Source organism: Streptomyces luteolus (assembly GCF_029968015.1).
Taxonomy (GTDB): Bacteria; Actinomycetota; Actinomycetes; order Streptomycetales; family Streptomycetaceae; genus Streptomyces; species Streptomyces luteolus.
Map to the genome: position 1 here is coordinate 283,659 of NZ_JASCIS010000001.1, position 56,775 is coordinate 340,433.

The following is a 56,775-nucleotide window of genomic DNA, read 5'->3' on the forward strand; positions in this document are numbered from 1 at the left end:
CCGGTGTAGATCCAGGCTCCGGGCCCGCCTGCGTCGACGTGGCTCTCGTCCAGCCAGCGGCGCCGGTAGTTCGGGAGCTCGGTGGCGTCGACGGCGGCGAGCTGTGCGTCGTCGAGCCAGCTGAGGACGAGGGTGAGGGTGCTGTCCGGGTCCGGGTAGGGGGCGGCGGCCACATATCCGGCCCGCCCCACATGGGCGGAGCACCCGATGCCGATGCCGCGCACCCTGACCGGCACCATCGGCACGTCCGTGCTGAGGGAGCGCCGCGCGAGCTTGTACGCGACCTGGGCGGGGCAGGCGTTGGAGCCGACGGCGAGGACGGGATGGCGGCGGTCCAGGTCGTCCAGGACCTGGTCGAGCCGCGGCCCGCCCTCGACGTACATCCCGCCGAGCGAACCCGCGCCGCTCGCGAGGCGCAGCAGCCGGTCCCCGCGCAGCAGGGCGGGCCAGGGCACCGGTTGTCCCGGATACGTCAGCGGATGCTCGAACGGCACGGTGGCGAGCCCGAGTTCGAGCAGGGTGCGCCCGTCCACGTGTACCTCCTCACCAGAACGGTTCGTCGCCGGGTGCGGCCGCGTCGGGGCCGGGCGCGCAGTTCCCCGCGCCCCTGAGGACGTGCCCCCAGAGCAAGCCCGTACCCCCTAAGCATCTCTCCGTTTGATCAGTACGAACCCGCCCAGAACGGCCACCGCCACCCACGCCACCATGATCGCCAGGCCGCCCCAGGGCCCGTACGGAGTGTCGTCGTCCAGCGGGCTGACCACCTGCATGATCTTCTGGCCCGCCTGGTCCGGCAGGAACTGGCCGATCTTCTTCGTCGCCGAGACATTGCCGAGGATGCTGGAGACCAGGAAGAAGAACGGCATCAGGATGCCGAGCGACAGCATCGGGCTGCGCAGCATCGCGGCGACGCCCATCGAGAAGACCGCGATCAGCGTCATGTAGAGCCCGCCGCCGATCACCGCCCGCAGCACCCCGGCGTCGCCGAGCGAGGCCCGGTGCTCGCCCATCGCGGCCTGGCCGACGAAGAACGTGATGAAGCTGGTGACCATGGCCACCACGAGCGCGAGCGCCGTGGCCACCACGATCTTGCTGAACAGGAACGCCGCGCGCTGCGGCACCGCCGCGAGCGAGGTGCGGATCATCCCGGTGCTGTACTCGTTCGACACCACGAGCACACCGAAGACGATCATCGCCAGCTGCCCGAGGCCCATCCCCGCGAAGCTGATCGCGGTCGGGTCGAAGGCGAGCCGGTCGCGGGCGTTCATGTTGGCGAAGTCGTTCTTGGCGAGGATCGAGATGAGCAGTCCGAGCCCGATCGTCACGACGACGGCGAGGCCGAGCGTCCAGACCGTCGACGCCACCGAACGGATCTTGGTCCACTCCGATGTGAGTACGCGTCCCGAGGACATCGGCTCAGCTCCCCGTCTTCTTCTGCCGCTGTTCCCGAGCCCACTGCTCGCCCCAGCCGCCACCGGCGCCGGGCGAGGCGGAACCCGGACCGCCCGCCCAGCCGTCGGTGTCCGGCGGGCCCGTCTCCGCGTGCGCGTGGTACTCCACCGACTCGGCGGTCAACTGCATGAAGGCCTCTTCCAAGGACGCCTGCTGCGGGCTGAGTTCATGGAGGACGAGCTGGTGCTTGGCGGCCAGCTCCCCGATCCGCTCGGACCGCGCCCCGTCCACCTCCAGGGTTCCGTTTCCGGCCTCGACGGCGGTGATCCCGGCCTGCCGCAACACGTCCCTGAGCCGTTCCTGCTGCGGTGAGCGCAGCCGTACGTACGACCGCGAGTTCTGCCGGATGAAGTCGGCCATCGAGGTGTCCGCGAGGAGACGCCCCTGGCCGATGACGACCAAGTGGTCCGCCGTGAGGGCCATTTCGCTCATCAGATGGGAGGAGACGAAGACGGTGCGGCCCTGCGCCGCGAGCGACTTCATCAGATTCCGGATCCAGTGGATGCCCTCGGGGTCGAGGCCGTTGACCGGCTCGTCGAACATCAGGATCTGCGGGTCGCCGAGGAGCGCGCCCGCGATGCCGAGCCGCTGGCCCATGCCGAGCGAGAAGCCCTTGGCCTTCTTCTTCGCGACGGCGGTCAGGCCGACGGTGTCGAGCACCTCCGCCACCCGGGACTTCGTGATGCCGTTGGACTGCGCCAGGCAGAGGAGGTGGTTGAACGCGCTGCGCCCGCCGTGCATCGCCTTGGCGTCGAGGAGGGCGCCGATGTACGTGAGCGGGTGCCGGATCTGGTCGTAGTGCCGGCCGTCGATCCGGACGTCGCCCGCGGTGGGATGGTCCAGGCCGAGGAGCATCCGCATCGTGGTGGACTTGCCGGCGCCGTTGGGCCCGAGGAAGCCGGTGACGACACCGGGTCTGACGGTGAAGGTGAGGTGGTTGACGGCGACCTTCTCCCCGTACCGCTTCGTCAGGCCCTCGAGCTCGATCATGCGGCCCACGCTAAAACGGGACAAAGCCCCCTGCCACTTGAGTGACAGAGGGCTTCGTCCCGCTCGGGGCAGATCCGTTCCCGAAGGAAACGGCCTACGGCAGCGGCCGTGCGGTCACCGGGTCTGCTGCGCCGGAACCCCGCGGGTGACCGGCTCCTCCTCGCCGCCGGGCGCGGCCTGCGCGGCCACGGCGGCACCGGTGAGGGTCGCCAGCATCTCGCGCACGTTGGTCAGCTGCGCGTTGATCGAGTCGCGGCGGTTGGTCAGGGCCGCCAGCTCGCGCTCGGATTCGCTGCGGATCCGGTCGGCCTTGGCGTTGGCGTCCGCCACGATGTCCTCGGCCTGGCGCTGCGCCGTCTCCACCGTCTGGCGCGCACGACGCTCCGCGTCCGTACGCAGCTTCTCCGCCTCCAGGCGCAGCTGCTCGGCGCGGTGCTCGATCTCGGCGAGACGCTTCTCGGCCTTGGCCTGACGCGAGGCCAGGTCGCGCTCGGACTGCTCGCGGCGCTTGGCGAGGTTGGTCTCGAAATCGGCGGCGGCCTGCGCGGCCTTGGCGCGGGTCTCCTCGAAGAGGGCGTCGGCCTCCTCGCGCTTGGACTGCGCGTCCTTCTGGGCCTCGGTGCGCAGCGCGGTCGCCTCGCCCTTGGCCTTCTCGACGATCCGGACGCCCTCGTCCTCGGCCTTGGCCTTGCGCTCGGCGGCGAACGCCTCCGCGTCGTTGCGCACCTGCTGCGCGGCGGACTCGGCCAGCTCGCGGTGCTGCTCGGCGGCCCGGCGGGCCTCCTCGCGCAGGTCCTTGGCCTCCTCCTCGGCGAGCCGGAGGATCTTCTCGACGCGGGCACCGAGCCCGGCGTACGACGGCTCGGCGTCGTTCACCTGGGCCTGGGCGTTCTGCGTCTCGAGGTGGAGCTCCTCGATGCGCTTTTCCAGAGCAGTGATGCGAGCGAGAGCGGAGTCACGGTCGGAGACGAGCTTAGAGATACGTTCGTCCACCTGAGCGCGGTCGTACCCACGCCGCACAAGCTCGAAGCCGTAGGGGGAAGTGTCGCTCATGGGGTTCCTGTCAACTGAGACCGGTGAGGTGTTAGGAGGAATCCTAGGGGTCATGGCGGCGTGTCATCGAGCAGTTGCCCGTTTGATCTGGAGAATGACCCCCCTTTCGGGTGGCTCATGGCCGGACCGCTTGCCGACGCGGCGCCCCAACACCCTTGCCGAGCACGGAAGATGGCGTTCCGATCAGTTTTCGGACGACTTCCCACCCGATCGAGGGGCACCGATCGTCGCCCCCGCCTTGACGCCGCCCCCGGAGCCGCCGCCCGCCTTGCCGTTGCCGCCGGCCGAGGGCACCTCGAAGGACTCAAGGGCCTCCAAGACGTCCTGAACCCGGGAGATTTCGGCGTTGATGTCCTCGCGGCGGCGCACCAGGACGTCCAGCTCGCGCTGCCCCTCCTCGACGAGCCGCGCGGCCTCGCGCTCCGCCTCCGAGGTGAGCCGCTCGGCCTCCCGCACGGCGTCGGCCTTCTTCTGCTCGGCCTCCTTGATGAGCCCCTCCGCCTTCTTCACGGCGGAGATGCGCACCTTGCTCGCCTCCGAATCGGCGTCCGCCCGCAGCTCCTTGGCCTTCTCCTGCGCCTCGGCCAGCTGCTCCTCGGCGGCCTTCACCAGGGCGTCACAACGCTCTCCCGCAGATTTCATCTGCTCGGCCGACTCGCGCCGCGCCCGCTCGTGCAGCTCCTCGATCTCGCCGGTGATGCGCTCGCGCAGTTCCTCGGCCCGCTCCCGGATCTGGGTCGCGTCCCGGCGGGCGCCGACGAGGAGTCCGTCCGCGTCCGTACGCGCCTTCTCCACCATCGCGTGGCCCTCGCCGCGCGCCTCGGAGACCAGCCGCTCGGCCTCGTTGCGGGCGGCGCCGACCATCGTGTCGGCCTGCGTCTCCGCGTCCGTGGTCGTCTTCAGCGCCTGCTCGCCCGCCTCGGACGTCAGCTTCTCCGCCTCCGCCGTCGACTCCGTGATGAGCTTGTCGACCTGCTCGGCGGCCTCCGTACGACGCTTGTTGGCGTCCGCGCGGGCCTCGTCCCGGGTCTTCTCGGCCTCGGCCTGCGCCTCGGCGCGCAGCCGCTCCGCCTCGGCGGCGGCCTCCGCCTTGACCCGCTCGGCCTCGCCGCGGATCCGCTCCGCGTGCTGCTGCGCCGAACCGACCGTCTCCGCCGCCTCCGCGCGCAGCCGCTCCGCCTCGCCGCTCGCCTCCGCGAGCGTCCGGTCGGCCTCCGCGCGGGTCTCGGCGCGCAGTTGGTCCGCCGCGGCCTGGCTCTCGGCGCGCAGCTGGTCGGCGGCGGTCTGCGTCTCGGTACGCAGCTGCTCCGCCGCGGCCTGGGTGTCCGTACGCAGCTGGTCGGCGGCCGTCCGCGTCTCCGACTGCAGCCGCTCGGCCTCCGAAGTCGCCTCGCCGATCAGCCGGTCGGCCTGCTCCGCCGCGTCCGTACGAATCCGGTTGGCGTCGTCGCGGGCCTCGGCGCGCGTACGGGACGCGTCCTGCTCGGCCGTCGACAGCCGCTCGGACGCCTCCGTACGCGCTCGCTGGGCGTGCTCCGTCGCCTCCGACTTGAGCCGTTCGGCCTCCGCGAGCGCCTCCGAAACGGTGCGCTCCGCAAGGGACTTGGCGGCCTCGGTCTCCTCCTGGGCCTCGCGCCGCAGCCGCGTCGCGTCCTCGGAGGCGCGCTCCCGCTCCGCGTACGCGTCCGTGCGGACCCGCTCGGCCTCCTCGGTGGCCTCGCCGCGGGTGCGCTCCGCCGCGTGCTCGGCCGCCGAGCGCAGCCCCGTGATCTCCTCCTGCGCCTGCTCGTGCAGACCGGCCACGGAGTCCCGCACCTGCTGCGCCGTCAGCTCGGCCGCGGCGACCAGATCGCCGGCCCGCTGGTCCGCCTCCTCGACCAGGCGCTGCGCCTCGGCCTGCGCCTCGTCGACCCGCTTGCGCGCCGCGGCGAGCAGCTCCTCGCTCTGCTCGCGGGCCCGCTCCCGCTCCTGGTCCGCCTCCGTCCGCGCCGAGGACAGCAGCTCCTCGGCCTCCCGGCGGCGCCGCGCGGCCTCCTCCTGGGCGGCCGACAGCGCCTCGGCCGCCTCCGCCGACACCCGCTCCGCGGCGGCCGTGGCCTCCGCGCGCACCCGGTCCGCGGTCTCCTGCGCCTCGGTCTTGAGCCGCTCGGCCTCCGTCGCGGCCTCACTGCGCAGGCGTACGGCGACGGCCTCGCCCTCGGCACGCGACTCGGAGGCCTCCGCGGCGGCCTCGGTGCGCAGCCGCTCGGCCTCCTTCTCGGCCTGCGCCTGCAGCGTGCGGATCCGCTCGGCGGCCTCGGTGCGCAGCCGCTCCGTCTCGTCCGCGGCCTCGCGCCGCAGCCGCTCGGCCTCGGTGCGGGCGTCCTCAAGGGACGTCTCGGCCGCGGTGAGGCGCTCCTCGGCCTCGGTGTGCAGGCGGGTCAACTCCTCGGCGGCCTCGGCCCGCCGGCGCTCGACCGCCTCGTCGGCCTCCTGGCGCAGCTGCCGCGCCGCCTCCTCGGCCTCCGCCTTCGTGGCCTCGGCCTGCTCCCGGGCCTCGTCGCGGTGCCGCTCGGCCTCGGTGCGGGTGCGCTCCAGGGTCTCCTCGGCCTGCTTGCGCAGCGTCGTGGCGCGCTCGATGGCCTCGGTGCGGACCTTCTCGGCGTCCGCGCTCGCGCCGGTCCGCAGCTCCTCGGCGTCGCCACGGGCCTTGGTGAGCAGCTCCTCGGCGGAGGCCGCGGCCTCCTCGATCTTCTGCACCGCCTCGCGCCGGGCCTCGGCGCGGATCCTCTCGCCCTCGGAGACCGCCTCGGCCCGCAGCTGCTCGGCCTCGCCGCGCAGCCGGCGCGCCTCCTCCTGCAGCTCGACCGTCTTGGCGCGGTACTCCTTGGTGTCGTCCTTCGCGGCGCCCTTGAGCTCCTCCGCGATGTCGTGCGCCTCGGCCCGCAGCCGGTCCGCCTCGGCCTCGGCCTCGCTGCGGATCCGCTCCGCCTCGTCGCTCGCGGCCTTCGTGGTCTTCTTGGCGTCCTCGGCGGCCTTGTTGAGCGACTCCTCGGCACTGCGCGCGGCCGCGGCCAGCTGGGAGGCGGTCTCCTCGGCCGTGATCGTACGAGCCTTCTCGGCGGCGTCGGCGATCAGCTTCTCGCCCTCGGCGCGGGCGTCGGCCAGGGCCTGGGCGGCCTCTTCCTTGGTGGCCTCGGACTCCTTGGTCGCCTCGCCGACCAGGCGGGCCACCTGCTCCTTCGCCGTACGCGTGCGCTGCTCGTTGGTGGCCTCCGCGGTGGCCAGCGCCTTCGCCGCGGACTCCTTGGCCTCGGCGACGGCCTTCTCCGCCTCGGCCCGCGCCTCGCGCAGCGCCGTCTCGGCCTCGGCCATGCGCTGCTCGGCCGTGCGGTTCAGCTCGGCGGACTGGCGGCGGGCCTGCTCGGACTCAGTTGCCGTCGAGGACCGCAGCTGCTCCGCGTGGTCGGTGGCCTCCTGGGCCTGCGTGGAGGCGGCGTTCAGGAGACGCTCGGCCTCGGCGCGGGCCCGGCGCAGGATCGCTTCGGCCTCGGCCCGCCCGGCCTCCGCCTCGCTGGTGAGCCGCTGCCGTGCCTCGGTGGTGAGCCGCTCGGCCTCCGCGCGGGCGGCGGCGAGGGACTGCTCGGCCTCCGTACGCGACTCGTCGATGAGCCGGCGGGCCTGCTGCTCGGTGCGGTTGCGGAGCTGCTCGGCCCACGCCACGTTCTCGTTGACGTGCGACTCGACGGTCTGGCGGCGCTCGTTGAGCTCCTGGTCGAGCTGCTGGCGCCGGGAGACGGCCTCGCCGTGCAGCTCGGCCTGCAGGCGGGCCTGCTGCTCGGCGTGCTCCTGGAGGATGCGCTGCGTCTGGGCGCGCGCCTCGCGCAGCTCGCGCTCCGCGTCGGCGCGCAGCTGGTCGGCCTGGATCTGGGCGTTCCGCAGCAACTGCTCGGCCTGGTAACCGAGATCGGCGGTGTCGTAGGCAGGACGGGACGCGAGGCTGCGGCGCGCCTCGTGCAGCTTGGCGCGCAGCACCTCGACCTGGTAGCCGAGATCCTCGGCGTGCTGAACGGCCTTCTCCCGCTCGGTCTTCAGCCGATCCATCTCGGCCTCGAACCGCGAGAGGCTGTCGGTCCGGCCGGTCTCAGCCCGCGAGTTGTCCTGGCGTTCGTAGCCCCGCACTGCGCGGTCCCATCCGTCCCCTGGTCGAAAGATTCTCCGTACGAGCGCCATTCGTCCGCTGAACAACGCCCCCGGGGAATGGTGACAGATCAACGGCGTCCGAGGGACTGCCGCCCAGACGCGGCCGCCGCTCGATGCCAGTGACCCGAAACCTGGTGTTCCCGACCCCGGACAACGGCCGCCCGATCCGCGCGACGGCCGCCCCCAACTCTACCGGCCCAGGGATGCTTCAGGTCAGTGGTCCGGAGCGGGCTCCGCCGCGGAAGTGACCAGTTCGGTGAGGACCCCGTGGCAGTCCTTGGGGTGCAGGAAGGTGATCCGGGACCCCATCGACCCGATCCGCGGCTCCTCGTAGAGGACCCGTACGCCCTTGTCCTTGATCGCGGCGGCGTCCGCGTCGACGTCCGCGGTGCCGAAGGCGATGTGGTGCACGCCCTCGCCGTTCTTGGCCAGCCACTTGGCGACCGTGGAGTCCTCGCGGACGGGTTCGAGGAGCTGGAGGTAGGAGGCGCCGCCGTCGGACGTCTCGTTGATCTTCAACATGGCTTCGCGGACGCCCTGTTCCTCGTTGACCTCGGTGTGGAAGACCTCGAAGCCGTACGTCGACGTGTAGAACTCGACGGTCTTCTCCAGGTCGTGGCAGGCGATCCCGATGTGGTCGATGCGTGTCAGCATGGCACCAGTGGAGCGTGCCGCCCCTGATCACGCAACGTGCGCGCGATCACACCGAAAGGCCGGTGACCCGAGGCCGTACCGCTCAGTACATTGACGTAAACCCTCGTTCACTCCTCATCCAAGGGGCCGTGCCTCATGTCTGGAACGAACAGCACGACCTCGGTGATCGTCGCAGGGGCCCGCACGCCCATGGGACGACTCCTTGGTTCCCTCAAGTCCTTCTCCGGAGCCGACCTCGGCGGCTTCGCGATCAAGGCCGCACTCGACCGCGCGGGCCTGGCCGGCGACCAGGTCGAGTACGTGATCATGGGCCAGGTCCTGCAGGCCGGGGCGGGGCAGATCCCGGCGCGGCAGGCCGCGGTCAAGGCGGGCATCCCGATGAACGTCCCGGCGCTCACCATCAACAAGGTGTGCCTCTCCGGGCTCGACGCGATCGCCCTCGCCGACCAGCTGATCCGCGCCGGCGAGTTCGACGTCGTCGTGGCCGGCGGCCAGGAGTCCATGACCAACGCCCCGCACCTGCTCCCCAAGTCCCGCGAGGGGTACAAGTACGGCGCGATCGAGATGCTCGACGCGATGGCGCACGACGGCCTGACCGACTCCTTCGACGGCGTCGCCATGGGCGAGTCCACGGAGAAGCACAACACCCGCCTCGGCATCGCCCGCCCCGAGCAGGACGAGATCGCCGCGCAGTCCCACCAGCGGGCGGCGGCCGCGCAGAAGAACGGTCTGTTCGAGGCCGAGATCGCCCCGGTGGAGATCCCGCAGCGCAAGGGTGAGCCGGTCGTCTTCTCGCAGGACGAGGGCATCCGCGCCGAGACCACCGCCGAGTCCCTCGGCAAGCTCCGCCCCGCCTTCGCCAAGGACGGCACGATCACCGCGGGCACCGCCTCGCAGATCTCCGACGGCGCCGCCGCGGTCGTCGTGATGAGCAAGGCCAAGGCCGAGGAGCTGGGCCTCGACTGGATCGCCGAGATCGGCGCGCACGGCAACGTCGCGGGCCCCGACAACTCCCTCCAGTCCCAGCCGTCCAACGCCATCAAGCACGCCCTGGAGAAGGACGGCCTGGGCGTCGGCGACCTCGACCTGATCGAGATCAACGAGGCCTTCGCCGCCGTCTCCGTGCAGTCAATGAAGGACCTCGGCGTTACCCCGGAAAAGGTGAACGTCAACGGCGGCGCGATCGCCCTCGGCCACCCCATCGGCATGTCCGGCGCCCGGATCGTGCTGCACCTCGCCCTGGAGCTGAAGCGCCGCGGCGGCGGGACCGGCGCTGCCGCGCTGTGCGGCGGCGGCGGTCAGGGCGACGCGCTCGTCGTCCGGGTCCCGAAGGCCTGACGCGCGCGGTCCGCCGTCCCTGGAGTTGCTACGCGTACGAACAGAACGGGAGCAGTGATGCAGGACGTCCCCGCCCTGGTGGCCCAGGCGCGTGAGGGCAGGCCGCGGGCCGTGGCCCGGCTGATCTCGCTGGTGGAGGGGGCGTCCCCGCAACTGCGCGAGGTGATGGCGGCGCTCGCCCCACTGGCGGGCGGGGCGTACGTGGTGGGCCTGACCGGCTCGCCCGGCGTCGGCAAGTCCACGTCCACGTCGGCGCTGGTCTCGGCGTACCGGCGGACCGGGAAGCGGGTCGGCGTGCTCGCCGTCGACCCGTCCTCGCCGTTCTCCGGCGGCGCGCTGCTCGGCGACCGGGTGCGGATGTCGGAGCACGCCTCCGACCCCGGGGTCTACATCCGCTCGATGGCCACGCGCGGGCACCTGGGCGGGCTCGCCTGGGCGGCGCCGCAGGCGATCCGGGTCCTGGACGCGGCGGGCTGCGACGTGGTCCTCGTCGAGACCGTCGGCGTCGGCCAGTCCGAGGTGGAGATCGCCTCGCAGGCCGACACCTCCGTCGTCCTCCTCGCGCCCGGCATGGGCGACGGCATCCAGGCGGCGAAGGCCGGAATCCTGGAGATCGGCGATGTGTACGTGGTGAACAAGGCCGACCGCGACGGTGCGGACGCGACGGCCCGCGAGCTCAACCACATGCTGGGCCTGGGCGAGTCCCGCGCCCCCGGTGACTGGCGCCCGCCGATCGTGAAGACGGTCGCGGCGCGCGGCGAGGGCGTCGACGAGGTCGTCGAGGCCCTGGAGAAGCACCGCGCGTGGATGGAGGAGCGCGGGGTGCTCGCCGAGCGCCGCCGGTCGCGGGCGGCCCGCGAGGTGGAGACGATCGCGGTCACGGCCCTGCGGGAACGCATCGCCGACCTGCATGGCGACCGCCGCCTCTCCGCCCTCGCGGAGCGCATCGTCGCGGGCGAGCTCGATCCTTACGCGGCGGCGGACGAGCTGGTGGCGGGGCTTACGGAGGGCTGATCCTTCAGCTGGTCCGCCCCGCGCTGTGGTCCGGGGCCAGCCATCCGTGGGGCTGCGCCCCCCGCCCCTCAGCTGGTCTGCCCCGCGCTGTGGTCCGGGGCTAGCCATCCGTGGGGCTGCGCCCCCCGCCCCTCAGCTGGTCTGCCCCGCGCTGTGGTCCGGGGCCAGCCATCCGTGGGGCTGCGCCCCCCGCCCCTCAGCTGGTCCGCCCCGCGCTGTGGTCCGGGGCTCGGCACCTCTGGGGCTGCGCCCCCGCCCTTTTATCGGCCTACGGCCTGAGTTTTCCCCTCCCCGCCCCTTCCCGAAAGCCTGCGGCGCCGTTGTGGCTGGGCGCGCAGTTCCCCGCGCCCCTTTCGGGGCCGGAGGGCTGCGCCCGGCCCTCCCCGCCCCTTCCCGAAAGCCTGCGGCGCCGTTGTGGCTGGGCGCGCAGTTCCCCGCGCCCCTGAAAGACAGCCCCTCCGGCGTTTGAGGAGCGGGGGTCTGGGGCGGAGCCCCCGGTTGCTCCTAGTCCTCGTCCGGCGTCTCCGCGTCCTTCTCCGTGCCGAGCACCTTGCCGGTGCCCGCGTCCACGTGGACCGTGTACGTGGTAGTGCCGTTGCCGCGGATGTCGACCTCCCAGGCGCGCGTGCCGCCGTCGTCGTCGTCCAGGTCCGCCGAGACACCAATCTGGCCGACCGCACCTGAAGCCACGCTGAAGCCGCCTGAAGCCCGCTTCAGGTTCGGTTCAGGAAGGGTTTGGGACCCTTGGCGCATGCGTTTGTTGATCGTGGAGGACGAGAAGCGGCTCGCCGTGTCCCTGGCCAAGGGCCTCACCGCGGAGGGCTACGCCGTGGACGTCGTCCATGACGGCCTGGAGGGCCTGCACCGGGCGGGCGAGGGCGTGTACGACCTGGTCGTACTGGACATCATGCTGCCCGGCATGAACGGCTACCGCGTCTGCGCCGCCCTGCGCGCCGCCGGACACGAGGTGCCGATCCTGATGCTGACCGCCAAGGACGGCGAGTACGACGAGGCCGAGGGCCTGGACACCGGCGCCGACGACTACCTGACGAAGCCGTTCTCGTACGTCGTCCTCGTCGCCAGGATCAAGGCGCTGCTGCGGCGGCGCGGGAACGCCGGGCCCTCGCCGGTCATCAAGCTCGGTGTGATCGAGGTCGACACGGCCGCCCGCAGGGTCCACCGCGACGGCGTCGAAGTGACGCTCACCGCAAAGGAGTTCGCGATCCTCGAGCAGCTCGCGACGCGCGCCGGGACCGTCGTGTCCAAGGCCGAGATCCTGGAGCACGTCTGGGACTTCGCGTACGACGGCGACCCGAACATCGTCGAGGTCTACATCAGCGCGCTGCGCCGCAAGCTGGGCGCCCCGCTGATCAAGACGGTGCGCGGCGCCGGCTACCGCCTGGAGTCGCGGTGAGGCGCATGTTCGGCTCGATCCGGGCCAAGGCCACCCTCGGCGCCACCCTCGTCGTCGCCGTGGCCCTCGTCGCCGCGGGAGTCGCCGTACTGCTCTCGCTGCGCGGCAACCTGAGCGACCAGGCCGACGCCGACGCGGACAACGCGGCCCGCCAGGTGGCTTCGCAGATCGCCGCCCGTACGCCGTACCGGGACCTCGACCTGCCGGACAGCGAGGACCATCCGGTGCAGGTCGTCGACAAGGACGACCGCGTCCTCGCGGTCTCCGAGGACCTGGAGGCGATCCAGGGCACCGGGGCGGAGGGGGTGAAGCCCGTGCGGAACCCGGGCGCCCACCGGGACGACGACGAGGGCGACGATCCGGAGGTCGGCGAGTTCGGCGACGTCACCCGGCACAGCACCGGCAGCGCCACGGTCGACGGCGACGAGGCCGCGTACCGCTTCGCCGAGGTCGAGGTGAGCGACTTCCGGGACGAGACGGTCCTGGTCTACGCGGGCGCACCCCTGGAGGCACAGGAGAGCGCGGTCGGCACGGCGGCCACGGCGATGCTGATCGGCCTGCCCGCCCTGCTCCTGGTGGTCGGCGGTACGACCTGGCTGGTCACCCGGCGCGCGCTGCGCCCCGTGGAGGGCATCCGCGCAGAGATGGCCGCGATCACGGCCTCCGAGGACCTGTCGCGGCGGGTGCCCGAGCCGGACTCGCACGACGAGGTGGCGCGGCTCGCGCGTACCACCAACGAGACCCTGACGGCCCTGGAGGCGAGCGTGGAGCGGCAGCGCCGGTTCGTCGCGGACGCCTCGCACGAGCTGCGCAGCCCGATCGCCTCGCTCCGCACCCAGCTCGAAGTGGGCGCCGCGCACCCGGAGTTGCTGGACGTGGGCGGCGCGGTCGAGGACACCGTACGGCTCCAGCAGCTCGCGGCCGACCTGCTCCTTCTCGCCCGCCTGGACGCGGGGGAGCGGCCGGGGGAGGCGAACCTCGACCTGGCGGCGTTCGTGCGCGAGGAGGTCTCGCAGCGCTCCGGCGACCGTCTCCCGGTGGAGGTGGCGGTCGTGGCGGGCGCCCAACTGGCCGGTTCCCGCTCGCAGTTGGGGCGGGTCCTCGGCAACCTCCTGGACAACGCGCAGCGGCACGCGCGCTCCCGCGTCACGGTGGAGGCGCGCGCCGAGGGCACCCGCGCGGTGCTCACCGTCGCGGACGACGGGGACGGGGTGCCGGCCCAGGAGCGGGAGCGGATCTTCCAGCGGTTCGTACGGCTCGACGACGCCCGCAGCCGCGACGACGGCGGCGCGGGCCTGGGCCTGGCCATCGCCCGTGACGTGGTCGAGCGCCACGGCGGCCGTCTCACGGTGGCCGAGTCGGCGGCCGGCGGGGCGCTGTTCCGGGTCGAACTCCCGCTGGCCTAGCGGGGGTTGGCGTCAAAAACCGAGTCGAACCGGGTCGAACCGGGTCGTACGGGGTCAGGGCCTGCCGCGTTCCGCGCGCAGTGCTTCGGCGATCGGGGTGAGGGTGGCGCGCAGCTGCTGCAGGGCATCCGGGTCCATCATGTCGATGAAGTGCCGGCGCACGGACTCCACGTGGTGCGGCGCGACCTTCCGCATGGTCTCCATGCCCTGGTCGGTCAGGACCGCGTAGAGCCCCCGCCGGTCCGACTCGCAGTTCGCGCGGCGGACGAAGCCGGCGTTCTCCATGCGGGTGATCTGGTGCGAGAGGCGGCTCTTGGACTGCAGCGTGGCCGTCGCGAGGTCGCTCATCCGCATCCGCTGGTCCTCGGACTCGGAGAGGTTGACCAGGATCTCGTAGTCGTTCATGGTCAGGCCGAAGGGCTGCAGGTCCCTCTCGAGCTGGTACGTGAGCAGCCTGTTGACCTCCAGATGCGTGCGCCAGGCGCGCTGCTCGGCTTCGGTCAGCCAGGGGGTGGCCGTTTCGGTCTCCATGTATCGATTCTACCTAAGAAGTTGAAAAGTAAACGAGTGTTCCCCGGTGTGACGGCGCGCACGTCGTGCCGAACTCCCCCGCTCGAACAGCTCTGTTCGAAGCCGTCACACTCCGCAGACTACCGCTCACAGCCCGAAGCGACGCTGGAGGTCTCCCAGCTGGCCGGGAAGCCTCGGTGCCCCCTGGCCGCCGTGCCCGCCGCCGCCCGGCACCCCGGGCTCCTGCGGCGGAGCCCCGGCCGCCTGCTCGGCCATCAGCGCCTCGGACGACTGCAGCAGCACCGTCCCGGCGCCCACGAACTCGAACTGGTGCTCCTCGCCGGAGACCCCGCCTAGCCCGGTCAGCGCCCGTACGCCGCCCATGACCCCGGTCATGTACCCGTGGTCGTAGTGGTGGCACGGCGAGGGGCAGTCCGCCCAGCCGACCAGGGCCTGCGGGTCCACCCGGATCGGCGGCTCCATGAACACCACCGGGCCGTTGCTCGCCGCCACGAACTTGCCCGTGCCGATGAGCGTCAGGAACCCCGGGACGATGCTCTGCTTCAGCGCGAGACTTGGCTGAAAAGCGAGGAGATTGCCGGAGCGAATGGTCAGGTTGCCGTCCTCCAGATCGAAGGAGTTGACGTCGAAGGCCCGGTCGGCGAGGAGCATCTTGCCGCTGCCCTCCGCCACGACCCAGTCGCTCGCGTGCAAAGGCGAATGGAACGACGTCCGCACGAGCCGGTCCAGGCGGCCGTGCCCGATGCCCTGGAAGTCGATCGACCCGTAGTAGGCGATCATCTTCCCCTTCTGCAGGAACCACTGGCTCCCCCGCAGCTCCACGCAGAAGGTGTACGGGTTGACGTTGTCGTCGCTCGGCAGCGTCGTCGGGTCGAGGACCACGGGACCGCTCACAGCTTCTCCTCCGATGCCTGCACGTACACCGAGCCGCTCCCGGACAGCTCCAGCTGGAACGCCTCGCCCGACCCGCGCCCCACCATGTCCCGCCAACCGAGCGCCGTGGACAGCTTGTTGCGTACGTCCCCGTGGTGGGCGACGTACGCCTGCGGGTCGACGTGGACCGGGGTCTGCGGGGTGATCGGGATTTCTACGACGCCGCCGTGCGCCATGACCGCCACCGCGCCGTGGCCCTTCAGGGTCGTCGTGAACAGGCCCTGACCGGTGACCTGGCCGCGCACCATGCCCATCACGCCGCCCTGCGAGCCCATGAACATCGTGCCCTGCTCAAGGGTCCCGTCGAAGGCGAGCAGCCGGTCCGCCTCGACGTACAGCGTGTCCCCGGCGAGGTTGATCACCTCGATGTGGTGGCCGCCGTGCCCGAACATCACCGTGCCGCTGCCCTCGACGGTCATGAGCGGCGTCGCCTCACCCGCGACCCGGCGCCCGACCATCGACATCACACCGCCCTGCCCGCCCTGCACATTGGGCGTGAAGGAGACCTCGCCCTGGTACGCGAGCATCGCCCCGCGCTGGCTGAACAGCCGCTGACCCGGTGCGACCGTGGCCTCGACCATCTTCGAGTTGACCTCACGGAACGGCATCAGACCTCCCCGCCGACGGTGTTCCGCTCGCTGGGCTGGACGTACACCAGGCCGTCGCCCTCGAAGCGGATCTGGAAGGACTCGCCGGAGCCCTCGCCCATGAACGTGCGGAAGTTCACGCCCGACTGGAAGCTCTGGCTCACGTTCCCCTGATGGGCGATGTACGCCCCCGGGTCGACGCTCAGCGGGAACTGCGGGGAGACCCGGAGCACCACCGCCGGTCCGTCCGACATGATCGCCGCCTGACCCGTGCCCTCGATCGTCGTGGTGAACAGGCCGTTGCCCTGCGAGGCGCCGCGCAGCCCGGTGAAGCTGGTGCCGGTGCGCAGGGCGCCGTCGGTGCACAGGACGTTGCTGGACTCCACGTACAACGTGTCGCTCTGGAGCTGGACCAGGTTGATCTCGCTCGCGCGGTCGGCGAAGAAGCAGGTGCCCTGCCCCTTCACCTCCATCACCGTCATCTGCTCGCCGGTGAGGCGCCGCGTGACCATGCCGCGTATGCCCTCACCGCCGCCGGACATCTTCTTGAAGGCCATCCGGCCGTCGTACGCGACCATCGAGCCGTTCTTCGCCTTCACGGCGTCGCCCGCCAGGGAGACGGCGAGCACCTTGCTGCCTTGCAGTCGGAACTGAGCCACGGCCCGACGGTAGTCGACCCTGAATCGGACCCTGATAAAGAGTGGGCAAAGTACGGCTGCCACAATGGGAGCCGAGCTTGTGCGCGCGTTCACAAGATCGAACACGCCTCCCTGACTGCATTCCCCCGACGAAGGTGACCCGTGGACCTCAAGACCGCCTCCGCCCTCCGCCGCCTGCGCCTGGTCTCCGCGCCGGAGGCCATCTCCTTCCTGCTGCTGCTCGTCTGCTCGGTGCTCAAGCGCACCACGGAGTTCAACGCGGTGCCGGTGATGGGCGCGATCCACGGCGTCCTGTTCATCCTGTACGTGCTGTTCTGGCTGGACGCCTGGAACCGCACCAAGTGGGACGTCAAGCGGGCCGCGCTCTACTTCGTCCTCTCCGTCCTGCCCACCGGCGGCTTCTTCGCCGAGAAGATGCTCAAGCGCGAGGCCGAGGCCGCCGTCATCGCCTCCCGCGCCCGCCGCGAAGGCGTGGTCGAGGCATGATCGTCGCCTTCTCCGTGACCCCGCTCGGCGTCGGCGAGGACGTGGGGGAGTACGTCGCCGACGCCGTCCGCGTCGTCCGCGAGTCCGGCCTGCCGAACCGTACGGACGCGATGTTCACCTCGATCGAGGGTGAGTGGGACGAGGTGATGGACGTCGTGAAGCGCGCCGTCGCCGCCGTCGAGGCGCGCGCCCCGCGGGTCTCGGTCGTCCTCAAGGCGGACATCCGCCCCGGCGTGACGGACGGCATGACGTCGAAGGTCGACACGGTGGAGCGCCACCTCGCCGACTAGGCCACCGCCCGCGCAGCCTGCCGAGAGCCCCCGCCGAGCGGGGGCTCTCTCGCGTACCGGCGCCGTTCGAAGAGCCCTCACCGGATGCGCCCCGCCCCCGCAGCAGGTCAGATGGGTCTCGGCAGATCCCGCGCACTTCACGGAGTTGCACCATGGCGACGGAGCCCACGGGGGAAACCCGCACCGGCCGCGGGCAACCCGAGTCCGCACCGCCCCCCGATCCGCGCCGCTGGAAGATCCTCGCGGTCATCGGCCTCACCCAGCTCATGGTCGTCCTCGACGCCACCATCGTGAACATCGCCCTGCCCTCCGCGCAGGCCGACCTCGGGTTCTCCGACAGCCGCCGCCAGTGGGTGGTGACCTCGTACGCCATGGCCTTCGGCACCCTCCTGCTGCTCGGCGGGCGGGTGGCGGACCTGTTCGGGCGCCGGCGTGCCTTCCTCATCGGCCAGATCGGGTTCGCCGCCGCCTCCGCGCTCGGCGGCGCCGCGGCCACCTTCGAGATCCTGGTGACGGCCCGCGCCCTGCAAGGCATGTGCGCGGCCCTCCTCGCACCCGCCGCGCTCGCCCTGCTCACCACGACCTTCGCCGGTCCCGAACGCGGCAGGGCGTTCGGCGTGTTCGGGGCCCTCGCCGCCTCGGGGGGCGCGGTGGGTCTGCTCCTGGGCGGTCTGCTCACCGAGCATCTGAGCTGGCGTTCGACGCTCTACGTCAATGTCCTCTTCGCCGCCGTGGCCGTCACCGGCGGCGCACTGCTGCTCAGGCGGCAACGGCCCACCGCCCCGCCCAGACTCGATCTGCCCGGCACCGCCCTGGCGTCGTCCGGGCTCTTCTGCGTGGTGTACGGCCTCGCGGAGGCCGGCGTGCACGGCTGGACGTCTCCGGACAGCTGGGGCTTCCTCGCGGCCGGTGCCGTGCTGATCGCGGCGTTCGTGTGGTGGCAGAGCAGGGCCAGGCACCCGCTGCTGCCGCTGCGCATCGTGCTCGACCGCGTCCGGGGGACGGCGCTGGTGGCGGTGTTCATCACCGGCCTGGGCATGTTCGGGGTCTTCTTGTTCCTCGCGTACTACCTGCAGCACACCCGCGGCTACGGCCCCGCCAGGACCGGCCTGGCCTTCATGCCCATGTCCGGCTGCATCGTGATCAGCGCGATCGGCAGCGGCACGGGCCTGTTCCGCGGACTCGGCGCCCGTGCGCGCGTCACCGGCGGCATGCTGCTCGCGGCGGTCGGCATGGCGTGGATGACGGGCCTCTCACCGGATCGCCCGTACGTCCTCGACATCGTGCCGGGCCAGGTCGCCACCGGCCTCGGCATGGGCCTGATCACGGCGGCCGCCATGAACCTCGGCACCGCGGGCATCGACCCCCGGGACGCCGGTGTCGGCTCGGCCACGGTCAACGCCATGCGGCAGGTCGGCGGTTCGGTCGGCACGGCGCTCATGAGCACCCTCGCCGCGGGCTCCGCCGCCGCCCATCCGGCAGGCAGACGGCCCGCGCCGGATGTCGTGGCGCGGGCCGTCCTGGAGGGCTATCACACCGTCTTCGCGGCGGCGGCGGGAATCTTCGTCGCCGGAGCCGTCCTGACGTTCCTCATGCTGCCCGGCGGCCTGTCCGTGGAGCGCGCCCATGGCGCCCACCGGGGCCGCCGTCCCTCAGGGGCAGCTCGCGATTGAGCTCCTGATCCGCTCGCCCTCCCCCGCGTGCCTCACCCGGCACCGGTCGGTTCCCAGTCCTCCGTCGACCACCGCCCATCCGGGTCCGATGGTCAGGACCTCTTCCCGCTGTCCCCGGATCATGTCGTTGCCCGGTCCGCCCTGGACGGTCCCGGAGGACTCGACGCCCAGGGACTTGGGCTCGATGATGTCGTTCTCGCTGCCGCCGACGATCCGGCCGCCGAGGTCGACCGCACTGGTGCGGATGGTGTCGCTGCCGTCGTTGCCGAACACCTGGCCGCCGCCGCGCTGGTACGTGCCGGGCTGGCCCTGCACGGCGCCCGTGGTGATCTCGTCGTCGCCGTGGTCGCCGTGGACGGTGGCGCCGTGCTCGGCCGTTCCCACGACCAGCGCGGTGATGATGGTGTCGTCGCCACCGCCGCCGCGGACCATCGAGTCGGCGTTGCGGGGGTAGAGGTTGTTGACCTGGATGGTGTCGTCGCCCTCGCCACCGAGGACCGACGCGTCGATGACCAGGCCCTTGACCCGGATCTTGTCCGCGCCGCCGCCTCCCCAGAGGATGACGTTCTGCACGTCCCCCTCGCACAGGATCGTGTCGCTGCCCGGCGTTCCCGTCACCCTCTTTCCGGGCGGGGCCTCTTCACCGTTGACGCTGCACCAGTGGGCCGGCAGCGGGGCCTTGGCGGAGGCCGGCGCCATGGCCACCGAGGCCACGACGAGAACCGAGATGGGCAGGACACGCATGGCGGTACGCAGCGTGCGCCGAGTGCGCAGCATGGAATCTCCCGAGCATGAGGGTGGAGTGCGGGGCGTGGGGTGTGGAGTGTGGAGTGCGGAGTGCGGAGTGTGGAGTTTGGAGTGGGGGTGTCCTGGTGGTCAGGTCAGGTCAGGTCAGGACAGGTCAGGACAGGTCGTGACGCAGCGGAGTGAGCTGCTCGATGTCGTAGCGGGCCCGCAGTTCCTGGATCGCCGCGGGGTCCGGTGACGCGCCGGAGTCGAGCAGGGCGAGGAGCTCCTCGAAGTACCGCTCGTGATCCGGTGGCGGTGAGGCCTGGAAGAACATTCTGGCCGGTTCGCCCGTGGGATTGGCGAAGGCGTGCGGGCAGCCGGGCGGAACAACGATGACGGTTCCCGGGGTCGCACGGACGACCCGGCGGCCGTCGAGTGCCTGCCAGCCCCGCCAGTCGTCCCCCGTGCGGACGCGCGGCTCGAACGCCATCACGTCGAGTTCGCCCTCGAGGACGTAGAAGAGTTCCTCGCTGCGCGTGTGCTTGTGGGCCCCGACGTCGAAGCCGGGCGGTACGACGACCTCGAAGCTGGAGCTCACCTGGGAGTGCTCCCCGGTGACCTTGAAGGTGACCTGCTGGGCGGATGTGGTCAGGGTCCGGCCCTGGCCGGGCGGCACGAGGAGGCCCGAACGGGCGAGGTGTGCGGTCATGACCAGGTCACCGGGAGCCCTTCGGGCCCCCGGATGAGCGCTCCGGGGCGCCAGCGCAGTTCGTTCGCGGGGACGGCGAACCGCAGCTCCGGGAAGCGGCCGAGCGATGCGTCCAGGAGCAGTTCGGACTCCAGTCGGGCCAGCACGGCTCCGGGGCAGTAGTGCGGGCCGTACCCGAAGGAGACGTGCGGGTTGGGGCTGCGGTCGAACCGTAGGTCGTCGGGTTCGGGGAAGACCTCCGCGTCGCGGTTGGCGGCGAGATAGGAGACGTAGACGGCTTCGCCCGCGCGGATGAGGTGGCCCGCGATGGTGACGTCTTCGAGGGCGATCCGGGAGAGGCCGACGGCGTTGCGGTGCGGGATGTAGCGCAGGAGTTCGTTGAGCGCCGACGGCCGCAACTCGGGTGTGCTCCGCAGCTGTTCGAGGAGGTCCGGCCGGGTGAGCAGGATGTAGACCATGTTGCCCACGTTGTTGGTGACCGCCTCGCCGCCGATCTGGATGAGCAGGGCGAGGCCGGTCGCTTCCTCCTCGGTGACCTCTCCGGCCTCGACGGCCTTGCCGAGAAGCCCGAGAACGGTGTCACCGCCCGTTCCGCGCCCTTCGCGCAGGCGTTCGCCGAGGTAGGCCAGCATGTCCGTCTTGGCCTGCTCGCTGCGCCGGGCGCCGTGGGCCGAGGAGAGGATCAGGGCGGTCCATTCGTGCACTTCGGAGCGGTCGGCCTCCGGAACGCCCATCAACTCGCACACGACGGCGAGGGGGAACGGCGCGAGCAGGCGCTCCGTCAGGTCCACCGGGGGTCCGTCGCGGAGGATGCCGTCGACGAGTCCGTCGAGGATCTCCTGTGCCCGCGTACGCAGGCGCTCGACACCCGCGGCGGTGAAGGCCCCGGCGACCGCGCGACGCAGCCGCGTGTGGTCGGGCGGGTCCTCGAAGCCGACCGCGCCGGGGGCGGGGATGAAGTGGGGGGCCAGACGGGTGACATCGTGCTCGACGACCAGCTTGCGGCTGAACCGGGGGTCGTTGGTCACCATCCGCACGTCGTCGTACCGGCAGACGAGCCAGGCCCACCCGCTTCCGTTGGGGAGCTTGATGCGGGTCACCGGTCCCGCCTGCATCAGCCCGGAGAGGACGGGGTCGAAGTCGACCCCGTCCAGGTTCAGGGCCGGCCAGTGGGTGATGGGTGGCTGCGCCGTGTCGGGGCCGTCCCTCAGCATTGTTCTCGAATCCTCCGTGACGCGGTCTCGCCCAGTGGTCGCGGCTAGCCGGCCTCTCGTCCCGTGCTCCAGTTGCCCAGTGCGACCTCGGCGGTGATGCCAGGGCCGAACCCGGCAAGGAGCCCTCGCGCGGTGTCGCGGGTGCCGTTCTCCTCGAAGAGCCGGCGCAACGCGTCCAGGACGACGGCGCTCGCGATGTTGCCGTACTCGGTCAGTGTGGCCCTGCTGAAACGGAATGCTTCGGATGCCACACCGAGGTACTTGCTGAGGTCGTCGAGGATCCGTGGGCCACCGGCATGGATGATGTAGAAATCCAACGCCGCGGCGTCCCAACCATGGGCCTTGGCCAGCTGTTTCAGCACTGGAGCGAGCGGTTCCATCGTGCCGGGAACGCGTCGGTCGAGTCTGAAGTGGAATCCGGTCGCCTTCACTTCGTACGCGATCCACTCCTCCGTCCGGGGGATGATGTACGAGCCGTTGCGCCGCAGCTCGATGCCGGTGCCGCCGCGGCCGCGGACCGCGGCGGCGGCCACGCCGTCCCCGAACAGGCCGTTCGAGAGCAGGTTTCCCACCTCCAGGTCGCTCGGCTGATAGCACAGGGAGCAGAACTCACAGGCGACGATCAGCGCGTTCGCCTCCGGGTACGCCGTGCAGAAGTCGTGCGCACGGTTCACCGCCGCCCCGCCGGCCGCGCACCCCAACTGGGCGATGGGCAACTGCCTGGTGTCGGTGCGGAAGCCCATCGTGTTGATCATCCAGGCGGTGAGGGACGGCATCATGAAGCCGGTGCAGGACACGTAGACGATCAGGTCGATGTCCGTCGGGCGCAGTTCCGCGTCGGCCAGCGCCTGACGTACCACCCGCGGTACGCGCGCCTTGGCCTCGGCCTCGTAGACGGCGTTGCGCTGTTCGAAGCCGGGGTGCGTGAGGGTCTCCTCGATGGGCCGCACCAGGTGCCGCTTCTCGACACCGGTGTTCTCGATCAACCGCAGGGCCAGGTCGAGCTGCGGATGCTCCGGATGCACGGACCGGGCCAGGTCGAGGGTCTGCTCCATGGTGATCACATGTTCGGGCACGGACACCGCTGGTCTGCACAGAGTCGCCACGGCGGCTCTCCTTCCTGTTCGGTCAAAGCCTCACGGACCCATGCGCATTGCGCGCGCGGGATCGATCCGCCGGGGTGATGGGGCCAATCCGGTGACGCTGGGCGGCGCGGCGGCGGATCGGGCGGCGTGAGGGAAGGCATGTCGCAGCCCGCGTCCCGCGGAATCGACCGCCGGGAGCGGCGATGCACCCGACCTCAAGGCAGGGAGATGCAGCATGACGTCAGAGCCGCGCGCGGCCTTCGGCCTCGAGACTGAACCGGCTTCGGACGAGACGGTCCACTGCTGGAGCCTCGACGACCTCCAGGGCCTCGACTTCGACCCCTTCCTCAGCGACCGGCTGCGGGACGGGCGGGCCACTCGGGTCCAGTTGCCGTTCGGCGAGGGCAGCGCCTGGCTGATGGCGCGCTACGCGCACGTCAAGGCGGCGACGACCGACCCGCGCTTCAGCAGGGCGGAGTTGGTCGGGCGTACGGTCACCAGTTCCTCGCCGCACGCGATCGCCTCCCAGCAGGCGTCCCTCAACTACGCCGACCCGCCACGCCTGAACGACATGCGCCGCGTCGTGGCGCGGGCGTTCACCGGCAAGAGCATGCAGAAGCTCAGGCCCGCAGCGCAGCGCACCGCCGACAGCCTCCTCGACGAGATGGAGCGGCACGGCTCACCGGCGGACCTCGTGGAGCACCTGCACGGCCCCTTCCCGCTCGCGGCCGTCGCCGACCTGCTCGGGATGGACCAGGACATGCGCGAGGGCATGACGTCCTGGGCGAACCTGATCATGACTCCCGGTCCGGCCCCGGAGCGGAGCAGCGACGCCAGGACGACCGTTCGCGAGTGCGTCGTCGATCTGCTCGCCCGGCGTCGCGAGGAGCCGGGCGACGACGACCTGGCCGGAGTCCTCGCCGCCGCCTCCGACGCCGGTGAGATCACCGAGCCGGAGGCCGTCTCCCTGGCCACCGCCATCCTCGTGAGCGGTGCGCACGCCGTACGCAACAACAGCGCCAACATGGTGTATGCCCTGCTCACCCATCCGCGGCAACTGGAACGGCTGCGCGCCGAGCCGGACCTGATTCCGCAGGCCGTCGACGAGCTGCTGCGCTACATCCCGCACCGCAGCGGAGTGGGCCTGCCGCGGATCGCCACGCAGGACGTCGAGATCGCCGGTGTCGTGGTCCGGGCCGGAGAGGCGGTCTACTCGTCGTACCTCGCGGCCAATCGCGACCCCGAGGCCTTCCCGGACCCCGACGCACTGGACTTCGACCGCGGGCCCATCGCCCACATGGCCTTCGGGAACGGACCCCACCATTGCGTGGGTTCGATGCTGGCCCGGATGGAGTCCGAGATCATCGTCGCCACCCTGCTCGACCGCTACCCCGCACTCGCGCTCGCCGTACCGCCCGAGCAGATCGAGTGGCAGACGGGAGGTCTGATCCGCGGTCCCAAGGCGCTGCCGGTGTCCTGGTGATACACCGTCACATGATCAAGGTGGTCAGAGGCAGGCCGAACCACTTGGAACTGGCTGCCTTCACGGCGGTCTTCATAGCGTTGGCGCGTGGCTCCCACGCGCTGCTCGACCCGCGCCCGCGTTCCCGTCGCGCCGGGTGGGACCACCAACCGCCGCATCTCCCGGCGCACTCCTGGCGTGCTCGCCCGGCGTCCCCTCGTCGCTGACTCCCCGACAGCAACGGCGCTCCGCTCCGCAACCCCGGTGAGAGGCCTCGCCCCAGAACCGCTCACACGGACGCGTCCGGTTCGACACCCCAGGAAATCTCCCTTTTTGTAGACGTATTGGCTGGTTCGTACCTGAACCTGCCATCGCCAGATCATCGAAGACCTGGAGGCGCTGTGCGGCCGGAGGGCTACCACTACGACACTCACAGCACACTCGCCGGGCCGCTCACCGAGCCGGTCAGTGGCGACGGCGGGGGCTACCGGGTGCAGTACACCAGGCTCCTCTCCAGCGAGCCGCACCGAATACGGGCCGTCCTCCTGATGACGCTCGCCCCCGTCCTCACCGGCCTCCTGCTCGTCTACCTCGTCTGGCCGACCCACTGGACGCGGCGCGAGGGCGGCGACCGCTGGCTCGTCGGCCTCGACGTCACGATGCTCGTGGCGATCGGCCTGATCGAGCTGTTCATGCTCGTCAACGTCGTCTCCATAGCCCACGCGACGCTGGTGGCCCGGGATCCGATACCCGTCACACCCGAGCCAGGCACCCGCGTCGCCTTCCTCACCACGTACGTCCCCGGCAAGGAACCCCTCAGCATGGTCCGCGCCACCCTGGAGGGCGCGACCCGAATACGCCACACGGGACCGCTCGACGTCTGGCTCCTGGACGAGGGCGACAACGGCGACGTGAAGGCGCTCTGCGCCGAACTCGGCGTCCGGCACTTCACCCGCAGGGGAGTGCCCGAGTGGAACCGCGAGAAGGGCGTCCACAAGGCCCGCACCAAGCACGGCAACTACAACGCCTGGATCGCGATGCACGGCGACGGCTACGACTTCTTCGCCTCGGTGGACACCGACCACGTGCCGCTCCCCAACTTCCTTGAACGGATGATGGGTTACTTCCGGGACCCGGACGTCGCGTTCGTCGTCGGACCCCAGGTGTACGGGAACTACGACGCCGCCGTCACCAAGGCCGCCGAGTCCCAGCAGTTCCTCTTCCACGCGCTCATCCAGCGGGCCGGCAACCGCTACCGCGCCCCCATGTTCGTCGGCACCAACAACGCCGTACGCATAGCCGCCGTCAAGCAGGTCGGCGGCCTCTACGACTCGATCACCGAGGACATGGCCACCGGCTTCGAGCTGCACCGCACCAAGAACCCGCGCACCGGCCGGCACTGGCGCTCCGTGTACACCCCGGACGTCCTGGCCGTCGGTGAGGGCCCGGCCTCCTGGACCGACTTCTTCACCCAGCAGCTCCGCTGGTCCCGCGGCACCTACGAGACCGTCATCAAGCAGTACTGGCGGGCGCCCTTCCGGATGCCTCCCGGACGGTTCTTCAACTACTCACTGATGCTCGTCTACTACCCGATGACCGCCGTGAACTGGACGCTCGGCATCCTCAGCTGCTTCCTGTTCCTGTGGTTCGGCGCGTCCGGCACCCAGGTCGCCGCGTCGATCTGGCTGATGCTCTACAGCGACGCCGCCGCCCTGCAGGTGGGCATGTACCTCTGGAACCGGCGGCACAATGTCTCCCCGCACGAGCCCGAGGGCTCCGGCGGCCTCGCCGGGATGGCGATGTCCGCGCTCTCCGCGCCGATCTACGCCAAGTCCCTGGGGGCCGCGATCCTGCGCAGGCCCTGCAAGTTCGTCGTCACCCCCAAGGGCGACGACACCAGCCCCGACCGGCTGCTCACGTTCCGCGTCCATCTGTTCTGGGCGGCGCTGCTCTTCGTCTCGCTCGCCGCCTCGCTGTTCCTCGGCCACAGCCACGCGGCGATGCGGACGTGGTCGGTCCTCGGCCTTGTGATCTCGCTCGCCCCGGTCAGCATCTGGGCCTTCGGCGAGTTCCGCGGGCGGCGGGCGGGCGCGGGCGCGCCGGTCCAGGTCGCGCCGGTCGAGGTCGCGCCGGTCGAGGTCGCGCCCGAACCCGTACGGGTCGAGGCCGCAGTACCCCTACCGGAGACCACCCCGACGACCACCCAGGCCGCACTCGCCCCCACGGCCACGACCCGGGTGTCGAGCACGCCTTCGGGCGGTAGCTGAGCCCCGGCTACCCCTTGGAGTTGCGCGCCAGGTTCAGCGCGTACTCCGGCCACCACTTGCCCGCCGGAGGGCCGCCCCGGCACTCGCCGTCGGACTCGCCGGGCCGCTTGATCCACAGGTAGGCGTCGACGAGCGGGTCGCCGGTCCTGGTGCCGGGCCGGTTGCCGAGGGCGCGGCCGGGCGGGTTGCACCAGGCCTCGGCGCCGTCGCCGGGCAGCGGGCCGTTGCCGTTGCGGCCGGTGTCCATCACGAAGTGCTTGCCGCCCAGGAGCTTCGACAGGTCCTTGCCGTACGCCTTCGTGGCCGCGTCGGTCTGGAAGTTGGAGACGTTCAGGGCGAAGCCGTCGGCGCGGTCGATGCCCGCCTTCCCCAGCGCCTGGGTGAGCTTGCCGTGGTCCTGGACCCAGGCGGAGTGCCCGGCGTCGAGGTAGACCTTGACGTTCGGCTGCTGCTTGAGGCGGTCGATCGCCTCGGACAGCAGCTGGTAGCGCTCCTCCTGGTACTCGGGCGGGGTGCAGCCGTCCACGACGTGCGGGACGGCGTCCGGCTCAAGGATCACCAGCGCCTTGCTGTCCTCGATGGTGTCGGCGAACGCGTCGATCCACTGCCGGTAGAACTCCGCGCTCTGCGCGCCGCCCCGCGAGTGCTGGCCGCAGTCGCGGTGCGGGATGTTGTACGCGACGAGGACGGCGGTGCGGTTCTCCTTCGCGGCGCCGCGCGTGGCCGCCCTGATCGTCGGACTCGGGTCGTCACCGGCCGGCCACGCGGCCATCGGCTGGGCGGCGATGCGGCGGAGCACCGCGGCGTCGGAGTCGCGGCCCTCCGCCCGCCAGCTCGCGACCTGCTGGGCGGCCGGGCTGTCGGGGTCCACCCAGAACTCGGACTTCCCGCCCGACGAACCGCGTACGAGCGCCGCGTCCTTGGTCTGCGGGTCGTCCGACTCCGGGCTGCAGCCGAGCGCGAGCCCGAGCACGGCGAGCACGGCCCCGCCGCGGGTGAGCCGGCGGCGGGCCCGGCGGCGGCCGTGGTGGTCGGTGCGGGTGGTGTGGGCGGGCATCCTGCCCCCTTGGACTGCGGCGCACGAAAGGACCGGGCAAGCGTGGCATAACGGACATGCTCCCGTTCTGCTGCGACACCGCGGCGGACCAGGTCAGTGGGCCGATGGTGGGCCAGGCGGGGGTGCGGCGGTCGGCCGTACGGGGCATGCCCCGCGCCCGAAGCCCCGGAAGGCGGGCCGCCGACCGTACTGCGAGACGGTGCTGACCACCATGTGACCGCCCGGTAAGGTCGGGTGCGTGCCGAAGCCGCTCAGTCTGTCGTTCGACCCCATCGCGCGAGCCGATGAACTCTGGAAGCAGCGTTGGGGTTCCGTGCCGTCCATGGCCGCGATCACCTCGATCATGCGCGCCCACCAGATCCTCCTCGCCGAGGTCGACGCGGTGGTCAAGCCGTACGGGCTGACCTTCGCGCGGTACGAGGCGCTGGTGCTGCTCACCTTCTCCAAGGCGGGTGAGCTGCCCATGTCGAAGATCGGGGAGCGCCTGATGGTGCACCCCACCTCGGTCACCAACACCGTGGACCGCCTCGTGAAGTCGGGCCTCGTCGCCAAGCGCCCCAACCCCAACGACGGCCGCGGCACCCTCGCCTCCATCACCGACAAGGGCCGCGAGGCGGTCGACGCCGCGACCCGCGACCTCATGGCCATGGACTTCGGCCTCGGGGCGTACGACGCCGAGGAGTGCGGGGAGATCTTCGCGATGCTGCGCCCGCTGCGGGTGGCCGCGCAGGACTTCGACGAGAGCTGAGCCCGAGCGCGTCCGGCCGTGCGCGGGGCCGCCTGAAGATCGCGCAAAACGGGCGGTTACGCTCGTACGCATGAAGCGATCCGTGCTGACGCGCTACCGCGCCCTGGCCTACATCACCGGTGTCCTCCTGGTCCTGCTGTGCCTCGGCATGATCGGCAAGTACGCCCTGAGCCTGGACGGCGCCGCGGACTTCACGAAGGTCGTCAGCATCGCGCACGGCTGGCTGTACGTCGTGTACCTGGTCTTCGCCTTCGACCTCGGCTCCAAGGCCAAGTGGCCGGTCGGCAAGCAGCTGTGGGTCCTGCTCGCGGGCACGATCCCGACCGCCGCGTTCTTCGTGGAGCGCAAGATCTCCGCCGAGCTCGCCGCCAAGGTGACCGACCCGGCCCCCGGAGCCGTCAAGGCCTGACCGCCCCTGCGCGGACTACATCCCATGCCGCCTCTCCACCACCCCCTGGCCGACGCCGCCCGTCGCCTCGCCGACGACGTCCTCGGGCCCGCCGCCGAGCGGCACGACCGGGAGGGCGTCACGTCCGAGGCGATCGCCGCGGTCAAGGCGTCCGGCGTGCTCGGCGCCAACGCGCCCGCCGCGTACGGGGGTTCGGCGGCGCCTGCGGCCGTCGGGCGGGAGGTCGCGGAGATCCTCGCGGGCGCCTGCTGCTCCACGTTCTTCGTCCAGGCCCAGCACCACACGCCCGTACGCACCCTCATGGCGGGTGAGGAGGCGGCCCGGGAGCGCTGGCTGCGCCCGCTCGCGGAGGGCCGCGCGCTCGCAGGGATCGCCTTCTCGCACCTGCGCGCCTTCCCGAAGCTGCCGGTCCGCGCCACCGAGCTGCCCGACGGCTCCTGGCGCTTCGACGGGCGGGTGCCCTGGTACACCGGCTGGGGCCTGAACGACGTGTTCCTGCTCGGCGGCGCCACCGAGGACGGCGAGGTCGGCGAGGTTGTCTTCGTACTTGCCGAGCCGCGCGAGCAGGCAGGCCTGAAGCCGACGGCCCCGCTGCAGATGGCCGCGCTCACCGGCGCCCGCACGGTCGGCCTGGTCCTGGACGGCCTGACGGTCCCGCCGGAGGCCTTGGTCGTCCGCCAGCGGTACGAGGAGTGGGCCACCGCCGACCGGCCGAAGAACACCAACACCAACCCGGCCGTCTTCGGTGTGGCCCGAGCCGCGCTCGACCTGCTCGACGCGGCCGAGGACGGCGAGGCCGAGGACACGGCGGGCGTCCTGCGCGAGCGTCTCGACGCCGCGCGCCGGGACGCGTACGCCCTCGTCGACGAGGTACCGGCGGGCGAGGAGCTGCAGGCGCGGCTCGCGGTCAAGACGCGGGCGTACGACCTGATGCGGGCGGCGACGACGGCGGCGATCGTGGTCGGCGGCGGCCGGGCCTTCAGCCTCTCCGCCCCGGCGCAGCGGCTCGCGCGCGAAGGTCTTTTCCTGGTGGTGCAGGGGCAGACGGCGGAGGTGCGCAGCGCCCATCTGGCGGCGCTGCGAGCCTGAGAGGGCGGGCGGGAGGGCCGGGGGAAAGAGCCTTTCGGCTGGTCAGAGGCGTTTCGACGGGTGCCGGGCGAGAACGGCACCCGGCTGCCATCGACAGATACTAGGACGTCCTAGTAAATTGGCTGCATGGACGCTGACCCCATCGAGGAAGGCCGCCGCCGCTGGCAGGCCCGCTATGACGCCGCACGCAAGCGCGACGCCGACTTCAGCACGCTCTCCGGTGATCCGGTGGAGCCGGTCTACGGGCCACGGTCCGGGGATGTGTACGAGGGGTTCGAGCGCATCGGCTGGCCCGGCGAGTACCCGTACACCCGAGGGCTGCACGCCACCGGGTACCGGGGCCGGACCTGGACGATCCGCCAGTTCGCCGGGTTCGGCAACGCCGAGCAGACCAACGAGCGGTACAAGATGATCCTCGCCAACGGCGGCGGGGGACTCAGCGTCGCCTTCGACATGCCGACGCTGATGGGCCGCGACTCCGACGACCCCCGCTCGCTCGGCGAGGTCGGCCACTGCGGCGTCGCCATCGACTCGGCCGCCGACATGGAGGTCCTGTTCAAGGACATCCCGCTCGGTGATGTCACGACGTCGATGACCATCTCCGGACCCGCCGTGCCGGTCTTCTGCATGTACCTCGTCGCCGCCGAACGCCAGGGCGTCGACCCGGGCGCGCTCAACGGCACGCTGCAGACCGACATCTTCAAGGAGTACATCGCGCAGAAGGAGTGGCTCTTCGAGCCCGAGCCCCATCTGCGCCTCATCGGCGACCTGATGGAGCACTGCGCGCGCGACATCCCCGCGTACAAGCCGCTCTCCGTCTCCGGCTACCACATCCGCGAGGCCGGGGCGACGGCCGCGCAGGAGCTGGCGTACACGCTCGCGGACGGCTTCGGGTACGTGGAGCTGGGGCTCTCCCGCGGGCTCGACGTCGACGTCTTCGCGCCCGGCCTCTCCTTCTTCTTCGACGCGCATGTCGATTTCTTCGAGGAGATCGCCAAGTTCCGCGCGGCCAGGCGCATCTGGGCCCGCTGGATGAAGGAGGTCTACGGCGCCAAGACCGACAAGGCCCAGTGGCTCCGCTTCCACACCCAGACCGCCGGCGTCTCGCTGACCGCGCAGCAGCCGTACAACAACGTCGTACGGACCGCCGTCGAGGCCCTCTCCGCGGTGCTCGGCGGCACCAACTCCCTGCACACCAACGCCCTCGACGAGACCCTCGCGCTGCCCAGCGAGCAGGCCGCCGAGATCGCGCTGCGCACGCAGCAGGTGCTGATGGAGGAGACCGGCGTCGCCAACGTCGCGGACCCGCTTGGCGGTTCGTGGTACGTGGAGCAGCTCACCGACCGGATCGAGGCCGACGCCGAGAAGATCTTCGACCAGATCAAGGAGCGGGGCCTCAGGGCGCACCCGGACGGGCAGCACCCCATCGGGCCCATCACCTCCGGCATCCTGCGCGGCATCGAGGACGGCTGGTTCACCGGCGAGATCGCCGAGTCCGCCTTCCAGTACCAACAGGCCCTGGAGAAGGGCGACAAGAGGGTCGTCGGCGTCAACGTCCACACCCCGTCCGTCACCGGCGACCTGGAGATCCTGCGGGTCAGCCACGAGGTGGAGCGCGAGCAGGTGCGCGCGCTCGGCGGCCGCAAGTCCGGCCGTGACGACGCCCGGGTGCGGACCTCGCTCGACGCGATGCTCGCCGCCGCCCGCGACGGCGGCAACATGATCGGCCCGATGCTGGACGCGGTCCGCGCGGAGGCCACCCTCGGCGAGATCTGCGACGCGCTGCGGGACGAGTGGGGGGTGTACACGGAGCCCGCCGGGTTCTGACCGGTTCCGGGAGCTCCCCGGCGCACCGGCTTCCCGGCTTCCCGGCTCACCGGCTTCCCGGCTCCCGGGATTCCCGGTCTCGCGAGAGGTTTTCGCGGTCGGGGGGTTCAAGGTCATCCGCCGGGGTAGGCGCGGTCGCGGTACCCGCACCTGCCCCGGAGGAATCCTTGAGCGCGCCCCGCCGCCACACGCACTTCGCCGTCACCGCCCTCGGCGCCTCGGCCCTCGCCGTACTCGGCGCGCTTCTCGTCGGGGGCTCGAAGCCCGTCGTCGCCGACACACCCCGACTGCCGAAGGTGCAGGACGAGTTCGACTCGCTCGGCCCCGAGGTGCGCGCGGCGAAGCTGCCCTCCGGGCGCACGGCGCACTTCACCGACGCGGGCCCGCGCGACGGCCGGCCGGTGCTCTTCATCGGCGGTACGGGCACCTCCGCCCGCGCCCAGCACATGACCGACTTCTTCGCCTCCACGCGCGACGCGATGGGCCTGCGCCTCATATCCGTGGAGCGCAACGGCTTCGGTGACACGGAGTTCGACGCGAGCCTGGACAAGGGCGACTTCGCGGAGGACGCCCTCGCCGTCCTCGACCGGCTCGGCGTCGAGAAGGTCTCCGTCATCGCCATCTCCGGCGGCGGCCCCTACGCCGCGGAACTCGCCGCGCACGCCCCCGACCGCGTCCGCGCCCTCCACCTGGCGGCCGCCCTGCCCCCGTACGGCGCGAAGCCCTCGTACTGCGCGCTGTCCGACGACGAGCTCGCCGCGGCCCTGAAGGACTCGGTCAAGGACCCGCGCAAGTGGTGGGCGATGCCGGACGACAGCCCCGTCAAGTCCATCCCCGGCTTCGCCGACACCGCGTACGAGGAGGGGGCGCGGACCTTCAACCAGCGCGGCCAGCAGGGCGATGTGGCTCCGCAGGTGCACGAGCAGCGCCTCTACTGCGACCGCCCCGGCCCCGACCTGTCCGGGCTTCGGGCGCCTGTCTACCTGTACGCGGGCGAGAAGGACACGACGGTGCCGCCGTCCACCCTCAAGACCTGGCAGAACGCTCTGCCGGGACGTGAGGTCGTACGGCGCTACGCGGACACCGGGCACGACGTCCAGTACCGCCACTGGGACCAGATCCTCACCGACCTCGCGGGGCATGGGGACCGTACGGTCGTCTGCCGCGGTTCGCACAGCGCGCTGCTGCCTTCTCGTGAGGCCGACCGACTGGTCGAGTCGGGGAAGGCTTCGCTGGGGAGTTGCGCCTGGAAGTGAGGGCGAGGGCGTTTTCTTTCCCCACCCCGCCCCTTCCCGAAAGTCCTGCCGGACGGGCCTCCTCAATCGCCGGAGGGGCTCAAAATTGAGCCCCTCCGGCGCGTGAGGAGCGGGGGCCGGGGCGGAGCCCCGAAGCGCCGCCGGCTTTCGGGGAGGGGCGGGTGGGGGGGCGCCTGCGGCGGGCTGGGTCCCCTCCCCGCCCCTTCCCGAAAGTCCTGCCGGACGGGCCTCCTCAATCGCCGGAGGGGCTCAAAATTGAGCCCCTCCGGCGATTGAGGAGCGGGGTCCGGGGCGGAGCCCCGAAGCGCCGCAGGCTTTCGGGAAGGGGCGGGGCGGGGAGAAGAAGCGCGGGCGCTAGTCCCGAAGGCGGGGCGCGGCGGCCGACGCCGCGGTCAGACCCCCGAGCAGCAACCCCGTGAACGCCCGAGCCCACTCCACGTCCACCGGCTCCGCGCTCACCAGCGACCGGTGCACCACCGCCCCCGCCACCACGTCGAAGATCAGATCCGCCGTGCGCGAGGCGGCCGCCTCGTCCGCCTCGTAGGGGAGTTCGCCGCGCTCCTGGGCGCGCCTGCGGCCCTCCAGGACCAGCCGCTTCTGGCGGTCCACGATCGCGTGCCGGATGCGCGTGCGCAGCGCCTCGTCGCGGGTGGACTCCGCGACCACCGCCATCAACGCCGTACGCGCCTCCGGCCGTTCCAGCAGGGCCGCGAACTGCAGGACCACGCCCTCCGCGTCCGCGGCGAGGCTGCCGCGGTCGGGCAGTTCCAGCTCGTCGAAGAGCACCGCCACCGCGTCCACGACCAGCTCGCTCTTGCCCGCCCAGCGCCGGTACAGGGTCGTCTTGGCGACGCCCGCGCGGGCGGCCACGTCCCCCATCGTCAGCTTCGACCAGCCGAGGTCGACCAGGGCCTGACGGGTCGCCGACAGGATCGCGGCGTCGGCCTCGGGGCTCCGGGGGCGTCCCTTCCGCCCGGCAGGTGGGGTTGTGCGGCACATGCGGCCGACCATACCCGCCGGTAAGTCAGGCGTACCCCACGCGGATTCCGTGAGGGAGATCACCGACGACGGCTGGGCGCGGGGAGCTGCGGAGATATACGCTACGAGTCGTAGCGAAAGCTCGTGGGACTTCGACGGGGAGCCTCCCGGGCGGCAACCACAGGCACGGGGTGGGGACCCCGCGCCACCGCAGTAACGGTCCTCCTCGGGACCCGGACCGTGACCTGTCCGTACGCCTCGCAATCCGGCGGGGGGCCTGCGGGCGGGCCGCGGTCCCACCGAGCCGTGAATCCGGCGCCGAGGGCTCGGATTCTGCCGGACGTCCGCGCGATTCGGCAGGGCTTTTCACCGTGCTTTTCACCGTGCTTTTCACAGCCGCGCGCGGAAGGGGGAGGATGTACTCATGCAGCCACGGAACATGTCCATGAGCGGAGTCGTCGACCTCGCCGCGGTGAAGGCGGCCCAGGAGGCCAAGGCGAAGGCGGAGCAGACCCGCGCGGAGTCCGCGCGGCAGGGCGGCGGCGGTGCCGTCCCGCCCGCGAGCCTGGTGATCGACGTCGACGAGGCCGGCTTCGAGAACGACGTCCTGCAGCGCTCCGCCGAGGTCCCGGTCGTCCTCGACTTCTGGGCCGAGTGGTGCGAGCCCTGCAAGCAGCTCGGCCCGCTGCTCGAACGCCTCGCCACCGAGTACAACGGCCGTTTCCTCCTCGCCAAGATCGACGTCGACGCCAACCAGATGCTGATGCAGCAGTTCGGGATCCAGGGCATCCCGGCTGTCTTCGCCGTCGTCGCCGGTCAGGCCCTGCCCCTCTTCCAGGGTGCCGCGCCCGAGGCCCAGATCCGCCAGACCATCGACCAGCTGGTCCAGGTCGCCGAGGAGCGGTTCGGCATCACCGGCATCGCGGTCGACCCGGACGCCACCGAGGACGCGGCTCCCGCCGAGGAGCCGGCCGGCCCGTACGACGCGCTGCTCGAGGCGGCCGTACAGGCCCTGGACGCCGGGGACTTGGGCGGTGCGGTGCAGGCGTACAAGAACGTGCTCGCCGACGACCCGGGCAACTCCGAGGCCGAGCTCGGCCTCGCCCAGGCCGAACTCCTGCAGCGCGTCCAGGGCCTGGACCCGCAGCAGGTGCGCAAGGACGCCGCCGAGAAGCCCGCCGACGTGGCGGCGCAGATCGCGGCGGCCGACCTCGATCTGGTCGGCGGTCATGTCGAGGACGCCTTCGGGCGGTTGGTCGACACGGTCAAGCGCACCTTCGGCGACGACCGCAACGCCGCCCGCGTACGCCTCCTCGAACTCTTCGAGGTGGTCGGCGCGGAGGACCCGCGGGTGGCCTCGGCGCGCTCGGCGCTTGCCCGCGCGCTGTTCTGACCCCTGCGTCCGCGCGGCGCTTCACCGCGCCGCCGGCCTTCCTCCGAGGGCCAGTTGATGACCTGGCGCTAAACGGCCGGGTCCGCAGCGGCCTTGTGAAAATTTGACGACAGAGCGATTCAGCGGCCGCGCTTTACCAAAACTTGGTAATCGCGGCCGCTGTTACTCGGAGTAAATCGGCGGGCGGGTTCTGTCCGGTTCCGTTCGCTAATTTCCTGATCTGTTCCAGGGGTTGGCTGCACCGAGTGTGCCCGTGCGATGCCACCCCGTCGTGGCCCGGTTATCCAGCCGTTACCAGCGGGTAACGAACCCCCTTGTGCGGGCGCTCGGAATGCACCACGATCGGCCACGCTCGGTCCATGCCCGCACTCCCGACAACCAGTTCGGGGCGTCGGGCCCCTGGGTCCCCACCGAGTGGCCGAAGGCGCCGCCGACGGTCGAGGACAGGGGGGTCTCTGCCGAACGGCGGGGCCTGTCCGAGAGGTTGCGCGCAGGCGCGACCAGTGGTTGTCGCTCGGGGGTGATCGCCGGTGATGCGGGCGCAGTCGCGTCCGCGACGCGGGCGCTCCTTCCCGAGGACGTAGCACTTCTCCCATCCCTGCCCGGCTGAGCCGTAAGGCGCAGTGAGGGCCGGAGATGTACGTCCGAGAAGGAGGAAAGTCATGGAATCCGTGGCTCGTGGCGGAACCAGGTGGAAGCGGTTCGCCGTGGTCATGGTGCCGAGCGTCGCGGCGACTGCCGCGATAGGCGTCGCCCTCGGGCAGGGCGCGCTCGCGGCATCGTTCAGTGTGTCGGGTCAGTCGTTCAAGGTGTCGGCCGACCAGCTCGACGGCAAGGGTCTGGTCCAGTACGGCGGCGTCGACGTCGGCGTCGACATGGAGGGCAAGAAGGCTCTCCACCCCGTCTCTGTCTCGGCGTTCAAGACCGCCAAGATCACCAACATGTGCCAGTCCGTGGTCTCCCACGTGCCGGTGCTCGGTGACATCACGCTCCAGCTGAGGGCGGGCGGCGAAGGCAGCAAGCCCGTCGAGGCCGAGAACCTCTACATCGACGTCGCGCAGCTCGACGCCGATGCCGAGTTCCGCGGCCTCAACATCGGTGTCGCCGCCGGTCAGTCCACCAAGGGCCCCGGCATGAAGGGCGGCAAGGAGCAGGCGAACCCGAACGGCTTCGCGCAGGAGGCCGACCGGGCCATCCTCAGCAACATCGAGCAGACGGCGTGGGCGACCAGCGCCGGCACCTTCAAGTTGAGCGGTCTCCACATGAAGCTGCACAAGGGCAAGAAGGAGTGCTTCTAGGCACTCGCCCAGTCCTGCGGCCCTCGGTATCGGTTCCGATCCCGGGTTGCCGTCGGCTTGCTGGCCCGGCGGGCGCGGAGTCCTACGTCTCCCCGCCCGCCACCACAGATCCGCACTGAATTTCACGTACCGCCGGTTCCAAGGAGCTGTTGTCCCATGAGCGCCGTGACAGAGGGGCCGAACGACCACTTCCTCACGATCCACCGGAGGAAGTTCAAGGCCTGGCGCGGTGGCCGGCCCTTCTGGGCGGGCCTCCTGACGATCCTCGGCGGCCTGCCGATCGCCTATCTGCCGTACGGCAACATCAAGCTCGGCAACCTGACGCTCGCCATGGCCACCACCGCCGGGGCGGGTTCGTTGATCATCGGCGTCCTGCTGATCGTGCTCGGCCTCACCATGTGGTTCCAGCAGCACTCGCGGGTCTTCGCGGGTGTCGCCGCGATTCTCCTCGCGCTGGTCTCCCTGGTGGTGTCCAACATCGGCGGATTCCTCGTCGGGTTCCTGCTCGCGCTGATCGGCGGTGCGCTCGGCATCTCCTGGGCTCCGGCCGGGGACGAGGGCGGCCGGGGTGCCCACCGGAGCCGCGACTCCGAAGGGCCCGCCACGGACGACGACCGGGCGGAGCCCGCCGTGAACGGTGCGCTCGACGACCTGACAGGAACGGGCTCGATGAACCAGACGAACGGGAGGCACCGTGCCGGGTGACGAGGTGCAGTACGAGGGCACCGAGGCTGGTTCCCGTAACCGAACCGGGCCGCGGCACGCCGCCCCGAAGAAGCCGCTCATCACGCGGCTGAACATGCCCGCAGGCAAGGCGATAGCCATTGCCGCCATGCCCACCAGCCTGCTCATGGGCATGGGGCTGACCCCGACGCTCGCGCACGCCAAGCCCGTGCCCGACAACCCGTTCAGGGACGGCCCCTGTGTCACGGCGCCGGACAAGGACGCGGACGAGGCGGAGAAGGACAAGAAGGCCGAGCAGGAGAAGAAGGCCGGGAAGGCCGAGAAGGACGAGGCGAAGGAGCCCACTCCGTCGCCGTCCGCGGACGGGAAGGACCAGGGCGACGAGCCCGAGCCGTCCCCGTCCGACTCCTCCGGTGACAAGGCCGGCGAGCCGGAGCCCGAGCCGTCCCCGTCCGAGAGCAAGAACCCGCTCGACCCGCTGGGTGTCGGCGACGCGCTCAAGGACATCTTCACGCCGGACGAGAAGGAGTCCGAGGAGCCTGCCCCGGAGCCCTCCGCCTCGCAGGACGCGAAGTCCGAGGGCGGGAAGAGCGACGTCACGGACCCGGTGAAGGACACCGTCGAAGGCGCCAAGGACACGGTCGGCAAGGTCACCGACGGGGCGAAGGACGCGGCGGACCAGGCCAAGGACACGGCCGACAAGCTGAAGCCCTCGGCCGAGGACACGGACCCGCTCGCGCCGGACGCGGACGGCAAGAAGCCGTTCCCGTGCGTCGAGGAGAAGAAGGTCGCGGGCGACGACGAGGTCCCGCCGGCGCCGATCCCGGACCAGCCCTGGTACCTGAACGCGAGCTCGCTCACGCTGAAGGGCGCCGACTACCAGGGCGTCGTCAACCTCACCACCGCGGGCGGCAAGAAGAAGCAGGCGCTGAAGTACGTCGTCAAGGACGGCACGGACATCGGGGACCTGCACCAGACGGTCAAGGGTCCGGGCGGCGAGACGTACCACATCAAGTCCGCCAAGGGCGCCACGTCCACCATCCGCGGCGGCGAGACGATCCTCTACACCGAGCGGATCTCCGGGAAGTTGTTCGGCCTGATCCCGATCACCTTCGATCCGGAGCACCCGCCGCCGCTGAACATCCCGCTGATCTACTTCAAGGACGTCGAGGTGGTCCAGGCCGCGCAGTTCGGCGGCACCCTCAAGGTGCCGGGGTTCCACCAGGAGATCACCAAGTGAGCTGATCCGGCCACGCGTCGCGTACGAAGAGGGCGCCCCCTTCCTTCCGGAAAGGGGCGCCCTCTTCGTACGTATGCGGGGAGCGTCAGGCGCTCTCGCCGCCCAGGTGGTGGACCCGGACCATGTTGGTGGTGCCGGGGACGCCGGGGGGCGAACCGGCGGTGATGATCATCGTGTCGCCGGCGTTGAAGCGCTTCAGCTTGAGCAGCTCGGCGTCGACCAGGTCGACCATCGCGTCGGTGTTGTCGACGTGCGGCACGAGCCGGGACTCCACGCCCCAGCTCAGCGAGAGCTGGTTGCAGGTCTCCTGCTCGGAGGTGAAGGCCAGGATCGGCTGCGCGGCGCGGTAGCGGGACAGGCGGCGCGCGGTGTCACCGGACTTGGTGAAGGCGACGAGCGACTTGGCGTCCAGGAAGTCCGCGATCTCGCAGGCGGCCCGGGCCACCGAACCACCCTGCGTACGCGGCTTCTTGCCCTGGACGAGCGGCTGGAGGCCCTTGGAGAGGAGCTCCTCCTCGGCGGCCTGGACGATCTTCGACATGGTCTTGACCGTCTCGATCGGGTACGCGCCCACGCTCGACTCGGCCGACAGCATCACCGCGTCCGCGCCGTCCAGGATCGCGTTGGCCACGTCGGAGGCCTCGGCGCGCGTGGGGCGGGAGTTGGTGATCATCGACTCCATCATCTGGGTCGCCACGATCACCGGCTTGGCGTTGCGGCGGCACATCTCCACGAGCCGCTTCTGCACCATCGGGACCTTTTCGAGCGGGTACTCGACGGCCAGGTCGCCGCGGGCCACCATGACCGCGTCGAAGGCCGCGACGACAGCCGCCATGTTGGCGACCGCCTGCGGCTTCTCCACCTTGGCGATGACGGGGACGCGGCGGCCCTCCTCGTCCATCACCTTGTGGACGTCCTTGACGTCGTCGGCGTCACGTACGAAGGACAGGGCGACCATGTCGCAGCCCATCCGCAGCGCGAACCGCAGGTCCTCGACGTCCTTCTCCGACAGGGCGGGGACGTTCACGGCCGCGCCGGGCAGGTTGATGCCCTTGTGGTCGGAGATGACACCGCCCTCGATGACGATCGTCCTGACCCTGGGGCCGTCGACGTCGGTCACCTTGAGCTCGACGTTGCCGTCGTTGATGAGGACCTGGTCGCCCTTGGCGACGTCACCCGGCAGGCCCTTGTAGGTCGTACCGCAGAGGGACTTGTCGCCCGGGACGTCCTCGGTGGTGATGGTGAACTCGTCACCGCGCACCAGCTCGACGGGGCCCTCGGCGAAGGTCTCCAGACGGATCTTGGGGCCCTGGAGGTCGGCGAGGACACCGACGGCTCGGCCCACGTCCTTGGCGGCCTCGCGCACCCGGTCGTAACGCTCCTGGTGCTCCGCGTGGGTGCCGTGGCTGAAGTTGAAGCGGGCCACGTTCATCCCGGCCTCGATGAGCGCTTTCAGCTGCTCGTACGAGTCGACGGCGGGGCCCAGAGTGCAGACGATTTTGGAACGGCGCATGAGGCGGATCCTATCGGTTTGTTTCGCTAAGGAATATTCCATCTGGCGGAAACTACAAATGGGCGGTGCTGTGCTCAGTCGTTGCGTTCGGCTGCCTGTTTTGCCACGAGTGCGTAGGTCTGCCGGGCGATCTCCAGCTCCTCGTCGGTGGGAACCACGGCGACGGCGACCCGCGCGTACTCGGGTGAGATGACCCGGGGCTCGTCCGAGCGCGCCGCGTTGAGCTCACCGTCGACCGCCAGGCCCAGCTCCTCCAGGCCCGCGACCGCAGCCTCGCGCACCGGCGCCGCGTTCTCGCCGACCCCGGCCGTGAACGCGATCGCGTCCACCCGGCCGAGCACCGCGTAGTAGGAGCCGATGTACTTCTTCAGCCGGTGGATGTAGATGTCGAAGGCGAGCCGCGCCTCCTGGTCGCCCTCGTCGATCCGACGGCGGATCTCCCGCATGTCGTTGTCGCCGCACAGGCCGGTCAGGCCCGACTTCTTGTTCAGCAGGACGTCGATCTCGTCCGCCGACATCTTCCCCACCCGCATCAGATGGAAGATGACCGCAGGGTCGACGTCCCCTGAACGCGTCCCCATCACCAGGCCCTCCAGCGGCGTCAGGCCCATCGACGTGTCCACGCACACCCCGCCGCGCACCGCCGACGCCGAGGCGCCGTTGCCCAGGTGAAGCACGATGACGTTGACGTCCTCCGGCGCCCTGCCGAGGAGTTCGGCCGTCTTGCGCGAGACGTACGCGTGCGAGGTGCCGTGGAAGCCGTAGCGGCGGATGCGGTGCTCGTCGGCGGTCTTCACGTCGATCGCGTAGCGCGCCGCCGACTCCGGCATCGTGGTGTGGAACGCCGTGTCGAAAACCGCCACCTGCGGCAGGTCGGGGCGCAGCGCCATCGCCGTACGGATGCCCGTCAGGTTGGCCGGGTTGTGCAGCGGCGCCACCGGGATGAGCCGCTCCACCTCCGCCAGGACCGCGTCGTCGATCACCGTCGGCTGCGTGAAGGTCTGGCCGCCGTGCACCACCCGGTGCCCGATCGCGGCCAGTTCGGGAGAGTCCAGGCCGAGCCCGTCGTGCGACAGCTCCGCGGCGACCGCCTTCAGCGCCTCGTCGTGGTCGGCGATCGGCCGGTTCTGCTCCCGGGGCTCCGCGCCTGTGCCGAGCGGGGTGTGCTTGAGCCGGGAGGTCTCCTCGCCGATGCGCTCCACCAGGCCCATGGCCAGGCGGGAGTTGTCGCGCATGTCGAGGAGCTGGTACTTCACCGACGAGGAGCCGGAGTTGAGGACGAGGATGCGGGTCGCGGTCACGGGTACTGCTTTCGGTGAGGGGTCAGTTGGCGGGCGTCTGGGCCTGGATCGCCGTGATGGCGACGGTGTTCACGATGTCCCCGACGAGCGCGCCGCGGGACAGGTCGTTCACCGGCTTGCGCAGGCCCTGGAGGACCGGGCCGACGGCGATCGCGCCGGCCGAACGCTGCACGGCCTTGTAGGTGTTGTTGCCGGTGTTGAGGTCCGGGAAGATCAGCACGGTCGCCTGGCCCGCGACCTCGGACTCCGGAAGCTTGGTGCGGGCCACCGAGGGCTCCACGGCCGCGTCGTACTGGATCGGGCCCTCGATCCTCAGGTCAGAGCGCTGCCCGCGGACCAGCTCGGTGGCCTCGCGCACCTTGTCGACGTCGGCGCCCGAACCGGACGTGCCCGTCGAGTACGAGAGCATCGCGACCTTCGGGTCCACGTCGAACTGCCGGGCCGTGGTCGCCGACTGGACGGCGATGTCGGCGAGCTGCTCGGCGTTCGGGTCCGGGTTGACCGCGCAGTCGCCGTACACGAGGACTTCGTCGGCGAGGCACATGAAGAAGACCGAGGAGACGATCTTCGCGTCCGGCTTCGTCTTGATGATCTCGAAGGCCGGGCGGATCGTCGCCGCCGTCGAGTGCACCGAGCCGGACACCATGCCGTCGGCCAGGCCGTCCTGCACCATCAGCGTGCCGAAGTAGTTCACGTCCGCGACCACGTCGTGCGCCAGCTCCACGGTGACGCCCTTGTGGGCGCGCAGCGCCGCGTACTGCTCGGCGAACTTCTCGCGCAGCTCCGAGGTCTGCGGGTCTATCAGCTGCGAGTCGGCGAGGTCGATGCCGAGGTCCGCGGCCTTCTTGCGGATCACCTCGGTGTCGCCGAGCAGCGTCAGGTCGCACACCCCGCGGCGAAGGAGGACGTCGGCGGCGCGCAGCACGCGCTCCTCGGTGCCCTCCGGCAGGACCACGCGGCGGCGGTCGGAGCGGGCCTGCTCGATCAGCTTGTGCTCGAACATCATCGGCGTGACCCGGCCGCTGCGGGACACCTCCAGGCGGTTCAGCAGGCCCGAGGTGTCGACGTGCCGCTCGAAGAGGCCGAGCGCGGTCTCCGCCTTGCGGGGCGTCGCGGCGTTCAACTTGCCTTCCAGGGCGAAGAGTTGGCCCGCCGTCGGGAAGGAGTTGCCGGTCACCGAGATCACCGGCGTACCCGGCGCGAGCCGCGAGGCCAGGCGCAGGATCTCCTCGCTGGGCCGCTCGTTCAGGGTGAGGAGGACCCCCGCGATGGGCGGCGTACCGGCGCTGTGCGCGGCGAGCGCCCCCACCACCAGGTCGGCCCGGTCCCCGGGCGTCACGACCAGGCAGCCCGGGGTCAGTGCGCCCAGGAAGTTCGGCAGCATCGCACCGCCGAAGACGAAGTCGAGCGCGTCCCGGGCGAGACCCGAGTCGTCGCCCAGCAGAACCGTTCCGCCGAGGGCGTGCGTGATCTGCGCGACGGTCGGCGCGGACAGGGCGGGCGCGTCCGGCAGGACGTAGCAGGGCACCGGGAGCTGGGACGCGAGCCCCTCGGCGATCGCGTCCCGGTCCTCGGGCGCGACCCGGTTGACCGCCATCGCGAGGACCTCGCAGCCCAGACCCTCGTACGCGCGGTACGCGTTGCGGGCCTCGGCGCGCACGGACTCCGCGGTCTGCTTCCGGCCGCCCACGACCGGCAGCACCCAGGCGCCGAACTCGTTGGCCAGGCGGGCGTTCAGGGACAGCTCGTCGGGCAGCTGGGTGTCGGCGAAGTCGGTGCCGAGGACGAGCACCACCTCGTAGTCCCTGGCCACCTCGTGGAAGCGGTCGACCAGCTGCGAGACCAGCTCGTCGGTGCCCCGCTCGGCCTGCAGCGCGGACGCCTCGTGGTAGTCCATGCCGTACACCGACGCCGGGTCCTGGCTCAGCCGGTAGCGGGCCCGCAGCAGGTCGAAGAGCCGGTCGGGACCGTCGTGCACGAGCGGACGGAACACCCCCACCCGGTCGACCTGACGGGTCAGGAGCTCCATGACTCCCAGCTCCACTACCTGGCGGCCGTCGCCGCGGTCGATCCCGGTCACGTACACGCTGCGCGTCACGCGTGCTCTCCGTTTCGTCGCTCGTTCGTCGCTCACTTGTGCGTCTCGGTCCCCGCGTACGAAGAACATGCCACGAGGACTCGTACGCGGAGACCGAGACAAGGCTCTACAAAAATACTCGATATGGTGGGGATGCCCTCTTGACAATACCCCTGCGGGTGGATAAAGCGCCCGCCGGACCAAGGGCCCGACCGAGCCGGGGCCAAGGGCCCGCGCGGGCAGCCGCGAGGGCAGCCGCGGGGCGCCGTTTCCCCTGGAGTACGGGAAGGGGCGTGCCCCGGATGCCCGTGGAACAATCGAGAACCGGCTCATGCGTACGACTACGGAGCAGGAGACACAGCACGATGCGTATCGGAGTTCTCACCGCAGGCGGCGACTGCCCCGGCCTGAACGCAGTGATCCGGTCGGTCGTGCACCGCGCCGTCACCAACTTCGGCGACGAGGTGATCGGCTTCGAGGACGGGTACTCGGGCCTCCTCGACGGCCGCTACCGCGCCCTCGACCTGAACGCGGTCAGCGGCATCCTGGCCCGCGGCGGCACCATCCTCGGCTCCTCCCGCCTGGAGCGCGACCGCTTCCGCGCGGCCTGCGACAACGCCAAGGAACTCATCGAGAAGAGCGGCTTCGACGCGCTCATCCCGATCGGCGGCGAGGGCACCCTGACCGCCGCCCGCATGCTGACGGACGCCGGAGTGCCGGTGGTCGGCGTGCCGAAGACCATCGACAACGACATCTCCGCCACCGACCGCACCTTCGGCTTCGACACCGCCGTCGGCGTCGCCACCGAGGCCATGGACCGCCTCAAGACCACCGCCGAGTCGCACCAGCGCGTGATGGTCGTCGAGGTGATGGGGCGGCACGCCGGCTGGATCGCCCTGGAGTCCGGCATGGCGGCGGGCGCGCACGGCATCTGCCTCCCGGAGCGCCCGTTCGACCCCGCCGACCTGGTGAAGATGGTCGAGGAACGCTTCGCGCGCGGCAAGAAGTTCGCCGTCGTCTGCGTCGCCGAGGGCGCCCACCCGGCCGACGGCACGATGGACTACGGCAAGGGCGCCATCGACCAGTTCGGCCACGAACGCTTCCAGGGCATCGGCACCGCCCTCGCCCACGAACTGGAGCGGCGCCTCGGCAAGGAGGCCAAGCCGGTCATCCTCGGCCACGTCCAGCGCGGCGGCGTCCCCACCGCGTACGACCGGGTCCTCGCCACGCGCTTCGGCTGGCATGCCGTCGAGGCCGCGCACCGCGGGGAGTTCGGGCACATGACGGCGCTGCGCGGCACGGACGTCCGGATGGTCCCGCTCGCCGAGGCCGTCACCGAACTGAAGACGGTGCCGGAGTGGCGGATGGCCGAGGCCGAGTCGGTGTTCTGACCCTGCTGCGTACGGACGCGCGCGAGCCCCTGGCCCCCACAGACCGGGGGCTCGCGCGCGCCGTGCTCGGGGGAGGTCAGCCCTCCCGGTCACGCACCGCCGACCAGAACTCCTGCACGATCCGGTCCAGGAAGTCCCGCCCGGAGTTCTCGTCCCCGGCCTCCATGCCGGACCAGCTCAGCGTGGCCACCATCCGCGCGTGGTACTCGCCGTGCAGCCCGTCGAGCACCGCCTCCACCGTGGCCTTCGGCAGCGGTACCAGCTTGGTCACCGGGCGGACATAGCCCTCCCAGCGGGCCGTGACCGCGCTGCGCAGCAGGTCGGCGAGTTTCTCCTCGCGGCCCGTGACCGTGATGAAGTCCCGCACCCCGAGCGCGAGCACCTCGGCGAGCGCCGCCGACTGCCGCTCGTTGCCCCGCCACCGGCCGCTCTCCTCCATCCGCAGATACGCGTCGTGTTCGAGGCCCACCTCGCGGGCCACGTCCTGCGTGGCGAGCCCGCAGGAGATCCGGTGCTCCCGCAAGGTCGTCGCGGCGCCCAGGAGCTCACCCGGCCCGCACCACAACGCCCCGGCGAGCGCGGTGAGTTCGGCCGATGTGGGCACACTCCGGCCGCGCTCCCAGTCGGCCACGGTGTCCGGTGTGACGTACGACAGTCCGTAACTGGCCCGCAGGCTGTACGCGACATGGCCGTGGGCCATCCCGAGCGCCTCACGCAGCCGCCGGGCAGCAAGATTGTTGAAGGGCGGCGTGGCGCCTGCAGCCTGGCTCTGATGCACGCGGTCACGTTAGAACGCTACTCAACGGTCGCCTACGGTGCGTTCACCCAGGATTACGGGGCGCGCACTCGTCGTAGGAAGGTCCTAGTAACGGCTTGCTACTCGGAGGTCCTCACCCCTTGACCGCACCGCCGAGCGCGAAGCCGCCGCCCAGGCGGCGGGCGATCAGGATGTAGAGGAGCAGGACCGGGGTGGAGTAGATGATCGAGAACGCCGCGAGCTGGCCGTAGACCACCGTGCCGCGGTTGCCGAAGAAGTCGTTGATGCTGACCGAGGCCGGCATCTGCTCGGGGGAGAGCAGCAGCATGAACGGGACGAAGAAGTTGCCCCACATCATCACGAACGAGTAGACCGTCACGACGGCGATGCCGGGCCCCATCAGGGGCAGCACGACCCGCAGCAGGGACTGGAACGGGGACGCCCCGTCCGTCCAGGCCGCCTCCTCCAGCTCCTTCGGCACGCCGTCCATGAAGTTCTTCATCAGCCATACAGCGAACGGCAGTTGGGACGCCGCGAAGAACAGGATCGTGCCGTGCATCGTGTCGATCAGTTCCACCTGGACGAACATCGCGTACACGGGGACCATGATCGCCGTGATCGGCAGACACGTCGCGAAAAGGACCGTCGCCAGGAAGGCCCGGCCCGTGCGGGAGCGGTAGCGGGACAGCGGGTACGCCGCGAGGGCCGCGCACGCGACCGTCAGGAGGGTGGCGCCGCCGCACAGGATCAGGCTGTTGAGCAGCGGCGTGAACGTCACGTCGGGGACGAGCACCGCGTCGAAGTTGGCGAAGGTGAACTCATCCGGCACCTTCACCCGCAGATCGGCGTCGGCGTCCACGGCGGAGAGCAGCACCCAGGCCAGCGGCAGGACGAACGCGGCCGCCACGGCGAGGAGCGCCACGTCGGCCGTGAGTCTCCGGGTCGTACGCCGGGCGGCCAGGGTCGGCTTCATCGCGTCGGACACTCAGGCCTCCGTGCGCAGCAGGCGCATGTAGACGAGGGAGAACAGCGAGCCGACCACGAGCAGCAGCAGCGCCACCGCCGTCGCGTAGCCGATCATGCTGTTCTGGAAGGCCTGCTCGTACATGTAGAGCGGCAGGGTCTGGCTGCGGTTGCCGGGGCCGCCGCGGGTCATCACCCAGATCAGGCCGAACACCGACAGGGTCTGCAGGGTGTTGAGCATCAGGTTGGTGCCGATGGAGCGGCGGATCATCGGCAGCGTGATGTGCCACATGCGCCGCCAGCCGCCCGCGCCGTCCACCTCGGCGGCCTCCGTGACCTCTTTCGGGATCTCGTTCAGGGCCGCCGAGTACACCAGCATCGAGAACGCCGTGCCCCGCCACACGTTCGCGAACGACACCGCCAGGATCGGCAGCGTGAACATCCAGTTCTGGGACGGGAGATGGAGCCAGTCGAGGACCGCGTTCAGGGTGCCCTCGCGGCGGAAGAACGCGTAGAGGAGAAAGCCCGCGACCACCTCGGGCAGCACCCACGCCACCACCACGATCCCGCCGGTCAGCGTGCGCACCGGCCTGGACGCGCGCCGCATCAGGGCCGCGAGCGTGAGGCCGAGCGTGTTCTGCCCGATCAGGGACGAGACCACGGTGAACACCAGCGTCAGCCAGACCGCGTTGAGGAAGTCCTCGTCACCGAAGGCCTTCGTGAAGTTCTCCAGGCCGACGAACGACGACTCCGCCTGACCCGTCAACTGCAGGTCCGTGAAGGCGAGATAGACGCAGTAGCCGATCGGGCCCGCCAGGAACAGCAGCAGCAGGACCACGCCGGGCGAGGCGGGCAGGGCCCGCGCCAGCATGCGGCGCGGGCCGGGGGAGGTGGGGCCGGTCGGCGCGGTCGGGCCGGGGGAGGGTGCCTTGGCGGCCGGTGGGGCAGCGGTCACTTCTTGACCACTTCACCGTTCGTCACGGAGTCCAGCTCCTCGTCGTACCCCTTCGCGGCCTCGGCCACCGAGGCGTCCCCGGTCGTCACGCCCTCCATCGCCTCCTGGATGGCCGTCGACACCTTCGGGTACGCGGGATACGCCGGGCGGTAGTGCGTGTACTCCACCAGGTCCGTGAAGAACTTGATGCCCGGCTGCGCCTTCACGTACGCCGGGTCTGCGGCGACGTCCTCGCGGACCGCGATGCCCGAGTTGGCGACGTACCACTTCTGCGCGTTCGCCTTGGTCTGCATCGTCTCGATGAACTCGAAGGCCAGGTCCGGGTTGGCCGCCTTCGACGGGACCGCCCACGTCCAGCCGCCGGACATGCTCACCTTGCCGGGCGCCTGGCCGTGCTGCGTCGGCATGTGCGCGAGGCCCAACTCCTTCGACCACTCCGGCCATTCGTGCCCCGCCCCGGCCAGCCAGTCCTGCGGCAGCCACGAGCCGTCCAGGTTGATGGCCAGCTTGCCCTCGGGCATCAGCTCGCCGCGGGCGCGGGTGCCGATGTTCGGGTCGAGCGCGTCGGAGACCTCGGGGCCGAGCTTCTCCTTGTAGACGGTCTCCACGAACTCCAGCGAGTCCTTGAAGCCCTTGCCGCCCGCGATCCACTTCTTCGCGTCCGGGTCGTAGAGCGGGTCCTCGCCCGTGCCGTAGAGCAGCATCTCGAAGCCCTGCATCGTGGCCATCTCACCGGCGGGCTTGCCCGTGTAGACGTTCAGCGGGATGACGCCCGGGACCTTCTTCTTGATCGTGCGGGCCGCGTCCAGGATCTCCGCCCAGTTCTTCGGCTGCCAGTCCTCGGGCAGGCCCGCCTTCTTGAAGATGTCCTTGCTGAACCAGAGAGCCCGCGTGTCCGTCCCGTCCGGCACGCCGTACGTCTTGCCGTCCTCGCCCTTGGCCGCCGACTTCGCGGTGTCGACGAACTGGTCCCAGTCCTTCCACTTCTTCAGATACGGGTCCAGGGGCTTCAAGTACCCGCTTGTGATGTCCGAGTTGATGAGGAACGTGTCCTCGTACACGAGGTCGGGAGCGGTCTTCGGGGAGCGCAGCATCTGCTGCAGCTTCGTGTAGTACTCCGAGTCCGGCGCCTTGATCGGGACCAGCTTCACCTTTTTGCCCGGATGCGCCTTCTCGAACTGCTTCTTCATCTCGCCCAGGTACTTGTCCATCACCCGGATCTGGTTGTCCGTGGACTGCTTGTACGAGACCTTCACGACATCCGGGTCGCTCTCCGCGCCCCCACCGCAGGCGGTGAGCGTGGCGGCGGCGAACACGGCGGCGGCGGTGAGGAGCACGGGAGCGCTGGGGCGGGGCACGGCACGACCTCCTACGAGCCATACGTGACCGGGCGGCCTTGGCGGGCGCCTTCGCTGGCTGCCCGGTGAACGTAAGGCGACGCTCCGAGGCTGGTCAATGCCCGTGCGTAGGGGGTCCGAGGTTCCGTGACAACGTTGTTATTGCGCGCGCTGTACGAGGCCTCCGGCCCGGGTGCCGCCCAGCCGCCCAGCCGCCCAGCCGCCCAGCCGCTCAAGCGTTCAGCCGTTCAGCCGCTCAGCCAGCGGTAGTGCAGCTCCGGGCGGCCGACCTGGCCGTACTGCGGGCTGCGCGCCGCCCGGCCGGACGTCACCAGGTGCTCCAGATAGCGGCGGGCCGTGATCCGCGACAGACCCGCCGCGGCCGCCGCGGCCGTAGCCGTCAGGCCCTCCGGCGAGGCCGCCCGCAACGTCTGCGTGACCCGATCGAGGGTCGGCGCGCTCAAGCCCTTGGGCAGCGCGACCGGCCCCGGCGAACGCAGCGTCGCGAGCGCCCGGTCCACCTCGGCCTGACTGTCCGCCTCCCCGGCCGCGCCCCGGAACTCCGCGTACCGCACGAGCCGGTCCCGCAGCGTGGCGAACGTGAACGGCTTCAGGACGTACTGCACGACCCCGAGCGAGACACCCTCGCGCACGATCGTCAGATCACGCGCCGACGTCACCGCGATCACATCGGCCTGATGCCCCGCCGCCCGCAGGGAACGCGCCAGCTGCAGACCGTGGCCGTCCGGCAGATACAGGTCGAGCAGCAGCAGGTCCACCTCGGTCCGGTCGAGCACCCGGCGCGCCTCGGCGCCCGAGTGGGCCTTGCCGACCGTACGGAATCCGGGCACCCGGTCCACGTACTGGACGTGCGCGTCCGCCGCCACCGGGTCGTCCTCGACGACGAGCACCCGGATCGCGGGCGCGGAGTCCTCGGCTCCGGTCATGCGGGCCCCTCTCCGGTCATGCGGGCCCCTCTCCGGTCATGCGGGCCCCTCTCCGGTCATGCGGGCCCCTCTCCGGTCATGCGGACACGTCCTGGATCCTGGATCCTGGATCACGCCTCGGCTCCCGGTGGCCGCCCCTCTCGCCTCTCGCCGCAGCGGCAGCCGTACGGCGAACTCCGCGCCGCCGTCCGCGGAGGCGGTCACCTCGACCGAGCCGCCGTGCCGGTGGACCGTCTGCCGGACCAGGGCCAGGCCGAGGCCGCGCCCCGGGCCTTTGCCGGACCAGCCGCGCCGGAACACATCCGCGTCCGCGGGTATGCCGGGCCCGTTGTCGCCGACCCGGAGGAGCAGCTCCGCTTCGGCGGCGCGCGCGGTTACCGTAACCCGCCCGCCCGGTGTGCCGGTCGCCGCGTCCACCGCGTTGTCGATCAGATTGCCCAGGACCGTCACCAGGTCACGGGTCGGCAGCGAGTCCGGAAGCAGCCCGTCGTCCATCCGGCTGTCCTCGGACACCACCAGCTCCACTCCGTGCTCGTTGGCCTGCGCCGCCTTGCCGAGCAGCAGCGCCGCGAGCACCGGCTCACCCACGGACGTCACCACCTGGTCGGTCAGCGCCTGCGCCAGCTCCAGCTCCGCCGTCGCGAACTCCACCGCCTCGTCGGCGCGGCCCAGCTCGATCAGCGAGACCACGGTGTGCAGCCGGTTCGCCGCCTCGTGCGCCTGCGAGCGCAGGGCCTGTGTGAACCCCCGCTCGTGGTTCAACTCCCCCGTCAGCGCCTGCAGTTCGGTGTGGTCCCGCAGCGTGACGACGGTGCCGCGCCGCTCGCCCCCGGACACCGGCGAGGTGTTGAGCACGACCACCCGGTCGCCGGTCAGATGCACCTCGTCGACCCGCGGCTCGGCGGCGAGCAGCGCCCCCGTCAACGGCGTCGGCAGCCCCAGATCCGCGACGCCCCGGCCGACCGCGTCCTCACCGAGCCCGAGCAGTTCCCGCGCGCCGTCGTTGATCAACGCGATCCGCCGCTGCCCGTCCAGCATCAGCAGCCCCTCGCGTACCGCGTGCAGCGCCGCCTGGTGGTACCCGTGCATCTGCGACAGCTCGGCCGCGTTCATCCCGTGCGTATGGCGGCGAAGGCGCGCGTTCACCACGTACGTGCCGAGCCCGCCGAGCGCGAGCGCGGCCGCCGCGACGCCGACGAGCGCGGTCAGCTGGTCCCGTACCTGCTGGGTGATTTCCTTGATCGTGATGCCCGCACTGACCAGGCCCACGATCCGCCCCCGGTCCTCGATCGGCGTCACCACCCGCACGGAAGGACCGAGCGTCCCGGTGTACGTCTCGTGGAACGTGCGGCCGTCCAGGGCGGGCCCGATGTGGCCGAGGAACCTGGCGCCGATGTTCTCCGGCGTCGGATGCGTCCAGCGGATCCCCCGCGGATTCATGATCGTCACGAAGTCCACATCGGTGGCCCTGCGCACCTTCTCCGCGTACGGCTGCAACACCCGGCTCGGATCCGCCTCCCGCGCCGCCTCCCGCACCGAGGGCGACTCGGCGACGGCCCGCGCGGTGGCCGCCGCCTGCCGCTCCGCCGCGTCCTCGGCCTGCCGGTGCGCGGTGAGGTACGCGAACACGGCGCACCCGGCCACGACGACCGCCACGAGCACGACCTGCATGGCGAACAGCTGCCCGGCGAGGCTGCGGGGGCGGGGGACGTGGGGGACGTGGGGGATGCGCGGGACGTGGGGGATGCGCGGGACCTGGGGGATTCGGGGCACAGGTCCATGGTGCCTGGTCGTATAAGCACGAACTAAATGAACGCAAGGGTGACCCGGCTCACGGCCGTGGTGGATATTCTCCGGGACCGCTGTCCGGACGTGAGCCGCGTTCTCCCGAGGTGGGCTGGAGCTCTCCCGGCGTCGGCAGGGTCGTCAACAGAGCCGTATGTGCGAGGAGGCACCGTGGCCGCCAAGCGGGACAGAACCCACTTTCTCTATATCGCCGTCATCGGCGCGGTGCTGCTCGGCATTGCCGTCGGTTTCGCCGCGCCGGGCGTCGCGGTGGAGCTGAAGCCGCTCGGTACCGGCTTCGTGAACCTGATCAAGATGATGATCTCGCCGATCATCTTCTGCACCATCGTCCTCGGCGTGGGCTCCGTACGGAAGGCCGCCAAGGTCGGCGCCGTCGGCGGGCTCGCGCTCGGGTACTTCATGGTGATGTCGACCGTCGCCCTCGCCATCGGCCTGGTCGTCGGCAACATCCTGGAGCCCGGCCACGGACTGCAGCTCACCGAGGCCGTACGCGGCGCCGGAGAGGCGCAGGCCGAGGGCGCCTCGGAGTCCACCGCGGACTTCCTGCTCGGCATCATCCCGACCACGATCGTCTCCGCGTTCACCGGCGAGTCGGTCCTGCAGACCCTGCTCGTCGCCCTGCTCTGCGGCTTCGCCCTGCAGGCCATGGGCTCCACGGGTGAGCCGATCATTCGCGGCATCGGGCACATCCAGCGCCTCGTCTTCCGCGTCCTCGGCATGATCATGTGGGCCGCGCCGGTCGGTGCGTTCGGCGCGATCGCCGCGGTCGTCGGCGAGACCGGCCTGGACGCCCTGAAGTCCCTCGCGGTCATCATGATCGGTTTCTACGTCACCTGCGCCCTGTTCGTCTTCGTGGTGCTCGGCACCATCCTGAAGATCTTCACGGGCATCAACATCTTCTCGCTCCTGAAGTACCTGGGCCGCGAGTTCCTGCTGATCGTCTCCACCTCGTCCTCGGAGTCCGCGCTGCCGCGGCTCATCGCGAAGATGGAGCACCTCGGCGTCAGCAAGCCGGTCACCGGCATCACCGTGCCGACCGGCTACTCCTTCAACCTCGACGGCACCGCGATCTACCTGACGATGGCCTCGCTGTTCGTGGCCGAGGCGATGGGCGACCCGCTGTCGCTCGGCGAGCAGATCTCGCTCCTGGTCTTCATGATCATCGCGTCGAAGGGCGCGGCGGGCGTCACCGGCGCCGGTCTGGCCACGCTCGCGGGCGGGCTGCAGTCGCACCGGCCCGAACTGGTCGACGGCGTCGGCCTGATCGTCGGCATCGACCGCTTCATGAGCGAGGCCCGCGCCCTCACCAACTTCGCGGGCAACGCCGTCGCCACGGTCCTCGTAGGCACCTGGACCAAGGAGCTCGACAAGGAGCGCGCCGCGCAGGTCCTCGCCGGACAGCTCCCGTTCGACGAGCGCACCCTGGTCGACGACCACGCGCCCGCCTCGGACGTGGAGCTGCCGGAGCAGGGGGAGAAGGAGCCGGTCAAGGTCTGACCCTCCGCCCCCCGGCCCCTGCGGCCGATGCGCGGCGGGCCGCCCCTGGCGTGGGGCGGCCCGCCGTCGTCGTACTCGGAGCCTCTGCGGATGTGGCGCCCGGCTCAGCTCCCCGTCGCCCCCGGGAACAGTGACGTGAACGGTTCGGTCAGGCCCGCCGCGTCACGGGCCGCCGGGTCGTCGAACTGCCAGACCAGGAACAGCAGGAACGAGATCAGTGCGGTGAACAGGCCGGCCAGGATCAATTCCCGCGTGGAGCGCCGCAGTTGCAGGGCGAAGAGCATGCCGACGCTGACGAGCCCGCCGATGATGAGCCCGAACCACACCGTCCCGCCGAGCGTGGAACCGGAGTCCAGGGCCCGGGTGTTGCGTGCCTCCGCGGCCGCGGTGATCTGGTCGGCGAGGGCGTAGGAGGCGCGGCTCTCGCTGTCGGTGCGGGGCTTGTGGTCGAGTACGGCTCTGCGTACGTCGGTCAGGAGCTGGTCGCCGCGGTCGGTGAGCTCGCCCGAGTCGGTGAAGGAGGGCCACTCCTTCTTGAGGGAGTGCTCGACATACGCGTCGATGCCCGAGCGGATGCGTTCGGCGGTCGGGGCCGGGTAGTCGACGGCGCGCTCGCGGATCTCGTGCAGCGCGAAGGCCTCTGAGCGCACGGTGTCCTCGGCGGCGGCCTTGCCCTCCCAGACGCCGGCGATGGCGAGGCCGAGGACGATCGCGTAGACCACGCCGATCATCATCGTCATGTACTCGATGACGTCCGGGGTGTCGTCCGGGTCCTCGTCGTCGGAGGCCCGGCGGTCGCGCAGGAAAGCGGTGACGATCACGGCGGCACAGGCGGCGGCCATGGCGAGGGCTAGCGCGAGCCAGTTGCTCAACTGAGTTCCCTTCAGGGTCAGTGGTCAGGGGCAGGGGCAGGGGCAGGGGTCAGAGTTCGGGGTGGGTCAGGTGGCCCCGGGCGTTCACGGCGTTCACGGCGTTCACGGCGTTCACGGCGTTCACGGCGTTCACGGCGTTCACGGCGTTCACGGTGTTCAGGAGGAACCGCCGCCGCCCGCACGGCCGATGGCGCCGCCGCCCGCGTTGGCGGCCCCGAACGCGGCGGCGATCACCGCGGGCGCGACCAGCAGCAGGGTCCGGGTGACGGGCGAGCCGCCCTGCGCGTCGGTGCGCTGCGGCCGGGCGCGCGGCGGGGGCGGGAAGAAGGAGGGCGAGGCCGAGGGGGTCGGGCGCGGCGTCTTCGAGGGCTTCGGCGACTCGGGCGGCGGCGGAGGGGGCGCCGGAGTGCTGGGTGCCGGGGGTTCGGGCACGACCCGAGGCGGCCCGGGCTGCGGCTTCGGCGGTGGCTTCGGCCGGGGCTTCGGGGGCGCGGGAGGCGGCGTCGTACGACGACAGGCCCTCCGTACGGCCTCACCGACGTCCTGCTTCCGCGCCACCTCGGCGAGCTCTTCGAGCGGCAGGTCGACACCCGCGTACGCGCAACTGTCCGTACGGGGTCGGTGATCGGCAGCGGACGCGCCCACGGGGGCGGCCAGCAGGAACACGGGCAACAGAGCGGCGGCGGCCACGCGCCGCACGGTCATGACGGTCACATGAGCAGACTGTGCAGCCGGTGGTCCTGCCATGTACCCGCGGAGATCGTTTAGCCCATAGGGGGGACGAGGGCGTGCACGGGGTGGACGGAATTGAGGCGGGCGGGGCGTGTGGGACGAGAACAGGCCCCGTTGCGTGCCCGATTCAGGGCCTGTTCGTATCAATCATTCATTTATCGACATCACTTACGGTGAGGGCTTCGCTCGCGTGGTGACCACGATCGGGGGACGGCATGGCACTGCGTATTCACTTCACGGCGGAGGATCTTGCGCGTACGACGGTGGCCGCGCGCCCGGACATCATGTGGGAGCTGACGCTCAGTCTCCATCAGCTCCAGGCGTCCAGACCGGCCGCACGCTGCCGACCCTGGGTCGGTCACGTACGGGACCGGCTGCGCGGGCGCGGGCGGCTGGACCTGCGGGGCATGCTGAGCCGGCTCACCGTGCTCGTACCGCCGCGCGGCAGCTTTCCGGACTTCCTCACTCCACCGGGCCAGCCACCCTTGGCGGACGGCTTGGAGTTGATCCGCGGCACTCGGCGCCGGGCGCTCGCCGCCGACCTCGCTGCGGTGTTCCGTACCCGTGAACGTCCGCTGTGGGTGCGTCAGTTGGCCGACGGCGACCGGGAGGGCAGGCGCGATCTGGCGCAGGCGCTCGCCGTGTACCACCGTGAGCTGGTCCACCCCTGCCTGGCCGAGCTGGACGAGACGTTGTTCGCGGAGCGTGCGGCGTGCGGGCGGCGCGTCCTGGACGGCGGGGTGGGGCGGTTGCTCGGCACGCTGTCGCCGACGATGCGGTGGGCCTGGCCCGTACTCAGTGCCGACTATCCGGTCGACCGGGACCTGCGTCTCGGCGGGCGGGGCATCACGCTCGTCCCGTCCTACTTCTGCGTGGCCCCGGTGACGCTGATCGACCCGGAGCTGTCGCCGGTGCTCGTCTATCCGGCCCGGGCGGGGGAGCCGGGAGCCCCCGCGGCGGGGGCGCGGGCCCGGACGCGCGCGGCGGTCGACGGCCTGGCCCCGGTGCTCGGGCGCACGCGGGCGCTGGCGATCCGGGCGCTGACTCACCCCTGCTCGACCAGTGAACTCGCCCTGCGCATCGGGGTATCCGCGGCAAGCGCCAGCAGGCACGCGACGGCGCTGCGGGGCGCGGGCCTGGTCACCAGCGCGCGGCTGGGCGGCGAGGTGCTGCATGTGGCCACCCCACTGGGGGCGGAGCTGGTCGGGGTCGGGGTCGGGGTCGGGGTCGGGGTCGGGGCGGGCGGTGCCGGAGGCGAAGGGTCCGTTTGCGTCAGGGTGTAATCCCCTGGCCGGGGCCGGTGCGCCCCCTCTCCCATAGTCATGGCCACACCAAGTGGCGTACCGCAACGGGGAGGGAAAGAAATGAAGAGACGTATAGCCATGGTGCTGGGAGGGGTCTTGGCGGCGGCCGCGCTGAGTGCGCCTACAGCGTCGGCGGACCCGCTGGAGGAGCGCCCGGACTTCAAAGCCCCGTACCAGTGCGACGAGAAGGGCTGGACCTATTTCTCCGAGCACGACTATGACGGAGCGATCGACATCAACTGGGGCAGCGGTGGCGCCGATCGGGGCAAGCCCGTCCTTGCCTCGGCCGATGGCACCGTACACCTCGGCGAGGGCGGCAACGCCGGGAAGTACGTGGAGCTCGACCACGGGGGAGGCTGGCAGACCCGCTACCTGCACCTGGACAGCCAGGATGTCGAGGAGGGCGCGGAGGTCAAACAGGGCCAGCAGATCGGCACCTTGGGCTCGACCGATGCCACAGTCGCGCACCTTCACTTCGACCAACGGCTCGACGGTGAGGGCGTGGACATCCACCTGGAGGGCAAGAACCTGGCGCCCTACCCGGATCAGGAGAACCGCAAGGAATTGATCAGCAGCAATTGTCGCGACGGCGGCGACCCCGGTGACCCCGAGCCCGAGGACACCACCCTCGCCTACAACGGCGACAAGAGCATCGCCAACGGCTCCGAAGCCACCCTCTCCGCCGAGCTGAGGACCGAGGAGTCGGACGAGCCGGTAAAGGGCCGGGAGGTCTCCTTCGAGCTCGGTTCCGAGGACGGTGGCGGCGCCGTGCAGACCTGTGCCGGAGAGACGGACGCCGACGGCACGGCGAGCTGCACGGTCGAGGTCGCGGACCAGAAGCTGACAGACGACGGCACCGTGCCGCTCACCGCCACCTTCGCGGGCGACGACGCGTACGTGAAGTCCACAGCCGACGCGGCCCTCAAGCTCCAGCACGTGGAGGGCCGTTCGTACGGTCTCGCCGCTGACGTTCCGCTCCCGCTGCTCCCGCTCAGCATCGACCCGACCCCGGACACCGGCACCCTCCGTACGGCCGAGGCGGAGAGCCTGGGCCCCGAGTGCGCCGAGAGCGTCAACGCGGTGGTCCTGAACGCCGACGCGCTCTGCGCCGAGGTCGCCGCGAAGGTCGGTCCGAGCGCGGTCACGTCGACCGCGACCGTCGCCGATGCGAGCATCGGCCTGCCCGGCCTCCCGGTCGTGGGCGTCTCCGGGCTCA

At 71.1% G+C, this 56,775-nt stretch carries 51 protein-coding genes (2 of these 51 running past the window's edge); 23 read left to right on the forward strand and 28 right to left on the reverse strand.

The window, feature by feature from the left end; translation table 11 throughout:
* The 6 genes from QIT00_RS01290 to mce form a co-directional block, all read right to left on the reverse strand.
* Positions 1 to 533: the 5' portion of a hypothetical protein gene (locus tag QIT00_RS01290; RefSeq protein WP_282533120.1), read on the reverse strand. Its footprint begins 286 nt before the window's first position; only the first 533 of its 819 coding nucleotides appear in the window; it begins with the start codon at positions 531 to 533; its stop codon lies beyond the left edge, outside the window.
* A 108-nt stretch (positions 534 to 641) separates the two neighbouring features.
* Positions 642 to 1,412 (reverse strand): ABC transporter permease, encoded by a 771-nt coding sequence (locus QIT00_RS01295; protein WP_282533121.1) that lies wholly within the window; start codon positions 1,410 to 1,412, stop codon positions 642 to 644.
* A 4-nt stretch (positions 1,413 to 1,416) separates the two neighbouring features.
* Positions 1,417 to 2,442: an ABC transporter ATP-binding protein gene (locus QIT00_RS01300; protein ID WP_282533122.1), complete on the reverse strand. Its 1,026-nt coding sequence runs from the start codon at positions 2,440 to 2,442 to the stop codon at positions 1,417 to 1,419.
* 114 nt (positions 2,443 to 2,556) lie between these two features.
* Positions 2,557 to 3,495, reverse strand: coding sequence for a coiled-coil domain-containing protein (locus tag QIT00_RS01305; protein WP_282533123.1), 939 nt, complete (start codon positions 3,493 to 3,495; stop codon positions 2,557 to 2,559).
* 183 nt (positions 3,496 to 3,678) lie between these two features.
* A complete protein-coding gene (gene scy / locus QIT00_RS01310; RefSeq protein ID WP_282533124.1) occupies positions 3,679 to 7,656 on the reverse strand; it encodes a polarized growth protein Scy in 3,978 nt (1,325 codons plus the stop codon).
* A gap of 234 nt (positions 7,657 to 7,890) precedes the next feature.
* Positions 7,891 to 8,331 carry a methylmalonyl-CoA epimerase gene (gene mce, locus QIT00_RS01315; protein WP_282533125.1) on the reverse strand — a complete coding sequence of 147 codons (441 nt, stop codon included), beginning with the start codon at positions 8,329 to 8,331 and terminating at the stop codon, positions 7,891 to 7,893.
* Positions 8,332 to 8,466: 135 nt separating this feature from the next.
* Here mce and QIT00_RS01320 point away from each other — a divergent pair, with 135 nt between their 5' ends.
* Together QIT00_RS01320 and meaB are read left to right on the forward strand one after the other, a co-directional pair.
* The gene (locus tag QIT00_RS01320) at positions 8,467 to 9,669 is read left to right on the forward strand and encodes an acetyl-CoA C-acetyltransferase (RefSeq protein ID WP_282533126.1); all 1,203 of its coding nucleotides are present in this window, start codon (positions 8,467 to 8,469) and stop codon (positions 9,667 to 9,669) included.
* A 57-nt stretch (positions 9,670 to 9,726) separates the two neighbouring features.
* Entirely contained in the window at positions 9,727 to 10,683 is a 957-nt protein-coding gene (gene meaB, locus QIT00_RS01325; protein WP_282533127.1) for a methylmalonyl Co-A mutase-associated GTPase MeaB, read from the forward strand.
* Between the two features lie 504 nt (positions 10,684 to 11,187).
* On the opposite strand, the gene QIT00_RS01330 is transcribed toward meaB, so the two are convergent.
* Positions 11,188 to 11,373, reverse strand: coding sequence for a PepSY domain-containing protein (locus QIT00_RS01330; RefSeq protein WP_282533128.1), 186 nt, complete (start codon positions 11,371 to 11,373; stop codon positions 11,188 to 11,190).
* 61 nt (positions 11,374 to 11,434) lie between these two features.
* Between QIT00_RS01330 and QIT00_RS01335 the strand changes: the two genes are divergently transcribed.
* A complete protein-coding gene (locus QIT00_RS01335; RefSeq protein ID WP_282533129.1) occupies positions 11,435 to 12,097 on the forward strand; it encodes a response regulator transcription factor in 663 nt (220 codons plus the stop codon).
* Positions 12,094 to 13,503, forward strand: coding sequence for a sensor histidine kinase (locus tag QIT00_RS01340; protein ID WP_282533130.1), 1,410 nt, complete (start codon positions 12,094 to 12,096; stop codon positions 13,501 to 13,503). The genes QIT00_RS01335 and QIT00_RS01340 overlap by 4 nt, the downstream gene beginning before the upstream one ends.
* 54 nt (positions 13,504 to 13,557) lie before the next feature.
* Here the strand turns inward: QIT00_RS01340 and QIT00_RS01345 are convergent, their stop codons facing one another.
* The 4 genes from QIT00_RS01345 to QIT00_RS01360 form a co-directional block, all read right to left on the reverse strand.
* The gene (locus QIT00_RS01345) at positions 13,558 to 14,034 is read right to left on the reverse strand and encodes a MarR family winged helix-turn-helix transcriptional regulator (protein ID WP_282533131.1); all 477 of its coding nucleotides are present in this window, start codon (positions 14,032 to 14,034) and stop codon (positions 13,558 to 13,560) included.
* A gap of 126 nt (positions 14,035 to 14,160) precedes the next feature.
* Positions 14,161 to 14,928: an AIM24 family protein gene (locus QIT00_RS01350; RefSeq protein WP_282533132.1), complete on the reverse strand. Its 768-nt coding sequence runs from the start codon at positions 14,926 to 14,928 to the stop codon at positions 14,161 to 14,163.
* A complete protein-coding gene (locus tag QIT00_RS01355) occupies positions 14,925 to 15,575 on the reverse strand; it encodes an AIM24 family protein (protein ID WP_282533133.1) in 651 nt (216 codons plus the stop codon). The genes QIT00_RS01350 and QIT00_RS01355 overlap by 4 nt, the downstream gene beginning before the upstream one ends.
* A complete protein-coding gene (locus QIT00_RS01360; protein WP_282533134.1) occupies positions 15,575 to 16,213 on the reverse strand; it encodes an AIM24 family protein in 639 nt (212 codons plus the stop codon). Before QIT00_RS01360 ends, QIT00_RS01355 begins: the two co-directional genes overlap by 1 nt.
* 141 nt (positions 16,214 to 16,354) lie before the next feature.
* Between QIT00_RS01360 and QIT00_RS01365 the strand changes: the two genes are divergently transcribed.
* The 3 genes from QIT00_RS01365 to QIT00_RS01375 all read left to right on the forward strand — a co-directional run bounded on the left by QIT00_RS01365 (position 16,355) and on the right by QIT00_RS01375 (position 18,662).
* On the forward strand, positions 16,355 to 16,699 hold the full coding sequence (locus QIT00_RS01365; protein ID WP_282533135.1) for a DUF3817 domain-containing protein: 345 nt from the start codon (positions 16,355 to 16,357) through the stop codon (positions 16,697 to 16,699).
* Positions 16,696 to 16,989 carry an MTH1187 family thiamine-binding protein gene (locus tag QIT00_RS01370; protein WP_282533136.1) on the forward strand — a complete coding sequence of 98 codons (294 nt, stop codon included), beginning with the start codon at positions 16,696 to 16,698 and terminating at the stop codon, positions 16,987 to 16,989. Before QIT00_RS01365 ends, QIT00_RS01370 begins: the two co-directional genes overlap by 4 nt.
* Positions 16,990 to 17,141: 152 nt before the next feature.
* Positions 17,142 to 18,662 (forward strand): DHA2 family efflux MFS transporter permease subunit, encoded by a 1,521-nt coding sequence (locus tag QIT00_RS01375; protein WP_282533137.1) that lies wholly within the window; start codon positions 17,142 to 17,144, stop codon positions 18,660 to 18,662.
* Here QIT00_RS01375 and QIT00_RS01380 read toward each other — a convergent pair.
* From QIT00_RS01380 to QIT00_RS01395, 4 genes are all read right to left on the reverse strand, one after another.
* Positions 18,642 to 19,439, reverse strand: coding sequence for a hypothetical protein (locus QIT00_RS01380; protein WP_282533138.1), 798 nt, complete (start codon positions 19,437 to 19,439; stop codon positions 18,642 to 18,644). The genes QIT00_RS01375 and QIT00_RS01380 overlap by 21 nt on opposite strands.
* Before the next feature lie 124 nt (positions 19,440 to 19,563).
* Positions 19,564 to 20,100, reverse strand: coding sequence for a cupin domain-containing protein (locus QIT00_RS01385; protein ID WP_282533139.1), 537 nt, complete (start codon positions 20,098 to 20,100; stop codon positions 19,564 to 19,566).
* Entirely contained in the window at positions 20,097 to 21,314 is a 1,218-nt protein-coding gene (locus QIT00_RS01390; RefSeq protein ID WP_282533140.1) for a cytochrome P450, read from the reverse strand. Before QIT00_RS01390 ends, QIT00_RS01385 begins: the two co-directional genes overlap by 4 nt.
* 44 nt (positions 21,315 to 21,358) lie before the next feature.
* On the reverse strand, positions 21,359 to 22,420 hold the full coding sequence (locus tag QIT00_RS01395; RefSeq protein ID WP_282533141.1) for a type III polyketide synthase: 1,062 nt from the start codon (positions 22,418 to 22,420) through the stop codon (positions 21,359 to 21,361).
* Between the two features lie 214 nt (positions 22,421 to 22,634).
* Here QIT00_RS01395 and QIT00_RS01400 point away from each other — a divergent pair, with 214 nt between their 5' ends.
* The 3 genes from QIT00_RS01400 to QIT00_RS01405 all read left to right on the forward strand — a co-directional run bounded on the left by QIT00_RS01400 (position 22,635) and on the right by QIT00_RS01405 (position 26,128).
* Entirely contained in the window at positions 22,635 to 23,882 is a 1,248-nt protein-coding gene (locus QIT00_RS01400; protein ID WP_282533142.1) for a cytochrome P450, read from the forward strand.
* An 11-nt stretch (positions 23,883 to 23,893) separates the two neighbouring features.
* The gene (locus tag QIT00_RS38870; protein WP_408909689.1) at positions 23,894 to 24,088 is read left to right on the forward strand and encodes an acyl-CoA carboxylase subunit epsilon; all 195 of its coding nucleotides are present in this window, start codon (positions 23,894 to 23,896) and stop codon (positions 24,086 to 24,088) included.
* Between the two features lie 174 nt (positions 24,089 to 24,262).
* On the forward strand, positions 24,263 to 26,128 hold the full coding sequence (locus QIT00_RS01405) for a glycosyltransferase family 2 protein (RefSeq protein WP_282533143.1): 1,866 nt from the start codon (positions 24,263 to 24,265) through the stop codon (positions 26,126 to 26,128).
* A 7-nt stretch (positions 26,129 to 26,135) separates the two neighbouring features.
* Here the strand turns inward: QIT00_RS01405 and QIT00_RS01410 are convergent, their stop codons facing one another.
* Complete coding sequence (locus QIT00_RS01410) at positions 26,136 to 27,185, reverse strand: glycoside hydrolase family 6 protein (protein WP_282533144.1); 1,050 nt, start codon at positions 27,183 to 27,185, stop codon at positions 26,136 to 26,138.
* A 238-nt stretch (positions 27,186 to 27,423) separates the two neighbouring features.
* Between QIT00_RS01410 and QIT00_RS01415 the strand changes: the two genes are divergently transcribed.
* The 5 genes from QIT00_RS01415 (at position 27,424) to QIT00_RS01435 (ending at position 32,514) form a co-directional block, all read left to right on the forward strand.
* Positions 27,424 to 27,933, forward strand: coding sequence for a MarR family winged helix-turn-helix transcriptional regulator (locus QIT00_RS01415; RefSeq protein ID WP_282533145.1), 510 nt, complete (start codon positions 27,424 to 27,426; stop codon positions 27,931 to 27,933).
* A gap of 70 nt (positions 27,934 to 28,003) precedes the next feature.
* A complete protein-coding gene (locus QIT00_RS01420; RefSeq protein WP_282533146.1) occupies positions 28,004 to 28,342 on the forward strand; it encodes a DUF3817 domain-containing protein in 339 nt (112 codons plus the stop codon).
* Between the two features lie 24 nt (positions 28,343 to 28,366).
* The gene (locus QIT00_RS01425) at positions 28,367 to 29,431 is read left to right on the forward strand and encodes an acyl-CoA dehydrogenase family protein (RefSeq protein WP_282533147.1); all 1,065 of its coding nucleotides are present in this window, start codon (positions 28,367 to 28,369) and stop codon (positions 29,429 to 29,431) included.
* Positions 29,432 to 29,557: 126 nt separating this feature from the next.
* Positions 29,558 to 31,258, forward strand: coding sequence for an acyl-CoA mutase large subunit family protein (locus QIT00_RS01430; protein WP_282533148.1), 1,701 nt, complete (start codon positions 29,558 to 29,560; stop codon positions 31,256 to 31,258).
* A 167-nt stretch (positions 31,259 to 31,425) separates the two neighbouring features.
* Positions 31,426 to 32,514, forward strand: coding sequence for an alpha/beta fold hydrolase (locus tag QIT00_RS01435; protein ID WP_282533149.1), 1,089 nt, complete (start codon positions 31,426 to 31,428; stop codon positions 32,512 to 32,514).
* Positions 32,515 to 32,868: 354 nt separating this feature from the next.
* Here the strand turns inward: QIT00_RS01435 and QIT00_RS01440 are convergent, their stop codons facing one another.
* A complete protein-coding gene (locus tag QIT00_RS01440) occupies positions 32,869 to 33,513 on the reverse strand; it encodes a TetR/AcrR family transcriptional regulator (RefSeq protein ID WP_282533150.1) in 645 nt (214 codons plus the stop codon).
* A gap of 403 nt (positions 33,514 to 33,916) precedes the next feature.
* Between QIT00_RS01440 and QIT00_RS01445 the strand changes: the two genes are divergently transcribed.
* From QIT00_RS01445 to QIT00_RS01460, 4 genes are all read left to right on the forward strand, one after another.
* Positions 33,917 to 34,885, forward strand: a complete 969-nt coding sequence (locus QIT00_RS01445; protein WP_282533151.1) for a tetratricopeptide repeat protein — start codon at positions 33,917 to 33,919, stop codon at positions 34,883 to 34,885.
* 662 nt (positions 34,886 to 35,547) lie between these two features.
* Entirely contained in the window at positions 35,548 to 36,183 is a 636-nt protein-coding gene (locus tag QIT00_RS01450; RefSeq protein ID WP_282533152.1) for a DUF6230 family protein, read from the forward strand.
* A gap of 156 nt (positions 36,184 to 36,339) precedes the next feature.
* Complete coding sequence (locus QIT00_RS01455) at positions 36,340 to 36,888, forward strand: DUF6114 domain-containing protein (protein ID WP_282533153.1); 549 nt, start codon at positions 36,340 to 36,342, stop codon at positions 36,886 to 36,888.
* The gene (locus QIT00_RS01460) at positions 36,878 to 38,107 is read left to right on the forward strand and encodes a hypothetical protein (protein ID WP_282533154.1); all 1,230 of its coding nucleotides are present in this window, start codon (positions 36,878 to 36,880) and stop codon (positions 38,105 to 38,107) included. The genes QIT00_RS01455 and QIT00_RS01460 overlap by 11 nt, the downstream gene beginning before the upstream one ends.
* Before the next feature lie 85 nt (positions 38,108 to 38,192).
* Here the strand turns inward: QIT00_RS01460 and pyk are convergent, their stop codons facing one another.
* The 3 genes from pyk to pta all read right to left on the reverse strand — a co-directional run bounded on the left by pyk (position 38,193) and on the right by pta (position 43,019).
* Positions 38,193 to 39,620, reverse strand: coding sequence for a pyruvate kinase (pyk, locus tag QIT00_RS01465; RefSeq protein ID WP_282533155.1), 1,428 nt, complete (start codon positions 39,618 to 39,620; stop codon positions 38,193 to 38,195).
* A gap of 74 nt (positions 39,621 to 39,694) precedes the next feature.
* Complete coding sequence (locus tag QIT00_RS01470; RefSeq protein WP_282533156.1) at positions 39,695 to 40,921, reverse strand: acetate kinase; 1,227 nt, start codon at positions 40,919 to 40,921, stop codon at positions 39,695 to 39,697.
* Positions 40,922 to 40,943: 22 nt separating this feature from the next.
* A complete protein-coding gene (pta, locus tag QIT00_RS01475; RefSeq protein ID WP_282533157.1) occupies positions 40,944 to 43,019 on the reverse strand; it encodes a phosphate acetyltransferase in 2,076 nt (691 codons plus the stop codon).
* 344 nt (positions 43,020 to 43,363) lie between these two features.
* Between pta and QIT00_RS01480 the strand changes: the two genes are divergently transcribed.
* Positions 43,364 to 44,389 carry a 6-phosphofructokinase gene (locus tag QIT00_RS01480; protein WP_282533158.1) on the forward strand — a complete coding sequence of 342 codons (1,026 nt, stop codon included), beginning with the start codon at positions 43,364 to 43,366 and terminating at the stop codon, positions 44,387 to 44,389.
* Between the two features lie 76 nt (positions 44,390 to 44,465).
* On the opposite strand, the gene QIT00_RS01485 is transcribed toward QIT00_RS01480, so the two are convergent.
* From QIT00_RS01485 to QIT00_RS01510, 6 genes are all read right to left on the reverse strand, one after another.
* On the reverse strand, positions 44,466 to 45,167 hold the full coding sequence (locus QIT00_RS01485) for a helix-turn-helix domain-containing protein (protein WP_282533159.1): 702 nt from the start codon (positions 45,165 to 45,167) through the stop codon (positions 44,466 to 44,468).
* Positions 45,168 to 45,279: 112 nt separating this feature from the next.
* On the reverse strand, positions 45,280 to 46,119 hold the full coding sequence (locus QIT00_RS01490; RefSeq protein WP_282533231.1) for a carbohydrate ABC transporter permease: 840 nt from the start codon (positions 46,117 to 46,119) through the stop codon (positions 45,280 to 45,282).
* A gap of 12 nt (positions 46,120 to 46,131) precedes the next feature.
* Positions 46,132 to 47,064 carry a carbohydrate ABC transporter permease gene (locus QIT00_RS01495; protein WP_408909690.1) on the reverse strand — a complete coding sequence of 311 codons (933 nt, stop codon included), beginning with the start codon at positions 47,062 to 47,064 and terminating at the stop codon, positions 46,132 to 46,134.
* Positions 47,061 to 48,422 (reverse strand): extracellular solute-binding protein, encoded by a 1,362-nt coding sequence (locus QIT00_RS01500; protein WP_282533160.1) that lies wholly within the window; start codon positions 48,420 to 48,422, stop codon positions 47,061 to 47,063. Before QIT00_RS01500 ends, QIT00_RS01495 begins: the two co-directional genes overlap by 4 nt.
* Positions 48,423 to 48,649: 227 nt before the next feature.
* Complete coding sequence (locus tag QIT00_RS01505) at positions 48,650 to 49,348, reverse strand: response regulator (RefSeq protein ID WP_282533161.1); 699 nt, start codon at positions 49,346 to 49,348, stop codon at positions 48,650 to 48,652.
* A gap of 36 nt (positions 49,349 to 49,384) precedes the next feature.
* A complete protein-coding gene (locus tag QIT00_RS01510) occupies positions 49,385 to 51,019 on the reverse strand; it encodes a sensor histidine kinase (RefSeq protein WP_282533233.1) in 1,635 nt (544 codons plus the stop codon).
* Positions 51,020 to 51,304: 285 nt separating this feature from the next.
* Between QIT00_RS01510 and QIT00_RS01515 the strand changes: the two genes are divergently transcribed.
* A complete protein-coding gene (locus QIT00_RS01515; protein ID WP_282533162.1) occupies positions 51,305 to 52,651 on the forward strand; it encodes a cation:dicarboxylate symporter family transporter in 1,347 nt (448 codons plus the stop codon).
* Between the two features lie 104 nt (positions 52,652 to 52,755).
* On the opposite strand, the gene QIT00_RS01520 is transcribed toward QIT00_RS01515, so the two are convergent.
* Complete coding sequence (locus QIT00_RS01520; protein WP_282533163.1) at positions 52,756 to 53,523, reverse strand: bestrophin-like domain; 768 nt, start codon at positions 53,521 to 53,523, stop codon at positions 52,756 to 52,758.
* Between the two features lie 156 nt (positions 53,524 to 53,679).
* Positions 53,680 to 54,237 (reverse strand): hypothetical protein, encoded by a 558-nt coding sequence (locus QIT00_RS01525; RefSeq protein WP_282533164.1) that lies wholly within the window; start codon positions 54,235 to 54,237, stop codon positions 53,680 to 53,682.
* A 233-nt stretch (positions 54,238 to 54,470) separates the two neighbouring features.
* Here QIT00_RS01525 and QIT00_RS01530 point away from each other — a divergent pair, with 233 nt between their 5' ends.
* Together QIT00_RS01530 and QIT00_RS01535 are read left to right on the forward strand one after the other, a co-directional pair.
* Positions 54,471 to 55,538 (forward strand): winged helix-turn-helix domain-containing protein, encoded by a 1,068-nt coding sequence (locus QIT00_RS01530; RefSeq protein ID WP_282533165.1) that lies wholly within the window; start codon positions 54,471 to 54,473, stop codon positions 55,536 to 55,538.
* An 81-nt stretch (positions 55,539 to 55,619) separates the two neighbouring features.
* On the forward strand, positions 55,620 to 56,775 hold the 5' portion of the coding sequence (locus QIT00_RS01535; protein ID WP_282533166.1) for a choice-of-anchor P family protein. Its footprint extends 263 nt past the window's final position; 1,156 of the gene's 1,419 nt are visible here — the first part of the coding sequence; its start codon is at positions 55,620 to 55,622; its stop codon lies beyond the right edge, outside the window.

What these genes read in the sequence shown, in the direction of transcription:
- QIT00_RS01530 (WP_282533165.1), top strand. Translation starts at nt 54,471, where the DNA reads ATGGCACTGCGTATTCACTTCACGGCGGAGGATCTTGCGCGTACGACG.
- QIT00_RS01380 (WP_282533138.1), bottom strand. Translation starts at nt 19,439, where the DNA reads ATGCTGCGCACTCGGCGCACGCTGCGTACCGCCATGCGTGTCCTGCCC.
- QIT00_RS01445 (WP_282533151.1), top strand. Translation starts at nt 33,917, where the DNA reads ATGCAGCCACGGAACATGTCCATGAGCGGAGTCGTCGACCTCGCCGCG.
- QIT00_RS01385 (WP_282533139.1), bottom strand. Translation starts at nt 20,100, where the DNA reads ATGACCGCACACCTCGCCCGTTCGGGCCTCCTCGTGCCGCCCGGCCAG.
- QIT00_RS01295 (WP_282533121.1), bottom strand. Translation starts at nt 1,412, where the DNA reads ATGTCCTCGGGACGCGTACTCACATCGGAGTGGACCAAGATCCGTTCG.
- QIT00_RS01400 (WP_282533142.1), top strand. Translation starts at nt 22,635, where the DNA reads ATGACGTCAGAGCCGCGCGCGGCCTTCGGCCTCGAGACTGAACCGGCT.
- QIT00_RS01420 (WP_282533146.1), top strand. Translation starts at nt 28,004, where the DNA reads ATGAAGCGATCCGTGCTGACGCGCTACCGCGCCCTGGCCTACATCACC.
- QIT00_RS01370 (WP_282533136.1), top strand. Translation starts at nt 16,696, where the DNA reads ATGATCGTCGCCTTCTCCGTGACCCCGCTCGGCGTCGGCGAGGACGTG.
- QIT00_RS01480 (WP_282533158.1), top strand. Translation starts at nt 43,364, where the DNA reads ATGCGTATCGGAGTTCTCACCGCAGGCGGCGACTGCCCCGGCCTGAAC.
- QIT00_RS01375 (WP_282533137.1), top strand. Translation starts at nt 17,142, where the DNA reads ATGGCGACGGAGCCCACGGGGGAAACCCGCACCGGCCGCGGGCAACCC.
- QIT00_RS01450 (WP_282533152.1), top strand. Translation starts at nt 35,548, where the DNA reads ATGGAATCCGTGGCTCGTGGCGGAACCAGGTGGAAGCGGTTCGCCGTG.
- QIT00_RS01300 (WP_282533122.1), bottom strand. Translation starts at nt 2,442, where the DNA reads ATGATCGAGCTCGAGGGCCTGACGAAGCGGTACGGGGAGAAGGTCGCC.
- QIT00_RS01305 (WP_282533123.1), bottom strand. Translation starts at nt 3,495, where the DNA reads ATGAGCGACACTTCCCCCTACGGCTTCGAGCTTGTGCGGCGTGGGTAC.
- QIT00_RS01430 (WP_282533148.1), top strand. Translation starts at nt 29,558, where the DNA reads ATGGACGCTGACCCCATCGAGGAAGGCCGCCGCCGCTGGCAGGCCCGC.
- QIT00_RS01320 (WP_282533126.1), top strand. Translation starts at nt 8,467, where the DNA reads ATGTCTGGAACGAACAGCACGACCTCGGTGATCGTCGCAGGGGCCCGC.
- QIT00_RS01455 (WP_282533153.1), top strand. Translation starts at nt 36,340, where the DNA reads ATGAGCGCCGTGACAGAGGGGCCGAACGACCACTTCCTCACGATCCAC.
- QIT00_RS01490 (WP_282533231.1), bottom strand. Translation starts at nt 46,119, where the DNA reads ATGAAGCCGACCCTGGCCGCCCGGCGTACGACCCGGAGACTCACGGCC.
- QIT00_RS01355 (WP_282533133.1), bottom strand. Translation starts at nt 15,575, where the DNA reads ATGCCGTTCCGTGAGGTCAACTCGAAGATGGTCGAGGCCACGGTCGCA.
- QIT00_RS01335 (WP_282533129.1), top strand. Translation starts at nt 11,435, where the DNA reads ATGCGTTTGTTGATCGTGGAGGACGAGAAGCGGCTCGCCGTGTCCCTG.
- QIT00_RS01440 (WP_282533150.1), bottom strand. Translation starts at nt 33,513, where the DNA reads ATGTGCCGCACAACCCCACCTGCCGGGCGGAAGGGACGCCCCCGGAGC.
- QIT00_RS01390 (WP_282533140.1), bottom strand. Translation starts at nt 21,314, where the DNA reads ATGCTGAGGGACGGCCCCGACACGGCGCAGCCACCCATCACCCACTGG.
- QIT00_RS01425 (WP_282533147.1), top strand. Translation starts at nt 28,367, where the DNA reads ATGCCGCCTCTCCACCACCCCCTGGCCGACGCCGCCCGTCGCCTCGCC.
- QIT00_RS01505 (WP_282533161.1), bottom strand. Translation starts at nt 49,348, where the DNA reads ATGACCGGAGCCGAGGACTCCGCGCCCGCGATCCGGGTGCTCGTCGTC.
- mce (WP_282533125.1), bottom strand. Translation starts at nt 8,331, where the DNA reads ATGCTGACACGCATCGACCACATCGGGATCGCCTGCCACGACCTGGAG.
- QIT00_RS01345 (WP_282533131.1), bottom strand. Translation starts at nt 14,034, where the DNA reads ATGGAGACCGAAACGGCCACCCCCTGGCTGACCGAAGCCGAGCAGCGC.
- meaB (WP_282533127.1), top strand. Translation starts at nt 9,727, where the DNA reads ATGCAGGACGTCCCCGCCCTGGTGGCCCAGGCGCGTGAGGGCAGGCCG.
- QIT00_RS01410 (WP_282533144.1), bottom strand. Translation starts at nt 27,185, where the DNA reads ATGCCCGCCCACACCACCCGCACCGACCACCACGGCCGCCGCCGGGCC.
- pyk (WP_282533155.1), bottom strand. Translation starts at nt 39,620, where the DNA reads ATGCGCCGTTCCAAAATCGTCTGCACTCTGGGCCCCGCCGTCGACTCG.
- QIT00_RS01510 (WP_282533233.1), bottom strand. Translation starts at nt 51,019, where the DNA reads ATGCAGGTCGTGCTCGTGGCGGTCGTCGTGGCCGGGTGCGCCGTGTTC.
- QIT00_RS38870 (WP_408909689.1), top strand. Translation starts at nt 23,894, where the DNA reads ATGATCAAGGTGGTCAGAGGCAGGCCGAACCACTTGGAACTGGCTGCC.